Source organism: Rhizobium sp. LCM 4573 (assembly GCF_001854865.1).
Classification (GTDB): domain Bacteria; phylum Pseudomonadota; class Alphaproteobacteria; order Rhizobiales; family Rhizobiaceae; genus Neorhizobium.
In genome coordinates, this window is the sequence record NZ_MDDW01000028.1 from 111933 (window position 1) to 167835 (window position 55903).

Genomic DNA, 55903 nt, shown 5'->3' on the forward strand with positions numbered 1-55903 from the left:
CTCGCAATTGCACGAGACGGGGCGATATGCAAGCGTCGCCGGGGTTTTTGAAAGCTTTTCACCGCTTGGCGCCACCTTGTTTTTCACCAGTCTTGACCTTGCGGGCGGCATCATCCTATCCCTGACCCGGCCCGGCCAATTCGAAGGGACGCAGAGATGCCATACCATGTCAGCGGCGCGAGCCTCAGGCGCCACATCCTTTTCTGGATCGGCGCGCTCCTCGTCTTCATCCTTTTCCTGTGGGCCTTCCGCACCATCCTTCTGCCCTTCGTGGCCGGCATGGCGCTCGCCTATTTCCTCGATCCGGTGGCCGATTGGCTGGAGCGGCGCGGCTTGAGCCGCCTCATGGCCTCGGTCGTCATCCTCGTCGGCTTCGTCCTGATTTTCGCGCTGTCGCTGATGATCGTCATCCCGATCATCGTCAGCCAGTTCACCGAATTCGCCGCAGCTCTTCCGGGCTATGTCTCGCAGCTCCAGCAGTTGATCACCAGCCCGGAAAACTCGATTCTGCCCGGTTGGATCAGCGCGCAGATCGAAACGGTGAAACAGAACTTCTCCGAGGTGCTGAGCCAGGGCGCCGGCTTCATCGGCACGCTGTTCGCCCAGATATGGAACTCCGGCAAGGCGATCGTCGATGTCGTGTCGCTGCTGATCGTAACGCCCGTGGTCGCCTTCTATATCCTGCTCGACTGGGACCGCATGGTCGCCAAGGTGGATAGCTGGGTGCCGCGCGATCAGACCGCCACCGTTCGCCGCCTTGCCCGCGAAATGGACGAGGTGATCGCAAGCTTCGTGCGCGGCCAGGGTTCCATCTGCATCATCCTCGGCATCCTCTATGCGGTCGGCCTGTCGCTGGTCGGGCTCAATTTCGGTCTGCTGATCGGCTTCATCGCCGGCATGATCAGCTTCATCCCCTATATCGGCTCCTTCATCGGGCTCATCATGTCGGTCGGCCTGGCGTTGGTGCAGTTCTGGCCGGATTATACCTGGATCGTCGCGACGGCGGCCGTGTTCTTCTTAGGCCAGTTCATCGAAGGCAATATCCTGCAGCCGAAGCTGATGGGTTCGCGGATCGGCCTGCATCCGGTCTGGCTCATGTTCGCCCTCTTCGCCTTCGGCGCCATGTTCGGCTTCGTGGGGCTGCTGATCGCGGTGCCCGCGGCCGCCGTGGTCGGCGTCCTTGTCCGCTTCGCGCTCTCGCGCTATCTTGAGAGCGATATTTATTACGGTCGGTCGGCAAGTTTGCCATGGGAGGATGGTGGGCCGCCGCCGGTACTGGAGCATTCCGCGAAAGGCCCGGAAACAACCGGCCAGACAAGCACTCAGAAGACAGAATGAACGAAACAACCGAGTGGGAGCGGCAGCGCCAGGAGCAATTGCCGCTCGCTTTCCAGCATGATTCCGCCAGTGGCCGGGAGGATCTCCTCGTTTCCGGCCCGTTGAATGCCGCGGTCGCGATCGTCGACGATTGGCCGGCCTGGCCCGCGCCCGTCGTCGTGCTGGCGGGTCCCGTCGGCTCGGGAAAGTCCCACCTCGCCAATATCTGGAAGGAAAAGGCCGGCGCGGCCGATATCCATCCGCTTGCCGGTTCCGGCGCGGTGGAGCTTGCGGCCGCCGGCCCCGTCCTCTTCGAGGATGCGGATCGTCGCGGCTTCAGCGAGACGGAACTCTTCCACGTCATCAACAGCGTGCGGGAGAACGGCCACAGCCTTCTGATGACCTCGCGCCTCTGGCCCGTTTCCTGGTCGGTCACCCTGCCGGACCTCCGCTCGCGGCTGAAGGCGGCGACCGTCGTGGAGATCGGCGAGCCCGACGAAGAGCTCCTGGCCCAGGTGATCGTGAAATTGTTCGCCGACCGCCAGCTTAATATCGATGACAAACTTGTCGGCTACATCGTCAACCGGATGGAGCGCTCGCTCGGAGCGGCGCAGACGATCGTTGACCGGCTGGATCGTCTGGCGCTTGCCCGTGGCACGCGGATTACAAGACCGCTTGCCGCCGAGGTTCTGAACGACCTCGGAAATGCCTCCGCCGACGATTGACTGTCACAGTTCCGTCGTCAAACTGTTATACGGCCGGACAAGGGCAAGCCCAGGGGTGGATCATGGATTCGATGACGACGGAAACGCATCAGCAGGAAAGTGCTACGGCCGGGAATTTCGATGACCTGTTGAACAGTCCGGAGCGCTTCATCAACCGCGAATTCTCCTGGCTCCAGTTCAACCGCCGGGTTCTGGAAGAGACGCTGAACACGGCTCATCCGCTTCTGGAACGGGTGCGTTTCCTGTCCATCTCGGCGGCGAACCTCGACGAGTTCTTCATGGTGCGCGTCGCCGGTCTTGAAGGGCAGGTGCGCCAGGGCATCGTCATCCGCAGCCCGGACGGCAAGTCACCCGCCGAACAGCTCGATGCGATCCTTCAGGAAATCGATAATCTCCAAATGGAGCAGCAGGCTTCGCTCGCGGTTCTGCAGCAATATCTCGCCAAGGAGGATATCCTGATCGTGCGGCCCGCCGCGCTTTCGGCGGAAGATCGCACGTGGCTTGCCTCGGCTTTCGATGACGAACTCTTCCCGGTCCTGACGCCGCTCGCCATCGATCCGGCCCATCCTTTCCCCTTCATTCCCAATCTCGGCTTCTCCATGGGCCTGCAGCTCGAAAGCATGCACGGCAAGGAACCGATGACGGGCCTGTTGCGCCTGCCGCCGACGCTCGACCGCTTCGTCCGCCTTCCCGATGATTCGAACACCATCCGCTACATCACGCTGGAGGATGTCGTCGGCATGTTCACCGACCGGCTCTTCCCCGGTTACGTGGTGAGGGGGGCGGGCACGTTCCGCATCATCCGCGACAGCGATATCGAAGTCGAGGAAGAGGCCGAAGACCTCGTCCGCTTCTTCGAAACCGCGCTCAAGCGCCGTCGCCGCGGCAAAGTCATCCGCATCGAGACCGACAGCGAGATGCCCGCCTCGCTGCGCCAGTTCGTGGTGCAGGAATTGGGCGTGCCGGAAAACCGCGTCGCCGTCCTGCCTGGCCTTCTGGCGCTCAACACGCTGTCGGAAATCACCAAGGCGCCGCGTAACGATCTTCGGTTCGAAACCTACAATGCCCGATTTCCCGAACGGGTCCGCGAGCACGCCGGAGACTGCTTCGCCGCCATCCGCGAAAAGGACATGGTGGTCCACCATCCTTACGAAAGCTTCGACGTGGTGGTGCAGTTCATCCTTCAGGCGGCGCGTGATCCGGATGTTCTGGCGATAAAGCAGACGCTTTACCGCACCTCCAACGACAGCCCGATCGTCCGCGCGCTGATCGACGCGGCCGAGATGGGCAAATCGGTGACGGCGTTGGTGGAACTCAAGGCCCGATTCGACGAGGAGGCCAACATCCGCTGGGCGCGCGACCTGGAGCGTGCCGGCGTGCAGGTCGTCTTCGGCTTCATCGAACTCAAGACCCACGCCAAGATGTCGATGGTGGTGCGCCGCGAGGAAGGCCGTCTCAGGACCTATTGCCATCTCGGCACCGGCAACTATCACCCGGTCACCGCCAAGATCTACACGGACCTTTCCTTCTTCACCTGCAATCCGAAGATCGCCCATGACATGGCGAACGTCTTCAACTTCATAACCGGCTACGGCGAGCCGGAGGAGAGCATGAAGCTCGCGGTCTCGCCCTATACGCTGCGCCCGCGCATCCTCCGCCATATCGAGGAAGAGATCTCCCACGCTGGGAACGGCAAGCCGGCGGCGATCTGGATGAAGATGAACTCGCTGGTGGATCCCGAGATCATCGATGCGCTCTATCGCGCAAGCAGGGCCGGCGTGGAAGTAGATCTGGTCGTGCGCGGCATCTGCTGCTTGCGTCCGCAGGTGCCGGGGCTTTCGGACAACATCCGCGTCAAGTCCATCGTCGGCCGTTTCCTGGAGCATAGCCGCATCTTCTGCTTCGGCAACGGCTATGGCCTGCCTTCGGACAAGGCGCTCGTCTATATCGGCTCGGCCGACATGATGCCTCGAAACCTCGATCGCCGGGTCGAGACGCTGGTTCCGCTCCTCAACCCGACGGTGCACGAGCAGGTTCTTTCACAGATCATGCTGGGCAACCTGATTGACAATCAGCAGAGCTACGAGATATTGCCGGACGGTACCTCCCGGCGCATGGAAGTGCGCAAAGGCGAGGAGCCTTTCAATGCCCAGCACTACTTCATGACCAATCCTAGTCTATCCGGTCGTGGAGAAGCTCTGAAATCGAGTGCTCCGAAACTGATCGCCGGTCTGATGTCCGGACGCAAGAAATAGGCAATATGGTTCGATCTGAAGCCCAGGGGCGTCTTCCGGGAATCGCCCCTGTCTCCGTCATCGACATCGGCTCAAACTCCGTCCGTGTCGTTATCTACGAAGGCCTGTCGCGCGCGCCGACCATCCTTTTCAACGAAAAGGTCATGTGCGGTCTCGGAAAGGGGCTGGGGTCCACCGGGCGCATGGACGAGGAGGCGGTCGGCCGGGCTCTGGCCTCGCTAAGACGTTTCAAGGCGCTGTCAAGCCAGGCGCGTGCCACCGACACATACGTTCTGGCGACCGCTGCAGCCCGCGAAGCCTCCAACGGGCCGGAATTCATCCGCGCGGCCGAGGAAATTCTAGGCCAGGAAGTTCAGGTCCTTTCAGGCGAAGAGGAAGCGCGGTACTCCGCGCTCGGCGTCATCAGCGGTTTTCATGATACGGACGGAATCGCAGGCGATTTGGGCGGCGGCTCGCTCGAACTCATCGATATCAGGGGCGCCCAGTTCGACCGGGGCATCACTCTGCCGCTCGGCGGTCTTAGGCTCTCCGAAATTTCCGGCAACTCGCTCTCCAAGGCGCGTGCCTTCGCCAGGAAGCAGGTCGGAACCGCACGCTTTCTCAAGAACGGCGAGGGCCGCACCTTCTATGCCGTCGGCGGCACCTGGCGAAACATCGCCAAGCTTCACATGGAGATCACCAAATATCCGCTGCACATGATGCAGGGATACGAACTCCCCCTGGACGAGATGCTGGGCTTCCTCGACCAGATCATCAAATCAAAGGACAGCAAGGACCCCGCCTGGCAGGTCGTCTCGAAAAGCCGCCGCGCCCTGCTTCCCTTCGGGGCCGTCGCCATGCAGGAAGTGCTCGGTGCCATGAGGCCCGCGCGGGTGAGCTTCTCCGCCCAGGGCGTGCGCGAAGGCTACCTTTATTCGCTGCTTCCCGATGACGAGCGCGATTCCGATCCGCTTCTCGTCGCCGCCGATCAGCTTGCGATCCTGCGCGCCCGCTCGCCCGAACATGCCCGCGAGCTCGCCGAGTGGACCGGCCGCATGGTGCCGGTCTTCGGTATCGAGGAGACGGAAGAGGAGAGCCGCTATCGGCAGGCCGCCTGTCTCTTGGCCGACATAAGCTGGCGCGCGCATCCGGATTACCGCGGCCTGCAGGCGCTGAACCTGATCGCCCATTCTTCCTTCGTCGGCATTACCCACGCCGGCCGCGCCTATCTGGCGCTCGCCAACTATTACCGCTTCGAAGGCCTGCACGACGACGGCGCCACCGGGCCGCTCGCGACGATCGCGACACCGCGCCTGCTGGATCTCGCCAAGCTGCTCGGCGGCCTGCTGCGCGTCGTCTATCTCTTCTCGGCATCCATGCCGGGCATCGTGCACGACCTGAGCTTCCGGCCGTCCTCCGATCCGGATCTGGATCTCGAATTCGTCGTGCCGGCCGCCTATCGCGATTTTGCCGGAGAAAGGCTCGACGGTCGGCTCCAGCAATTGGCGAAACTCACCGGCAAGCGCCTGGCGTTCCGGTTCGAATAGCCCCGGTCACCGGATTTTCAAATAGGTGTGACAGCCCTTGCACGGGTGTCTCCGGAAGCTCGTTCTATGCGAATCTTTCCGGTAAGAATTTGAAAACATTGGTAATGAGGTTTCGGTCATTCCGCATTTCCGATTGTTCGCAATTGCGAAATAGAGAGGTCGAAATCCACGCCGTTGCGAATCCGGCCGGCAGACCCGATCTGCGGTGCATGTCGAGCAGCTCCCAACTCGGCTCGACACAAAAAGCATCGAGAAAAGGATTCATGACCATGAAAAAGATTTTTGCAGCCACTCTTTTTGCTGCCCTGGCTGGTTCTTCGGCCGCCTTCGCACTGGAACCCATTCCGGGTAGCATCACCTATGGCGGTGAGCCGGCATCCCGCCTCGAAAAGGCTCCGGTCGGTAGCCCGGTTTTCCACCGCTTTTCGAACAACGGCACGGAATACTCCGAAATTTACCGCATCCAGCCTGATCGCAGCCTGAAGCTGGTCAGCCGGTCCACCCTTAGCGACAGCTGATTGACGGCAAGCGAGGACGCCCGGTAATGCCGGGCGTCCTGCTTTTGATCGCGGTCTTATTTCGCGCTCAGGAATTCTCCCACCTCGAGCAGCACGAATTCGTTGTCGTCGGCCTTGTTCAGCTCGCGGCCTGCCGAGAAGGGCAGGTTGTTGTCGTTGCCGACCACGATATGCGTTGCATCCACCACGTCGACATTCTCGATGGTGACGAAAGGCATGTCGTAGAAGCCTTCGCCGCCGCCCTGCCGGGCCTTGCCGTCCGGGTCCTGCACCTTCATCAGATCGATATAGCCGATCTTGCGTGCCGCCTGGCCCGCATTGGCATCGGAAAGTTCGATCTTGTAGATACGCTTGTGCTTGGCCGGCGTCGCAAAGCAGGTCGGCTCCGGCTTCTTCGGATCGGCGCAGACCTTGTCCGCCGTGCCGGCGCCGTTGTCGCGCTCGATCACCAGCGCCGTCGTATCGTCGATCATGTTGAAATCGCCGATCGCCTCGCCGCCTTCCGAGAGCGGATAGAGCCAGGAGCGTCCCGTCCAGGCCTTCGAGGCGACATCCAGCTCGATGATGCGCAGCGCCGTGCGGCCGTCGGCCTTTTCCACCGAACCGTCCTCGAGATAGAGCGGCCCTTCAAGCAGGCCGTAGAGCTTGCTGCCGTCCTTCGACATGGCCAACCCCTCATAGCCGCCGGAGCGTTTCAGGTTGAAGGCCGGCATCTTGGCGGTCGGATTGGCGGGCGTCGCGATGGTCGGGTTGTCGGGCGAAAGCACCGGCTTGCCGTCGACGGCGGTCGCAATGACGTCGGTCAGCTCGCCATTGGCGTTCACCTTCAACAAATAGGGGCCGAATTCCTCACCGAGCCAGAATCCGTCGGCGACCGGCTGGATCGATTCCAGGTCGAAATCCGCGCCGGTCAGGTAACGCTTCTCCGCGCCTTCCAGCACGATCGGGAAGGGGGCGATCCGGTTCGGATCGGAAAGGAAGATGGTGTTGGAGCGCTCCACCGTGCCCTTGTCCCAGTCGAAGCGGATATTGTGCAGCATCAGCGCCGCGTCGCTGGAATTCGTCTTGCCGCCGAAGCCGTTGTCGGAAAGGCTCCAGAACGTGCCGTCCGGCATGGTCTTGATGCCGGAGAAGCCCTGTACGGGCTGACCGTCGAAGGGCAGACCGAGACCGGTTTCACGGATACCGTCCTTGCCCATGACGCTGCCGAGTTCGGTTGTGCGCTTGCGGTCCGCGGTCGTGAATTTGCCGGAAACCTTCAGGTGCTCGGGCGCATCGGCGGGGGCGGGGATCAGCGTCTTGGCCGGCAGAATGGCGTGAGAGACGAGCTTGGCCGGGAAAGCCTTTTCCTCGGCCGAGGCAGAGCCGCCGATCAGCGCGGCGAAGGCGACGGAGGCGAGCAGGATTCTGGTCATGAAAAGCCCTCTGGGTTGCGTGTGGAACACACGGGAACCCGTTAGTGAGGAGCCATGACGGACAGGTGATGATCGCTTGAAATTTTCGTGACGGCCCTGTGGGTTATGCGCCGCGGCTGAGCGAAACCCAGCGGCCGGGCGTCATCCCGAAGGCATTCTTGAAATGCCGGGTGAAATGGCTCTGGTCGGCAAAGCCCGCTTCGAAGGCGGCGCCGGCAAGGCTGCCGCCGGAAGCGAGCCGGGCCTTGGCGCGGTCGAGCCGCCGCATCACCAGATAGCGGTGCGGACTGGTGCCGAGCAGAGCCCGGAACTGCCGGGCGAGCGTATAGCGGTCGAACCCGCCGATCTCCTCCAGCTCCTCGGAGGTGACAGTCCGGTTGCTGTTGGCATGAAGATAATCCCGGCAGCGCAGCACCGCATTTCGGTCGATCCGGCCCGCGCGCGGGCCGGCGGCATCCGCATGGCGCCAGAGGCTTGCCGCGAAGCGGGCGATCAGGTCGTCCAGAAGAAGTTCGTCCGGCTCGGTTTCAAGGTTCTGCAGCGCTTCCGCCAGCGATAGCTGGAACGCTTCGTCGGCGAAGACTGGATTTGCCACGAAGGGCAGCCTTTGCACCCCGTCCGCTGCGTCTATCAGGCTCTTGGGCGGCAGGTAGAGCATCCGGTAACGCAAGCCGTCGTCGGTTCCGGCTGCGCCGTCATGCACCTCGTCCGGATGCAGCACGATCACATTGCCGGGCAGGCTGGTACGGGAGGCTCCGCGGTAGTGGAAGGTCTGCACGCCGGAAAGCGTGACGCCAAGCGCATAGGTATCGTGCCGGTGCGGCGAAAACCCGTTGCCGTGGAAGCGTGCCTCCATGCGTTCTATGCCGCGCGAGATCGGCGCATGCACGATGCCGTCACGCGTGCACGAACGTTCAAGACCGCCGGCGCCGATCGCCTCTAGGTCTTCGGCCTTCGCAAAACCTTCAACGGAGTTCGTTTTCATGTTCGACACCAAGATCGCGATCGTGCTTCGCGATGATCTTGCTCCCTGGCAGGCGCTGAATGTCACCGCTTTCCTGATGAGCGGCATCGTCGCTCAATACCCGTCGGTGATCGGCGAACCATATCGGGATGCGGCCGGCAATGTCTATAACGCGCTCAGCATCCAGCCTGTCGTGGTCTTGTCGGCTGATCAGGAGGCGCTTCGCACCATTCACCGCCGCTCGCTGGAGCGCGAAGTAACGACGTCGCTCTATGTCGAGGAAATGTTCTCCACCGGCCACGATGCAGCGAACCGCGCGGTCTTCGCGCAATTCTCGCCCGAGGATGCCAAGGTCGTCGGCATCGCCATGCGGGCGGAAAGGAAGACCGTCGACAAGATCACCAAGGGTGCCGGGATGCACGCCTGATCATCACAGGAATGTTCGGGGGAGGGTGAGAAGTGCGGAAAGCGGAGTTGAGAATCCGGCCAGGATGAAAATGACGATGCTTGCAGCCAGATAGATTGCCCACCACCATTTTTGCGGTGTTCTCAGGCCGAGAATGGCGATCACGATGTTCAGCAGGAATGCGATCAACCCTGCCGTGAAAATCCAGCCGGGCGGCGTCTCGGACGTAAGCCGCATCCAGCCGGGCACGAGCGTTGCGAGTGAAAGGATCAGGACAAGAACGATGAGCTTCGGCGTCTTTATATCCGGCATCGATATTTCCTGGGGTGAGGCAGCAGGGTGACTTTGCCCGCTTAAAGCTCCACCGCCTCCACCTTCTTGTTGACGAAGCGCAGCGCCACGCCGCCGTCGATCAGTTTCAGCGCTGTTTCGCCGAAGAGCTCGCGCCGCCAGCCGTGCAGCGCCGCAACCTCGGCCTTCTCGCCCTCGGCGGCGATTTTTTCGAGGTCGTCGGTATTGGCGATGATCTTGGCAGCCACGCCCTGCTTGTCGGAGATGAGCTTCAGGAGCACCTTGAGAAGCTCGACCGCAGCGGCCGTGCCTTCCGGCACATGCGTGTGCTTGGGCGGATGCGGCATCTCCGTTTTGGGAAGCGAAAGCGCAGTATTGACAGCCTCGACGATCGCCGCGCCGGAAGCGGAGCGCTCCCAGCCTTTCGGGATGGTTCTGAGGCGGGAAAGCGCCTCCGCGTCCTTCGGCTGCTGCTGGGCGATCTCGTAGATCGCGTCGTCCTTCAGCACGCGCGAGCGCGGCACGTTGCGGCCGCGCGCCTCCCGCTCCCGCCAGGCGGCGATATGTTTCAGGATCGCCAGTTCCTGCGGCTTGCGCAGGCGCGATTTCAGCCGGAGCCAAGCGTCGTCGGGATGGAGATCGTAGGTGCCGGCGGATTCGAGGATCGCCATCTCCTCGGTCAGCCATAGAGCGCGACCCTCCCGTTCGAGCTGGTCCTTCAGCGCCAGATAGACGTCGCGCAGATGCGTCACGTCGGCGAGCGCGTATTCGAGCTGCTTTTCGGTAAGCGGGCGGCGGCTCCAGTCGGTGAAGCGCGAGGACTTGTCGATATGCACGCTCTTGATGCGGCTGACGAGCTGATCGTAGGAGACCGAGTCGCCGAAGCCGCAGACCATGGCCGCCACCTGCGTATCGAAGATCGGGTGCGGCACGAGATTGCCGAGGTGGTGGATGATCTCGATGTCTTGCCGCGCGGCGTGGAAGACCTTGACCACTTTCGGGTCCGCCATCAGCTCGAAGAAGGGCTTGAGATCGATACCCTTGGCGAGCGGATCGACCAGCACTTCCAGCGTCGGGCTCGCCATCTGGATGAGGCAGAGTTCCGGCCAGAACGTGGTCTCGCGCAGGAATTCGGTGTCGATGGTGATGAAGTCGGATTGGGCGAGCGCCCGGCAGGCTTCCTCGAGAGCGGCGGTGGTTTCGATCATATCCAAGGTCACGTAGGGTTGATCAGCCTTCCTCCTCCTCAACGCCGCATATGTCAACCGTGGCGGCTCAATCCTTGCGTTCTTTCTCCACCGGAGCTGCAAGTTTGTTGAAATAGGCCGAGGTTCTGAGCAGTGCCCGGAAGCGCGACCTGCGCTTCTCGGGCGGCACCGGATCGCGTACGCCCATGCGTCGGATGGTGAAGAGGATGAAGGCCGCGAAGATCACCGAGGTATAGAGGAAGAAGGCGCGGGGGCCGTAATATTCCAGGAGTATGGATGCAAGGAGCGGCCCCACGGTCGCGCCGGCGGACCAGAAGAACAGGAGACCCGCCGAGACCAGCGCATGTTCACCCATCCGGGCATGGTCGTTGCCATGCGCCGAACAGAGCGAATAGAGCGGCATCGAAAAGGCGCCGAACAGGAAGACGCCGATGATGTTGGCGGTCTCGTTGGTGCCTGCGCCGAAGGAGAGATAGGCTCCGGTCACGACGGAGCCGACCGCCGTCCAGAGGATCACCTTGCGGCGGTCGAGCCGGTCGGAATAGGCGCCGAGCGGATATTGCAGCACCACGCCGCCGATGATGCCGGCGCTCATGAAGGTGGCGATCGAGGTGATGCTCATGCCGATCTCCTCGGCATAGATCGGCCCGATATTGCGGAAGGCCGCCATGGAGAGCCCGACGGCGATGACGCCGACGACTGCGAGCGGCGAGATGCGCCAGACGGCGCGAAGATCGAAGGCGATGAACTCTGGCGGGGAGGGGCTCGATTTGTCGGCAAGCGAGATCGGCACCAGCGAGAGCGTCATGGCGATGGTGATGATGGCGAAGATGATCGGCCCTTCTATGCCGATGCCGGGTATGAGATATTGCGCCACCGTCACCGAGCCGAGGTCGACGAAGCGGTAGATGGAAAGCGTGCGCGCCCGGTTGGCGTTCGTCACCTTCGCGTTGATCCAGCTTTCCACGGTGGCGAAGAGGCTCGCGACCGCGATCCCGATCAGGAAGCGCATGGCGAACCAGAAGGTCGGATCGATGACGAGCGACATGGCGAGCGAACATGAAGCGCCGATCGCCGCCATGGCTGAAAAGGTGCGGATATGGCCGATCTGGCGCAGAAGCCGTGTGACGTAGACGCAGCCGAGCGCGAATCCCACGCTGTAGCCCGCGCCGATCATGCCGATGATAGAGGGGGAGAAGCCCTCATGCGTGCCGCGAAGCGCGATGAATGTGCCCTGGAGCCCATTGCCGCCGATCAATATGCCGGCCGTAACGAGCAGGGGAATCAGTGGGCGGATATGGCTCATGGAGTGCTTTCGCGAGCGGGCGGGAACGACGTGTTCGTCTTAGACGAGTGAAGGACGGAAAAACAGCCGAAAGGGCGTCGCGGCGGCGACAAGCCGCGACAAGTCTTGACAAAGCAGGTCCATCATGCGCTTTTCGCGCCGATTTTCCCTATGACGGCCCGGCGGCGCGCGTCGCCCATTGCCGCAAGTGCACCAGTCCAGGATTCTTGAAAATGCATCGTTACCGCAGTCACACCTGTGCCGCCCTCCGGAAGTCCGATGTCGGCTCCACCGTCCGTTTGTCCGGCTGGGTGCACCGCGTGCGAGATCACGGCGGCGTTCTCTTCATCGACCTGCGTGACCACTACGGCATGACCCAGGTCGTGGCCGATCCGGATTCGCCCGCTTTCAGGACCGCCGAAACCGTGCGCGGCGAATGGGTCATCCGCATCGACGGCGTCGTCAAGGCCCGTTCCGACGAGACGGTCAACAAGGGCATGGCGACCGGCGAAGTCGAGCTCTACGCGCAGGAGATCGAAGTGCTTTCGGCGGCGAAGGAACTGCCGCTGCCGGTCTTCGGCGAGCCGGACTACCCGGAAGACGTGCGCCTGCGCTACCGCTTCCTCGATCTTCGCCGTGAAACGCTGCACAGGAACATCGTCAAGCGCACCCAGATCATCTCGGCCATGCGGCGCGAGATGACGAATGTCGGCTTCACCGAATACACCACGCCGATCCTGACCGCCTCCTCGCCGGAAGGCGCGCGCGACTTCCTGGTGCCGAGCCGTATCCACCAGGGCAAGTTCTTTGCGCTCCCGCAGGCGCCGCAGCAGTACAAGCAGCTCCTGATGGTCGCCGGCTTCGACCGCTATTTCCAGATCGCCCCCTGCTTCCGCGACGAGGACCCGCGCGCCGACCGCCTGCCCGGCGAATTCTACCAGCTCGACCTCGAGATGAGCTTCGTCACCCAGGAAGAAGTCTGGGAAACGATGGGCCCGCTGATGACCTCGATCTTCGAGGAATTCGCAGATGGCAAGCCAGTCACCAAGGAATGGCCGCGTATCCCCTATGACGAGGCGATCCGCAAATATGGTTCCGACAAGCCGGACCTGCGCAACCCGATCGTCATGGAGGCGGTGACCAGCCATTTCGCCGGCTCCGGCTTCAAGGTCTTCGCCAACATGATCGCGTCCAACCCGAAGATCGAAGTCTGGGGTATCCCGGCCAAGACCGGCGGCTCCAGAGCCTTCTGCGACCGCATGAATTCCTGGGCGCAGCAGCAGGGCCAGCCCGGCCTCGGCTATATCTTCTGGCGTAAGGAAGGCGATAAGCTCGAGGGCGCCGGTCCGCTCGCAAAGAACATCGGCGAGGAGCGCACCGAGGCGATCCGCGTCCAGCTCGGCTTGGATGACGGCGATGCCTGCTTCTTCGTCGCGGGTGATCCGGACAAGTTCTACAAGTTCGCCGGCGAGGCCCGCGTCCGCGTCGGCGAGGAACTGAACCTCACCGACAAGGACCGCTTCGAGCTTTGCTGGATCGTCGATTTCCCGTTTTTCGAATATAACGAGGACGAGAAGAAGATCGATTTCGCCCACAACCCGTTCTCCATGCCGCAAGGCGGTCTGGAGGCGCTGGAAACCAAAGAGCCGCTGTCGATCAAGGCATTCCAGTACGATGCCGTCTGCAACGGCTTCGAGATCGCCTCGGGCTCGATCCGTAACCAGTCGCCGGAACTCATGGTCAAGGCCTTCGAAACGGTGGGCCTGAGCCAGCAGGATGTCGAGGATCGCTTCGGCGGCATGTACCGCGCCTTCCAGTATGGCGCGCCTCCGCATGGCGGCGCTGCCTTCGGCATCGACCGTATCGTCATGCTCCTGACGGGCGCGAAGAACCTGCGCGAGATCACCCTGTTCCCGATGAACCAGCAGGCGCAGGATCTTCTCATGAACGCTCCCTCGGAAGCGACGACGACCCAGCTTCGCGAGCTTGCGCTGCGCGTGGTTCCGCAGAAGAAGGACTGATCGGCTTACGGCCCAAGGAAACGGGAGGGCGCTATCCAGCGTCCTCCCGTTTCTTTTGGGTACGCCCGATGAAATCCCGCATGAGGGGCGCTGCCGGAGCCGAATGCGTCTCCAGCAGCAGGTGGCCGGCGTCCAGGATATGGGCTTCCATTCTTGGCAGGTCCCGCATCCAGGACAGGGTCTCCTCAAGCTCGAAATAGGGATCGTGCCTTCCCCAGATCATCAGGGCAGGTGGCTGCCGGCGCCTCAGATATTCGGCGAGAGTGTCGAACCGGGCGATATAGTTCCCATAGTCCCTGAGCAGCGCGAGCTGTGTCTCCATCCGGCCGGGCAGGCACATCACCCGCCAGTCCTCCTCCCACCTTTCAGGCGATATGCGGGCCGCAAGGTCCGGTGGCACATGCGCGATATACTGGTCGCGCGTGCCCTCGAATGTCAGATGCGCCGTTGCCGCCGCCGTGTTTTCCGGGGTGGGGTGAGCCCAGAAGGCCTTGGTTTCCGCCCATCCGGGACCGTGGCCGGTCAGATAGGCGTTTGCGTTCTGAACGATAAGGCCGAGGACCTTTTCCGGCGCCTGCATGGCGATGTGGAAGCCGACGGGTGCCCCGTAGTCATGCAGGTAGATATAACGTGGCTCAATCGCCAGATGGTCCATGAGTTCCGAGATGGCGCCGCCGAAGGCGGCAAACGAGACTGTCGGCAGAACGTCGGACTCGCCGAACCCGGGCAAGTCGGGCGCGATCAGGTAGGCGTCCTTCGATAGTTCCGACATGACGTCCTCGAACATCCGCGCGGAATTCGGAAGTCCATGCAGAAGCAGCACGGCGGGCCTGGACGCCTCGCCCGCGGCGAGAAAGGATAACTCCGCGCCGTTGGACAGACGATATCGCTGCCGGGTCACAGTGCCCATGTCCGGTCTCCTCTCCTGATCCATCTGATCGCCCAAATTCGCAAGCGCGGGTAACGTTCCAGGGGATGCTACTCATACTGGCGTACGCCCTCAACGCCGGAGATTGTGCGGCCGCTGAAAATGTCACGGAAATTTCGTCTTCGGTTGAGCTTTGTTTAAGGCCTTCAGAGGCAGTTGTGGCTTCGATTTTCGAATAAGCGGAGTTGGATATTGTCTCTCTTTTCCAATCTCAGGATTTCCCATCGCGTCATGATGCTGGCCGTCGTGGCGCTCGCCGGCATCCTCGCCATCGCGGCGATTTTCTTCGGGCAGCGCCGGGTCGAAGCCGAGTTCCGCGCCGCAGCCGATCACCTGACGCAGCGCGAGGCGGATGTCGCCCGCATGAGCGCCGGGCTTCGCGACAGCCTGCTCTGGGAACAGGATTTTCTCCTGAACAAGGATCTTGCCTCGGTCGGCAAATTCAAGGCTGCTGTCGGGGAGGCGCGCACTGTGCTGGATGCCCTGCAGGCCTCCGCCGATGAGAGGCTCGCCGCCGACCTTGATCGCCTGGCGAGAGGCCTCGACAGCTACGAGGCGGATTTTGAGCTGCTTGTGCGCAACAACGAGGAATTGGGGCTCGATCAGGATGGCGGGTTGGAAGGCGCCATGCGCGGAGCCGTCCATTCCATCGAGGGTCAGCTTCAGAGCGTCGAAGATGCGGAAATCCGCGCCAGCATGCTGATGATGCGCCGTCACGAGAAGGATTTCATCCTGAGGCGCGATCCCTCCTATATGGAGAAACATTCGGGCGAGGCCGAGAGCTTCACCGCTCTGGTCAAGAAGGCTTTCCGCCCCGGTGCGCAGCGCACCCGCGTTCTCGATGCGCTCGAGGTCTACCGGAGCGCCTTCCGGTTCTATGCGGAAGCGAGCCTGCGGGACGCCGAAGCGCGGCTCAAGGTCTCGGCGGGCTATCGCGCCATCGAGCCGGTCGTGGCGAACGTCCTGGCAAGCAATGCAGCGGAGAAAGCCGCGACCCTTGCGGAAAACCAGAAGGTCGCGGAGCGCAATCTTCTGATCGTCGCCGGCTTGCTGATCGGTGCCGTCGCCATTCTTCTCGCCGGCGTCTGGGTGATCGGCAGGTCGATCACCCGTCCCATCCTGGCGGTAACCGGTGCGATGCGCCGGCTTGCCGGCGGCGAACTCGACATTGCGGTACCGGCGCGCGGGCAGCGCAACGAATTCGGGGCCATGGCCAATGCGCTCGAGGTCTTCCAGCAATCGGCGCTCGCCAACCGCCGCCTGGAAGAGGAGGCCGCGGAAGTGCGCGTAAGAGCCGAAAGCGAGCGCCTGCGCATGCAGGCGGCGGCGGAAGCGGATGCCCGGGAAAAGCTCGTTCAGGCGACCGGCGGCCTTGCCGCCGGTTTGCGCCGCCTGGCCGAGGGAGACCTGTCCTTCCAGTTGACGGAACCCTTCGCACCCGATTTCGAGGCGCTTCGCGCCGACCTCAACCAGACGCTCCGCCAGCTTGCGGGCGTCATGCGTGAGATCGTCGGCTCAAGCCAGTCGATCGACGGCGGCAGCCGGGAAATCAGCCAGAGCGTCGGCGATCTGGCGCGCCGGACCGAAAGCCAGGCCGCCTCGCTGGAGGAGGCTGCGGCGGCACTTGATGAGATCACCGCGAATGTGGCGAGCGCGGCGGAACGCGCCCGCGAAGCCCGCGAGGCGGCAAGGCAGGCGGATGAAAGCGCGGCGCGCACCAGCACTCTCGTCGGAGAGACCGTCAGCGCCATGCAGCGCATCGAGCAGTCCTCGGAACGGATCTCCAGCATCATCGGCGTGATCGATGGCATTGCTTTCCAGACGAACCTCCTGGCTCTCAATGCCGGCGTAGAGGCCGCGCGGGCGGGGGAGGCCGGTCGCGGCTTCGCTGTGGTCGCTCACGAGGTCAGGGAGCTGGCGCAGCGTTCGGCCGCTGCTGCCCGCGAGATCAAGCAACTCATTCAGGGCTCGGCGGCGGAGGTGAAGGAGGGTGTCCGCTCGGTGCGCGATACTGGCGTGGCGCTGGAGGAGATCAGCACCCGTATCCGCTCGATCAACACGCAGATGGAAGCGATTGCGCTTGCCGCGCGCGAACAGTCGCTCGGCCTCGGAGAGGTGAACACCGCCGTCAATACCATGGAGCAGGGCACCCAGCGCAATGCGGCCATGGTAGAAGAGAACAATGCCGCCAGCGCCATGCTGGCGGAACAGGCGGCCCACTTGCGCGAACTGGTCTCGATGTTCCGGCTGGAGGCTGAGGCGCCGGCCCTGGCGGAAAGGATCGTTAAGCCTCTCCCGCGCGTCGCCAATGGCCGTCCGTGACTGCGCGGAAGAGCCATGGCCGAAAATGGTCTTGGGGAACTTTCTCCGCGGGCGGAGGTTCGGACGCCAGCAGAAGCGTGAGGAGAAAGAAGATGCGCAAGACACTGTTGGCCGCTGCGGCGCTGATGACCCTTTCGGGCATCGCCTATGCCCAGACGACGGTTATTACCAAGGATCCGGCCGTCACCGGCTCGACCACGGTCACCCTGCCGGGCGAAGTCCGGACCTACATCATGGAGCACGAGGTTCCCTCGGTCGCCTACGAGGGCGAAGTCGTTGTCGGCTCGACGCTGCCTGATTCCGTGGAAATCCACCAGGTGGAGGGCCATAACGACTACGCCTACACGGTGGTCAACGAGCGCCGCGTGGTCGTCAATCCTCAGACCCGTGCCGTCATCCAGGTTCTGGAGTGATCCGAGCGGAGCGCAGGTCGAACCTCCTGCCTGCGCTCCGGCCCGCAAAAGGTTGCGCCCCCGCATCATCCCCTTTATAGAACGGCTACTCACAAGGACCTGGGTGAGATTCCCGGGTGGCTCTTCTGGCCGCCGATCCGCCAGACAACGCAAGGCATCGATAGATCCACAGCCGCGACCTTACCCGGCCGATGCGTCCTTTTGCGAAAAATCCAGATATGAACCGTCTTTCCATTTACAAGCGCGAATGGTTTTCCAACATTCGTGCCGATATTCTTTCAGGCATCGTCGTCGCCCTCGCTCTCATTCCCGAAGCGATCGGCTTTTCGGTCATCGCCGGCGTCGATCCCAAGGTCGGCCTGTTCGCCTCCTTCGCGATCGCCTGCGTTTCGGCCTTCACGGGCGGCCGGCCGGGCATGATCTCCGCAGCAACGGCTGCCACGGCCGTGCTGATGGTCACGCTGGTCCGCGATCATGGGCTGCAGTATCTTTTCGCCGCCACGCTGCTGATGGGCCTTCTGCAGATACTGGCGGGCTTCGCCAAGCTCGGCCGCGTCATGCGCTTCGTCTCCAAATCGGTAATGACCGGCTTCGTGAATGCGCTGGCGATCCTCATCTTCATGGCGCAGCTGCCGGAATTGATCGGCGTGCCCGTAAAGACCTATGTCATGATCGCTGCGGGTCTCGCGATCATTTATCTCTTTCCGCGCGTCACAAAGGCCATTCCGTCGCCTTTGGTCGCGATCGCGGTTCTCACCGGCGTTTCGGTCTTTCTCGGCATGGATATCCGCACCGTCGGCGATCTCGGCGAATTGCCGTCGGCGCTGCCTGTTTTCGCGTTGCCGGCCGTTCCGCTGACCTGGGAAACGCTGCAGATCATCTTCCCCTATTCGCTGGCGCTTGCCGCTGTGGGCCTGCTCGAATCCCTGCTGACGGCCAAGATCGTCGACGACATGACCGATACGACAAGTAACAAGAGTCAGGAATGTGTGGGGCAGGGCCTCGGCAACATCGCCTCCAGCCTGATCGGCGGCATGGGTGGCTGTGCCATGATCGGCCAGTCGGTCATCAATGTTTCGTCGGGCGGCCGCGGAAGGCTTTCCACCTTCGTGGCTGGGGCGTTCCTGCTCTTCCTCATCCTGGTGCTGGATGATCTCGTCCGCATCATCCCGATGGCCGCTCTGGTGGCGGTGATGATCATGGTCTCGATCGGCACCTTCTCGTGGCGCTCGATCCGTGACCTTCGCCATAATCCGCTGCCGTCCTCAATCGTCATGCTGGCGACGGTCATCACCGTCGTGGCGACCCACGACCTCGCCAAGGGCGTGCTCGTCGGCGTGCTTCTTTCGGGCGTCTTCTTCGCCGGCAAGGTCGCGCGCCTGTTCCATGTCCGCTCGGAATCCACCGAAGATGGAACCACGCGCATCTATCACGTGGATGGACAGATATTCTTCGCCTCGACCGAAAGCCTCGTGAAGTCCTTCGATTTCGAGGAGGCCGTGAAGAAGGTCGTGATCGACGTCACCGAAGCCCATTTATGGGATATCTCGGCCGTTGGCGCCCTTGATGACGTCGTGCTGAAATTCCGCCGTCGCGGCGTCGAGGTCACCGTGCGCGGCGTCAACGAGGCGAGCGCCAGCATGATCGACCGCTTCGCTCTGCACGACAAGGAACATGCGGCTTTCGCGCCATCCACCGGCCATTGAAAAAAGAAAGCCCCCGCAAGTGATTGCGGGGGCTTATTGATTCAAACTCTCTGGCAGAGGCAGCCTATTCGTTCGCCGTTACCGTGACGCCGAGGACCTCCGGCAGAGTGTTCGGCGCACCCATCGCCGCTCCCATGATCATCGGGAAGGGGACCGGTTTTTCCGGCTTCGCGCTGATCGTCAGTTTTTGCGGATTGTCGATATAGGTGTTGATCGCCGAGCTCACCATGTTCTGCAGCGCGGGCACGTTCAGCTGCGCCAGCATAAGCGGCGCCATGGCCTTCACCATCTGCGCCATGTCCTTGCCGGAGACGCCCTGCTGCTTGCCGGCAAAGTCGAGCGCGCGCCCGGTGATGCCGGCATCCTCGAAACGGATTTCGGCGCTGTTGAAGGTAAGCTGCTGCATCAGCCCCAGCATGGCGAGGTTCGCCGCCTGCTGGGCCTCCTCCTTGTTGGGGTTTGCCTCCATGGCCGCTGTCGTTTCCTGAACGGATTTCAGGAACTGGAGCGTGTAGCCGGAGAAGCTGAAGGGGAAATCGAGCTTGCCGACATTGGCGAAATCCACCGTGTATTCGGTGATCTCGAGCGTGCCCGGCGCGAGTTCCCAGCGGCCTGCCAGGTTCACTTTGCCGTCGAGCGTGGTAACTCGAAGCTCATTGACGGCCTCTTRCGTCTTGGCATCCGGAAGCGTGGAGAGGTCGGCCTTCAGGCCGGTCATCTCTCCGCTGAACTGGATCGATGATTTGTCCGCGGGGATCGTCGAGTTGAATTCCGTTCGGGCGACGGAAAAGAGATTTTTTCCATCGAGGCTGACATTCAGCGGGCCCATACGGAAGTCTTCATAAAGCAGCAGGGTGTCGAGCGATTCGCCCGTCGCTTCGGCCGGAATGGAGACACCGCTGATGGAGATGTCCGACACGGTTACGACGGTCTTGTCCTCGCTGAAGTTGATGTTCGGGAACGTGACCGTTTCGATGCGGTAGCCGCCATCGGCTTCTTCCACGTCTTCCAGCGTGATATCGCCGAGCGGCAGGCTTTCGGGACCGCCGGTTGGCTGGAAGGCCGCGCCCGTCAGCGTCACGTTCGAGCCCTGCACATCGACCGAGCGGGCGGTAACCGCGCCGCCCTGCAGCTTCATGGCCGCATTGAGCTTGTTGAGAAGGTCGTTTCCATCCAGCGCGAAGGCGGGACCGGAAAGAATGCTGAAGGCCGCGCCGGCAAGCAGGAGCCGGGCCGTGTTGGAATACATCTTGAATTCCTCCTGGCGGGCGCTGCCCGCGTGTCATATAGGAAGGCGACCTTATATAGGCGGCCTCGAACAGGTCCAGTTCTTTGTTCCCGCCAAAGGTCGCAGTTAAATGTGACGGCGATGGGAAGCGCGAGCCGCGGAACCGCCTTTCATCCACAGTATGATCCCCCGCAATTCTTGCCGGGAATCAGGCTTTCCGATAGTCAAGGCCCATGGGACAAAATCTTACGCCTCCGCCCGGCGGTGAGGGTGGCGACAATATTCTTCCGGTCGACCTCAAGGCAGCGCTCGAGGAGCGTTACCTTTCCTATGCGCTCTCCACCATCACGCAGCGCGCCCTGCCGGATGTGCGCGACGGGCTGAAGCCGGTCCACCGCCGCATCGTCTACGCCATGAGCGAGATGGGTCTTCGCCCGAATGCCGCATTCCGCAAATGCGCCAAGATCGTCGGCGAGGTGATGGGTAACTACCATCCCCATGGCGATCAGTCGATTTACGATGCGCTGGCGCGCCTCGCGCAGGATTTCTCGCTGCGCTATCCGCTCGTCAACGGCCAGGGGAACTTCGGCAATATCGACGGCGATAGCCCCGCCGCCATGCGTTACACCGAGTCCAAGATGACCGACGTCGCCGAGCTCCTGCTCGAGGGCATCGATCAGGATGCGGTGGACTTCCGCGATACCTACGACGAATCCAATTCCGAGCCGGTCGTGCTGCCGGGCGCCTTTCCGAACCTCCTGGCGAACGGCTCGTCGGGCATCGCAGTCGGCATGGCGACCTCCATCCCGCCGCACAATGCTCATGAGCTATGCGACGCGGCGCTGCACCTCATCAAGCATCCGGATGCGACGGTCGAAAAACTGGTGGAGTTCGTGCCCGGTCCGGACCTGCCGACCGGCGGCATCATCATCGACAGCCGTGAGCAGATCATCGAATCCTACAAGACCGGCCGCGGCGGGTTCCGCGTGCGCGCCAAGTGGGAGACGGAGGATCTTGGCCGCGGCGGTTATCAGATCGTCGTCACCGAAATCCCCTTCCAGGTTCAGAAGTCGCGGCTGATCGAGAAGATCGCCGAACTGCTGATCGCCCGCAAGCTGCCGCTCCTGGAAGATATTCGCGACGAGTCTGCCGAAGATATCCGTATCGTGCTGGTGCCGAAGAGCCGCACGGTCGACGCGACGCTTCTGATGGAATCGCTCTTCAAGCTGACCGAGCTTGAAAGCCGTATCCCCCTCAACATGAATGTGCTCTCGCTGGGGCGCGTGCCGAAGGTGATGGGCCTCGGTGAAGTGCTGATCGAGTGGCTGGCACACCGCAAGGACGTGTTGGTCCGCCGTTCGCGTCATCGTCTCGCGGCGATCGACCGGCGTCTGGAAATCCTCGGCGGCCTGCTTGTCGCCTATCTTAACATCGATGAGGTGATCCGCATCATCCGCGAGGAGGACGAGCCGAAGCCGGTGATGATGGAGCGCTGGTCGCTCACAGACATTCAGGTCGAGGCGATCCTCAACATGCGGCTGCGCGCCTTGCGCAAGCTCGAGGAATTCGAAATCCGCACCGAGCACGACAACCTCACCAAGGAGAAGGCGGATATCGAAGCGCTGCTCGCTTCCGACGACAAGCAGTGGCGGGTGATCGAGGTCGAGATACAGGACGTAAAGAAGAAATACGCCAAGGCGACCGAGCTCGGCCGTCGCCGCACACAGTTCGCCGAGGCGCCGGATGCCGATATCGAGGCCATCCAGCAGGCGATGATCGAGAAGGAGCCGATCACCGTCGTCATCTCGGAGAAGGGCTGGATTCGCGCGCTGAAGGGGCACATCTCCGATACGGCCGCGCTCACCTTCAAGGAAGGYGACGCCCTGAAGCTCGCTTTCCCGGCGCAGACGACCGACAAGCTGCTGCTCGTCACCACCGGCGGCAAGGTCTACACGCTCGGCGGCGACAAGCTTCCCGGCGGCCGGGGCCACGGCGAGCCCGTCCGCATCATGGTCGACATGGAGAACGATCAGGATATCCTGACCGCCTTCGTGCATGACCCGTCCCGCAAGGTCGTGGTGGCCTCCACCGCCGGCTATGGCTTCATCGTGGCCGAGAGCGAGATGATCGCCAACACCCGCAAGGGCAAGCAGGTCATGAATGTCGTGATGCCCGATGAGGCGAAGCTTGTCGTTCCGGTAACGGGCGACCATGTCGCCGTCGTCGGCGAAAACCGCAAGATGCTGGTCTTCCCGCTCGCGCAGCTTCCGGAGATGACGCGCGGCAAGGGCGTGCGCCTGCAGCGCTACAAGGATGGCGGCATCTCCGACATCAAGTGCTTTGCGATGGCCGACGGCCTTTCCTGGGAAGACAGTGCCGGCCGCTCCTTCACGCGCAACAAGGACGAGCTCCTGGAATGGATGGGCGACCGAGCCGCCGCCGGCCGCGTCGTTCCGAAGGGTTTCCCGAGAAGCGGCAAGTTCGCGGGATGATTAGGTGCAAGCTGGCGGCGCCGGTGCAACGGTGCTGCCGTTTGTCGTCCGCCGCATCTGCCACACCGAATAGCCGATAAGCGCAAGGATGAGAATTGCGCCGCCGAGAAGCGTTCGCGCGGCCGGCACCTCGGCAAAGATCATCCACACCCAGATCGGCGCGAGGATGGTTTCGAGCAGGTAGAACATGCCGACTTCCGGGCCGGAGAGATAGCGCGGGCCGGTCGCGAGACACCAGAAGGCGAGCGGGATCATCACGGCGCCGTCGAAGGCGACCCAGAATGGCRCCTCCACGGAAAAGCCGTTTGTTGCCACGAAGAAGAGGCTGGTGAGCGCCGGAAGGGCGGTCGCCACCAGCGGCACGAAGCCCATTTCGATGCGCGTCGCCCGCCCGATGGTGATGGCGCCTGCAAGCAGCAGCGATGTCAGCGCCGCCAGCGCGTCGCCGAGGAGATGTCCGCCCGCCATGCCGCCGGAGACGATAAGCCCGACACCCATCAGCATCAGCAGCATGGTGACGAGCGTGGAGATCGAGGGCGCCTCGCGCAGGAAAAGCCAGCCGAGCAGCGCGGCGAACATCGGCGTGAAGGCGACGATGAACACCACGTTGGCGGTTGCCGTATGGAAGACCGCGCCGAGGAAGGTCATGGTAGAAAGTCCGTAGCAGAGGCCGGCGAGCAGCCCCGCCTTGCCCGGCAGCAACGGCGGCCGCGCCGAACTGAAGCGGCGGATGACGAACCACAGGAGCAGGCTTGCGGCGAAGGTGACGGCGCTGCGAAGCGCGATCGTGGACCAGAGTTCGCCATGGCCGAGCCGCACCAGCGGCACGTCGAAGGAGAGCGCGAGCCCGCCGATCGTGGTGAGCACGAGGCCCTTCTTGTGGTCGTTCATGAGTTGTCAGTCTTCCCTGGCGGCGTCGAAACGTTCCCAGCCGCGCGGCGTTAGGTGCTCCTGCGGCTGGAAGCGGGTCTTGTAGCCCATTTTCGCCGACCCCTTCACCCAGTATCCGAGATAGACATGCGGCAGGCCGAGCGTCCTGGTGCGGTTGATGTGGTCGAGGATCATGAACGTGCCGAGCGAGCGACTCTCGGCCTCGGGATTGAAGAAGGAATAGACCATCGAAAGCCCGTCGCTCATCATGTCGGTGAGCGCGACGGCGAGCAGTTCCCCGCGCGGCTGTTCGCTGATGCCCGAGCCCGGCTGGCGAAGGCGGTATTCGATCACCCGAGTGTTGACGTGCGTGTCCTCCACCATGATCGCATAGTCGAGCGCCGACATGTCCGACATGCCGCCCCGCTGGTGCCGTTCGTCCAGATAGCTCCGGAAGAGCGAGAACTGTTCGGTGGAAGGCTGCGCCGGATAGACGGTGGCGATAATGTCGCGATTATCGGAAAGCACCCGCCGCATAGAGCGGGTGGGGCGGAAGTCGTTGGCGAGGATACGCACGGAAACGCAGGCCCGGCAGGCCTCGCAGGCCGGACGATAGGCGATGTTCTGGGAACGCCGGAAGCCGCCCTGCGTCAAGAGGTCGTTCATCTCGGCTGCGCGCGGGCCGACGAGATGGGTGAAAACCTTGCGCTCCATTTCGCCGGGGAGGTAGGGACACGCTGCCGGAGCCGTCAGATAGAACTGCGGTGAAGGCGTCGTCTGGGTGTTCATCGCGTCGCGACCGGTCCCGTCTATGTCACATACTGTTCATACCATGGCGCAGAATGGAAAAAGGTCAACCATGCCCTTTAGGGGACGGTGGCCCCTGCACGAATATTTCCGGGCCGAGCCTCGGCGGGACCCGGAGGCCGGATCAGTTCGTGCGTACCATCACGGTGCCGAGCAGCAGGTCATGGACGAGCCGCGAGCGCTCGAGGAAGAGGCCGGCCAGCAGGATCAGCGGCGTCAGCACCGAATTGAAGATCCAGAAGAGCACCATGTGCACCACGGCGGTGAGGAAATCCATGGGACGTCCGTCCACGCGCATCAGTGCTATGCCCATGACGCGCATACCGGGGGTGGCCTGGCTCGGCCCGCCGAGCGTCAGGCCGAAATAGAGCAGTGCCACGACCACGTAGAGCACCGGATAGAGGAACCAGCCGAGCCCGAGCGTGATGATGCCCAGGAAGAAGACCACCACGGCGGCGGGAATCCACAAGAGCCCCACGATCAGATAGTCGATGATGAAAGCGAACACCCGGCGGGAAAGAACGCCGCTATAGGCGCGCCAGTCCTCCGGTGCGGTATAGGCGGGGTTCGGGTCGAGGCTCATCGTCGCATATCTCCGTTTATCGATCGGAATATGGGAAGAAGTGCCCCCATCCGCAAGGTTCAGCCGCCCTTTGCCAGTTTCTTCGCCACATCCACGGCGAAATAGGTAAGGATGCCGTCGCAGCCGGCCCGCTTGAAACAGAGCAGCGTCTCCATCATGATCCGCTCGCCGTCGATCCAGCCGTTCATAGCGGCTGCCTTGATCTGCGTGTATTCGCCCGAAACCTGATAGGCGAAGACCGGCAGGCCGAAGGCTTCCTTGATGCGCCAGCAGATGTCGAGATAGGCGATGCCGGGCTTCACCATCAGCATGTCGGCGCCTTCCTCCACATCGAGGGCGGCATCGCGCAGCGCTTCCGTGCCGTTGGCGGGGCTGATGTAATAGCTGTTCTTGTCGCCCTTCAGGAGGCCGCTTGTGTTGATCGCCTCGCGATAGGGCCCGTAGAAGCCGGAGGAGAATTTCGTCGCATAGGACATGATGCCGACATTCTGGTGGCCGGCGGCGTCGAGCCCGCGGCGGATCGCGCCGATGCGGCCGTCCATCATTTCCGAAGGCGCGATGATGTCGGCGCCCGCATCCGCCTGCAYGACGGCCGCCCTGACGACCTGGTCCACCGTCTCGTCGTTGACGATTTCGCCGTCGCGCAGGATGCCGTCATGGCCGTGGCTGGTGAAGGGGTCGAGCGCCACGTCGGTGATGATGCCGATGTTCGGCACGGCCTTCTTGATCGCCGCGGTCGCCTTGTTGATGAGATTGTCGGCGACAAGGCTGTTGGAGCCGGTCTCGTCGCGCAGCTCCATTTCGATGTCCGGGAAGGTCGCGATCGCAGGAATGCCGAGATCGGCCGCTTCCTTCACTGCCTCCACCGCCTTGTCGATGCTCATGCGGCTGACGCCCGGCATGGCGGCGATCGGATCGACGATCCCGGTGCCCGGAACGATAAAGATCGGCCAGATGAGGTCGTCCACTGTCAGCCGGTTCTCCTGCACCATCCGCCGCGTCCAGTCTGCCTTGCGGTTGCGCCGCATGCGGCGATGGCCGGTGATCTCGTCCACCAGGTGCGTCTTGTCCATGGAACTGCCTCATCATTTGAATACGTCGTTCCGCTCCATATCACGCAGCCGGCCGCTTTGCGAATGCGCGCGATCGCCGCAAGCCCGGCGGCCGGAGCGGAACACGCTCAAATCCAGAGGTCGTTCTGCGCCGTGCGTTCTCCGCCTTCCTGGCCGGTGTTCAGCGTGCCCCGGGGCTCGATCAGCATCATCCTCACTTCCTTTTCGGCAAAAGGCTTGTGCTGGACGCCCTTCGGCACCACGAACATTTCCCCAGGCCGCACATGGACGCTGCCGTCGCGGAAATCGATCCGCAGCGTTCCTTCGAGCACGATGAAGGTCTCGTCCGTATCGGGATGATCGTGCCAGATGAAGTCTCCCTCGATGCGAACCAGCTTGAACTGGTAATCGTTCATCTCGGCCACGACGCGCGGCTGCCAGAGGTCTGGAATGCGCCCCAGCTTCTCGGCGAGGTTGATTGACATCTGCGAAGTCTTGCTATTGCTCATATCTGCTCCTTCTGTCGGCGCTGATGCCTAGCAGGCCGGAAGAAGAAGCTCTTGAACGATCGTGCAGGCTGCCCGGCACTCATCCAGCACTGGCGATCGGCGGGCATGGCGGATAGTGTGTGGACATGGAACCTGATTCACCTACCGTGCCGAAGCGCACGCTGACGGAGATCCTTTTCGTCATCTTCCTCAGGCTGGTGGCCGTCGCCTGCTTCTGGTTCGGCCTGCAATACTGGGGCATGCTGGTGGRCTATTCGCTGAACGGCCAGGCTCGTTTCGATCTGCTCAACCTTCCATGGAAGGTAGCGGCCTCCTCGCTTGCCGTTCTCTTCCCGGTCGCCTCGCTCGGCCTCTGGCTTGCCGTATCGTGGGGGCCGGTGCTCTGGGCGCTTGCCGCTCTCTCCCAGCTTCTGATGTATCATATGTGGCCGGAGATCTTCGGCCAGAACATGCTCGTGTCGCTCACGCACGGTCTCGTCGCGCTCGTCTACGTGCTTTTCCGGCTCGTTCTGTGGCTCGAGGAGCGCCGCAAGGCCGAGCGGGTAAGAATTGATTTACCTTGAACCTAAAGCTTTCGCGCCGGAATTTGGCTCGGAAATTACCCCTAAGTTATTGAAAAACAAAGATTGGAACTTTGCCGGGCGGGGAGGGGCATCCCCGGTCCGGTCGCGGTGAAAATCCGTTAATATCTCGTTAAGTATATGTTTTAATTCGAATTTTAAGCGCATTCGATAGGGTCTGTCTCAAGGCGGAAGAAAAAAGAAACCGCCAAACGAAACAGTGAGGCAGTCATGATGAACACGAAACTGAAGCCGCAGGCTCCGGCCGTTGCTGATCCGCATGAAGAAACCATCCGCTCCCTCTATATGGAGTCGCTGCATCTGGTGGAACGTCTCCACCGCCGCCTTCTGGATGTCATCAAGGACGAGTTCGACCGCCAGGGTCGCGACGACGTCAACGCCGTCCAGGCGCTGCTCCTCTTCAACATCGGCAATTCGGAACTGACGGCAGGCGAGCTGCGCTCCCGCGGCTATTATCTCGGCTCCAACGTTTCCTATAACGTCAAGAAGCTCGTCGATCTCGGTCTCATCAACCATCAGCGCTCGCGCATCGATCGCCGCTCGGTCCGCATCAGCCTGACGCCGGCCGGCCAGGATATCGCCGAAACCGTGGCCAGGCTCTATGAGCGCCACATCGGCTCGATCGAAAAGGTCGGCGGCATCGGCGAGGGCGAGTTCGCGCAGATGAACAAGCTCCTGCAGCGCCTCGACCGCTTCTGGAACGATCAGATCCTCTACCGCCTGTAATGACAAAACCCGCGCCGGCCTCATCCACGGGAAAGGCGCCGGGTAAAAAGACCTCCAGAGCGAGCCGGATGCGTCCCCTGCGCATCCGGTTTTCGCCGTTCTTGAATGCCGGCCGGCGTGCGCGCCCGGCATTCGCCGAGACGGCCGGAAAGAGCAAAAAAGTCACACCCATACACGCGAACGTGACGCGCCGGGCACCTGACACGAATTGGCCATATTGCTATGGGACCGGCAAGATTGAACAGCCGGCGAAATCGCACTTTTGAAGCGTTGCGTTCGATCGAGAGACGGACGGCCGGCGGCGCCGGTTGCGCGTTTGTTAACCATATTCCCGTAGGCTTGGAAGAATGCTCGGGACCAGATGGGTAGTATGATGTCGAAGAAGATCGGAACTGAAGCTATTTCCCGCCGCTCGCTGCTGCGTTCGGCCGTCTCCGCCGGGGCTGCCGCGCTTGCCGCGCCGGCGCTTGCGCAATCGGCTCTCGACGATCTCATCAACGCGCCGCGCCGCGGCACCTGGGACGACCAGTTCGACGCCAAGGTTTCCCGTTCGGCCGTCAGCGTCGTCTCCAACAATCCGGTTCTCGGCCCCTCGGGTCCCGCCAATATTCAGCAGGCGATCATGGATTACCAGATGATCGTCTCCAACGGCGGCTGGCCGCAGGTCAATCCGGCCCAGACGCTGCGCATCGGCGCCGTCGATCCGGCCGTTCAGCAGCTTCGCCAGCGCCTGGCGATTTCCGGCGACCTCGATCGCTCCGCGGGCATGTCCAGCGCCTTCGACAGCTACGTCGATGGCGCCGTCAAGCGCTTCCAGGCCCGCCATGGCCTGCCGGCAGATGGCGTGATGGGCGAATACACGTTGAAGGCCATGAACATTCCGGCCGATACGCGCCTGCGCCAGCTCGAGACCAATCTCGTGCGCCTGCAGTCCATGTCCGGCGATCTCGGACCCCGCTATGTCATGGTCAACATTCCGGCAGCCTATATCGAGGCCGTCGAGAACGACCGCGTCGCACTGCGCAACAGCGCTGTCGTCGGCCGTATCGATCGCCCGACTCACGCCATCAACTCGAAGATCTACGAAGTCATCCTCAATCCCTACTGGACCGCGCCGCGCTCGATCGTCGAGAAGGACATCGTGCCGCTGATGCGCAAGGATCCGACCTACCTCACCCGCAACAACATCCGCCTGATCGACGGCAGGGGCCAGGAAGTGGCTCCGGAGACGGTCGACTGGTTCGCCCCCAAGGCGCCGAACCTGATGTTCCGGCAGGACCCCGGCAAGATCAACGCCATGGCCTCGACGAAGATCAACTTCCATAACCCGAACAACGAATACATGCACGACACGCCCCAGCAGGGCCTGTTCAACAAGCTGATGCGCTTCGAATCCTCGGGCTGCATCCGCGTGCAGAACGTTCGCGATCTCATCACCTGGCTTCTGCGCGACACGCCCGGCTGGTCGCGCCAGGAGATCGAACGGGTGATCTCGACGCGCCAGAACAATCCGATCAAGCTGGCGCAGGAAGTGCCGGTCTATATCGTCTACGTCACGGCATGGTCCGCCAAGGATCGCGTCGTGCAGTTCCGCGACGATATTTACCAGCGTGACGGCAACCAGGAACTGGCGCTCCAGACCACCACCGGCATCGAGCAGCCGGCCGGTTCTGTCGAGGAAGATTTCCTGCCGCAATAAGATCGCCGCAGCCAGCCAAGCCATCCAAAGCCGCATCGTAAAAGGTGCGGCTTTTTCGTCCGCGAGCTTGTTGCCCGCGCGTTCCAGCGAGCAAATGTCGTTCCCCGTATTGCTCTGAGAAGGCCGTAAGGTTAAGACGCGTTTCTCACGCTTTCCCTTGCCTCCGAGGAGCTCAGCCTATGTCGAACACCGACGCATTCTTTTCTCGTCCGCTTGCAGAATCCGACCCGGAAATCTTTGGCGCGATCGAGAAGGAACTCGGTCGCCAACGTCATGAGATCGAGCTGATCGCCTCCGAGAACATCGTCTCGCGCGCCGTGCTCGAAGCGCAGGGCTCGATCATGACGAACAAGTATGCCGAAGGCTATCCGGGCAAGCGCTATTACGGCGGCTGCCAGTTCGTCGATATCGCCGAGGAACTGGCGATCGAGCGCGCCAAGAAGCTCTTCGGCGTCGATTTCGTCAACGTCCAGCCGAACTCGGGTTCGCAGATGAACCAGGCGGTCTTCCTGGCGCTCCTGCAGCCGGGCGATACCTTCATGGGCCTCGACCTCAATTCGGGCGGCCACCTGACCCACGGTTCGCCGGTCAACATGTCCGGCAAGTGGTTCAATGTCGTTTCCTACGGCGTTCGCGAAGGCGATCACCTGCTCGATATGGATGACGTCGCCGAGAAGGCGCTGAAGCACAAGCCGAAGCTCATCATCGCCGGCGGCACGGCCTATTCCCGCATCTGGGACTGGAAGCGCTTCCGCGAGATCGCCGATTCGGTCGGGGCGTACCTCATGGTCGACATGGCCCATATCGCCGGTCTCGTCGCCGGTGGCCAGCATCCGTCTCCGTTCCCCCATTGCCATGTCGCGACCACCACGACCCACAAGTCGCTCCGCGGTCCGCGCGGCGGCGTCGTCATGACCAATGACGAGGATATCGCCAAGAAGATCAACTCGGCGGTCTTCCCCGGTCTCCAGGGCGGTCCGCTGATGCACATCATCGCCGCCAAGGCGGTCGCCTTCGGCGAAGCGCTGCAGCCGGAGTTCAAGGAATACGCCGCGCAGATCGTCAAGAACGCCAAGACGCTCGCCGCGACCCTGATCGAAGGCGGTCTCGATATCGTCTCGGGCGGCACCGACAACCACCTGATGCTGGTGGACCTGCGCAAGAAGAACGCCACCGGCAAGCGCGCCGAGGCTGCCCTTGGTCGCGCCTACGTCACCTGCAACAAGAACGGCATCCCCTTCGATCCGGAAAAGCCCTTCGTCACCTCCGGCGTCCGTCTCGGTACGCCGGCCGGCACGACCCGCGGCTTCAAGGAAGCCGAGTTCGCCGAGATCGGCCGTCTCATCGTCGAAGTACTGGATGGCCTCAAGGTCGCCAATTCCGACGAGGGCAACGCTGCCGTCGAGGCCGCTGTACGGGAGAAGGTCGTGAAGCTCACCGACCGCTTCCCCATGTATCCCTATATGTAAGCCTGAAAAGTAAGCCTGAGAGGCTCTTGAGGAGAGGCAATGCGCTGCCCCTATTGCGGTTCGGAAGATACGCAGGTCAAGGATTCGCGCCCGGCGGAGGATTCCACCTCCATCCGCCGGCGGCGCATCTGCCCGGATTGCGGCGGCCGCTTCACCACGTTCGAGCGGGTGCAGCTCCGCGAGCTGATGGTCACCAAGAAGACCGGCCGCAAGGTTCCCTTTGACCGCAACAAGCTGGTGCGCTCCTTCCAGATCGCGCTGCGCAAGCGGCCTGTCGATAACGACCGCATCGAGCGGGCCGTTTCCGGCATCGTCCGCAGGCTCGAAAGCTCCGGCGAGAACGAGATTTCCTCGGAGGAAATCGGCCTGCAGGTTCTGGAAGCGCTGAAGAGCCTCGATGACGTGGCCTTCGTGCGCTATGCCTCGGTCTATCGCGATTTCTCCCATGCGGAGGATTTCGAGAAGGTCATTCAGGAAATCAACGCCAAGATCGCCCGCGATACGGGCGGGGAGCCCTGACGCGATGGGCGGCGCGCCCGAGGACCGGGAGTTCATGGCGGCCGCCATCCGGCTGTCGCGCCGCAATATCGGGCTCACCGGCACCAACCCTTCCGTCGGCTGCGTCATCGTCAAGGACGGCGTGATCGTCGGCGAGGCGGTGACTGCGCCGGGCGGTCGTCCCCACGCGGAAACCCAGGCGCTGGCGATCGCCGGCGAGGCGGCCCGCGGCGCCACCGCTTATGTCACGCTCGAACCCTGCTCCCATCACGGCAAGACGCCGCCCTGCGCCAATGCGCTGGTGGCCGCCGGTGTGGCCCGCGTCGTCGTTGCGGTCACCGATCCGGACCCGCGCGTTTCCGGCCGCGGCCTTGCGATCTTGAGCGAGGCCGGCATCGAGGTGGAAACCGGCCTGCTGGAGGAGGAGGGGAGCCGCGCGCTCGCCGGCTACCTCATGCGACAGACGAAGGGCCGGCCTCATGTGACTCTGAAGCTTGCTGTTTCCGCCGACGGCATGCTCGGCAGGCGGGGCGAGGAGGTGGCGATCACCGGTCCCGAGGTCCGCGAGGCGGTTCATCGCCTGCGCGCCCAGTCGGATACGATCCTGGTCGGCATCGGCACCGCGCTGGCGGACGATCCCGAGCTCACCGTCCGGCTTCCTGGGCTCGAAGATCGGTCGCCCGTCCGCATCGTGCTCGACCGCCGGCTGGAACTGCCTGTCGATTCCAAACTGGTAAAGACGGCGAAGGCCGTGCCGGTGGTGGCCGTGATGTTATCCCCCTCTGCCGCAGAGGAGGGAGGGGTCGATACCAAACGGACCAAATTGGCCGAGGCCGGCGTCGAAATTCTCGATGCCCCCGATCTCCGGGCTCTCCTAACCACGCTTGCCGCCCGCGGCATGTCCTCGCTGCTGGTGGAAGGCGGGGCCGTCACGGCAAGCGCCTTCCTCGATGCCGAGTTGGTGGACCGCATTCTCCTGTTCCAGAGTCCCGAGGCGCTGGGCGAGGGCGGGCTTGAATCCCCGCTGACGCCATCCGATATGCCATCGGCATTCAGGCTCGTGGGCGAGGGCGTCTACGGCCGCGATCGCGCATTCGATTACGAAAGGGTTTCCTGATGTTCACCGGAATTGTCACCGATGTCGGCACTGTCGAGAAACTGACGCCGATGGACGAGGGCCTGAAGCTCCGGATCGCCACCAATTACGATCCGAAGACCATCGACATGGGGGCATCGATCGCCCATGCCGGCGTGTGCCTGACCGTGACCGGTCTGCCGCAGGACGGCAGCAACGAACGCTGGTTCGAGGTCGAGGCCTGGGAAGAGGCCCTGCGGCTCACCACCATCGCGACCTGGGCCGAAGGCACCCGCGTCAATCTGGAGCGCCCGTTAAAGGTTGGCGACGAGCTCGGCGGCCACATCGTCTCCGGCCATGTGGACGACAAGGCGGAAATCCTCTCGGTCGAGTTCGAAGGAGAGGCCGTCCGCATCCGGCTTCGCGCACCGGAGCATCTTGCCCGCTTCGTCGCGCCCAAGGGCTCCGTCGCGCTCGACGGCACCTCGCTCACGGTGAACGCCGTGGATGGCGCGAATTTCGACGTGCTTCTCATCCGCCATACGCTTGCCGTCACCACCTGGGGCGAGCGCAAGGCGGGCGATTTCGTCAATTTCGAGGTGGATACCATGGCGCGTTATGCCGCGCGCCTTGCCGAGTTTCCCGCGAAGGTCTGACTACTAAGCCGCCTGCGATCCCGATGCATTCTCGCGGCTGAGAACGACGATCGGGCCGTGATAGTCGCTGCGGGCGAACTCGCGGAAACCGAATTTGGAGGCGACGCGCAGCGAAGCCTCGTTTTCGGGGCTGATGATGCAGGTCATCCGCCGGTCCGGAAAATGCGTTTCCGCCCAGGCGACGAGCGCGCCCACCGCCTCCGTCGCATATCCCTTGCCGTGGGCTGAGGGAATGAGCGCCCAGCCCGTCTCCAGCGTGCCTTCGATGGAAGGCTCGAAGCCGCGGCGCATGTCCTGGAAGCCTGCCTCGCCCAGGAATCGGCCGGTTGCCTTTTCCTCGATCGCCAGAAAACCGAATCCCATCAGGTGCCACATGCCGTTGACGCGCAGCATCCGCCCCCAGGCCCCCTCGCGGGTCATCGGAACGCCGGTGATGAAGCGGACGACCTCGGGCATGGCCCAGAATTCCGCATAGGCGTCGAAATCCTCCAGCCGGTGCGCTCTCAGGATCAGCCTTCCGGTTTCGAGCGTGGGTATGCCTGCCATTGTCCCGGAACCCTCCATGCGGGGTGACACGGTGCCCCATGCGGACTTGTCACCCTCCTGCCTTGCCCTTATAGACCCAAATTGGGAGGATCTATAACCAACTTTTAAGGTGAGCGATGCCTTCCGAAAACAAGAGCGTCCACACGCATCTCGGGCTTTCTCGTGATTTCGCGATGAGCCGCCGGCAACTTCTCGGCTCTGCCGCCACCGGCGCTGCCGCCGCCGCTCTCAGCCTCCCCGCACTGCCGAGCTGGGCAGCTCCCGAGGAAAAAGCGGTCGATGTCCTCCTTATCGGCGGCGGCATCATGAGCGCCACGCTCGGCGTCCTGCTGAGAGAGCTGGAGCCCTCCTGGACGATCGAGATGATCGAGCGGCTGGATGACGTGGCGCTGGAAAGCTCCAACGGCTGGAACAATGCCGGTACCGGCCATTCGGCGCTCGCCGAGCTCAATTACACGCCCGAAGACGTGAACGGCAATGTCCAGATCGGCAGGGCGGTGGAGATCAATGAAGCGTTTCAGATCTCCCGCCAGTTCTTCGCCCATCAGATGGATATGGGCGTCCTGAAGGAGCCACGCTCCTTCATCAACTCCACGCCGCATATGAGCTTCGTCTGGGGAGACGAGAATGTCGCGTTCCTGCAAAAGCGCCACGAGGCGCTGAAGGGGAGCGCGCTCTTCTCCGGAATGCGCTTCTCCACCGATCATGACGAGATCGCCGAATGGGTGCCGCTCATGATCGAGGGCCGCGATCCGTCGCAGAGGATCGCCGCCACCTGGAGCCCGCTCGGGACCGATGTGAATTTCGGTGAGATCACCCGCCAATATGTCGGGCATCTGAAACAGCAGCCCACTTTCAAACTGCACACCTCGTCGGAAGTGCGGGATATCCGCCGCAACGACGACGGCACCTGGAGCGTCAGCTACGTCGATACGAAGGACGGCTCGCAGAAGGGCACTACCAGGGCGAAGTTCCTGTTCCTCGGCGCCGGCGGCGCCGCTCTGCCGCTGCTTCAGATGTCGGGCATTCCCGAGGGGGATGATTATGCGGGCTTCCCCGTGGGCGGGTCGTTCCTCGTCTGCGAACGGCCGGAGATCGTGAACAGGCATCTCGCCAAGGCCTATGGCCAGGCGTCCGTCGGCGCGCCGCCGATGTCGGTCCCGCATCTCGATACCCGCATGCTCGACGGCAAGCGGGTGATCCTTTTCGGACCCTTCGCCACCTTCTCGACCAAGTTCCTGAAGGACGGTTCCTATTTCGATCTGCCGGCCTCCGTCACGCTCGAAAACATCTGGCCGATGCTGAAGGTCGGCATGGACGAGTTTGGTCTTGTCCAATACCTGGCCGGACAGTTGATGATGTCCGATGAGGATCATCTGACGGCGCTGCGCGAATATTTCCCGCAGGCCAATGCCGAGGATTGGCGCCTGTGGCAGGCCGGCCAGCGCGTGCAGATCATCAAGCGCGATGCGGAAAAGGGCGGCGTCCTGAAGCTGGGCACGGAAATCGTGGCGTCCGGGGATGGCAGCATCGCCGCGCTGCTCGGTGCTTCGCCGGGCGCGTCCACCGCGGCACCCATCATGCTGGATGTGCTCAAGAAGGTTTTCCCGGAGCGGCTCGCAACGCCCGAATGGCAGGAAAAGGTCCGCAGGATCGTTCCGAGCTACGGTATGAAGCTCAATGAAAATCCGGAGATCCTTGCGAGAGAATGGGCCGCCACCAGCGAACGGCTGCAACTGGCCATCGCTCCGCCCGCCATCGATACGTCCGCTCTGGGAGCTCCCGCGCCGGCTGGCGAGGTTCCCCGCGTTCCGGACATGGCGCTTTAGGGCCGTCAGCCCCGAAACTCCTTGAGAAAACGCGGCCTGCTTCGGCAGGCCGTCAGCCGGTGATGCGGAATTCGCTCGGCATCTCGGCAGGGGCGGCCGGTTGCGTTTCCACGCTGGAAACCGAGGCGGCCGGCGGCCCGCGCCGCAAGCGTTCGATCATGGCCGCGACAGCGGCCTTCGGGCCGGCGATCAGGGCGGCCACTGAACCATCCGCTTCGTTGCGAACCCAGCCGGTGAGGCCGAGCCGCACCGCCTCGTTACGCGTCCAGACACGAAAGCTGACGCCCTGCACCCTGCCTGTTACCCGCGCCAGCACGGCTTCATGATCGTCGGACATGAGCGTTTTCCCATCTGCCAATACCGTTGAGATGGAAACCCGGCAGATAGCGTCAAGGGTGGGGAATAGTTGGCGGGCCAGAGGGGCTGGGCGAGAAATAAACTCGATCGGTGAGCGAGGCACCAGCGTTGCCACGCACTCCCGTCATCCCTGTCCTCGGACTTGATCCGGGGATCAGTCACAGGGATCCAGCCGCCGCGCGTCTGCACGGCGAGAGGACTCCTTGAGTCACGCAGTGTCTACCTAACTGGAATAGGCCCATAAACCTTTGCGAGTATGTCGCTCTCATGCAATCATCGCCGCATGCGCTGTGGCTATGTCTACATCCTGGCATCGAAACGAAACGGCACGCTCTATACCGGCATGACCAGCGATCTTCCCGGCCGCCTCTATGAACATCAGAACGAGCTGACGCCGGGTTTCACCAGCCGCTACGGGGTCAAGACGCTGGTCTGGTTCGAAATCCATGATCTGGTGGTGGATGCCATCCGGCGGGAAAAGACCATCAAAAAATGGCCGAGAGCGTGGAAGCTCAATTTGATCGAAAGCGTCAATCCGGAATGGGAGGACATTTCTCCCTGGCTTCTATGAATTTCAAAGTGTCTTTTGCGCCCAAGGACTTGGTCGCGCTGGATCCCTGTGACAAGCACAGGGATGACGGAGGAAAGGGCGGTGCTCGAAGAAAGTTTCACCCTTCTTCATCCCCGCCCTTCAATTCTCCCCCATAATCCCTCTCGTCCCGTTTCGGCTGCACCGGAAAAGCATCGCCGGCGAGATGGGGCCGGTGCCCTTTCGGTCTGCTGGTGATGCAGGCGGATCGTCAGGGGCTGCGTAGAAAATGGTCCCCCTCTCGCCTGAAAGATGGCGGGGCGTGCGTGTGTCGCACACAACCCGGTATGGCAATCCGCAAGGACATAAGCCCATATCGCCGCAGAGGGACCGGAGTTGCGCGGAAAAACACACCGAACGGGACACGTCGCGTGTCACCTACAAAACTAAATACGAGACACCCGACGTGTCCCGGCCGAAACAAAGCAACCGAGATCGCCAAGGGAGGCGTTTGCCTGCTCGTCACCCTCGGGCAAGTGATCCCTGGATTAAATCCGAGGACGATCCGGGGACCCGGAGCCTAAAAACACTTGCCTTCCGTCTCGCGTCATGGTTTGACCCGGCATTTCAAGGGCCCGTTGCCCGTCAATCAGCAGGAATACCCATGCCCGCTACAAAGCCCCATCTCCTGATCGTCGAGGCTCGCTTCTACGACGACATGGCCGACGCGCTGCTCGAAGGCGCGACCGCAGCCCTCGAAGAAGCCGGTGCGACCTATGAGGTGGTGACCGTTCCCGGCGCACTGGAAATCCCGCCGGCGATCGCCATGGCGCTCGATGCGGCGGAAGAGGGCGGAACGGAGTATCATGGCTTCGTCGCGCTCGGCATGGTCATTCGCGGCGAAACCTATCATTTCGATATCGTCGCCAACGAATCCTCCCGCGCGCTGATGGATCTGGCGGTTTCGGAATCCCTGCCGATCGGCAACGGCATTCTGACGGTCGAGAATGACGAGCAGGCCTGGGCGCGCGCCCGCCGCTCGGATAAGGACAAGGGCGGCTTTGCCGCCCGTGCCGCGCTGACGATGATCGCGCTGCGCGAGAAGTTGAATGGTGGTTGAGAAAATGGCGAAAGACCCGGAACAGCCGGTCAGAACGGCCAATCAGCGCGGAGCGGCGCGCCTCGCCGCCGTGCAGGCGCTTTATCAGATGGATGTGGGCGGCACCGGCGTTTTGGAAGTGGTGGCCGAATACGAAGCCCACCGCCTCGGCCAGGAGCTCGACGGCGATACCTATCTGAAGGCGGACGCAGCCTGGTTCCGTTCGATCGTCTCCGGCGTCGTTCGCGATCAGACGAAGATCGACCCGCTGATCCGCTCGTCGCTGCAGGAGGACTGGCCGCTTTCGCGCCTCGATTSGACCCTGCGCGCCATCCTGCGCGCCGGCACGTTCGAAATCCTGGAGCGCAAGGACGTACCGGTCGCCGTCATCGTCACCGAATATGTCGAGATCGCCCGCGCCTTCTTCGAGGAAGAGCCGCCGCGCATCGTCAATGCAGTTCTCGACCGCATCGCCAAGCAGGTTCGCGGCGAAGCGAAGAAGTAAACCGAGGTAAAAGACGTGGACGCTGGGCTGGATCTTCAAACGCAGATGCGGACCGCCCGGCGCAGTGTCGCGCTTCTTGCGGGCGCTCAGGCGATTTTGGGCTCGATCGCGCCGCTCTCCATTTCTCTTGGTTCGCTTGCCGGCTACCAGCTTCTCGCCGAAGACAAGTCGCTTGCGACCGCGCCGATCACCGGATTCAACGTCGGCACCGCCTGCGGCGCGGTGGTGATCGCGATCGCATCGCGCTGGCTCGGCCGCAAGCAGGCCTTCATGCTCGGCAGCGTGATCGGCGTGCTTGGCGGAGCGGTCGCCGCGATCGCCCTGCTGCGCGGCGATTTCTGGCTGTTCGTTGCCGCACTCATCCTGATCGGTACCTGCGCAGGTTTTACCCAGAAGATTCGGTTCGCGGCGGCGGATGCCTCGCCTTCCTCCTATAAGCCCAAGGCGATCTCCTGGATTCTCGGTGCCGGCGTCGTTTCCGCAGTGCTCGGCCCGCAGATTGCCATCTGGGCCAAGGACATCCTGGCGCCCGTGACCTTCGCCGGTGCCTTCCTGGCAATCATCCCGCTCTGCATTGTCGCCCTCGGCATCCTGATATTTCTGAAGCTGCCGAAGCCTTCAACCTCATCTGCCCAGGCTCAACCCGCCCGACCGCTTGGTGAAATCGTGCTGACCCAGCGCTTCATGATCGGCATGATCTGCGGCATATGCACCTATGCGCTGATGACCTTCGTCATGACCGGCGCGCCGCTTGCAATGGTGATCGGCTGCGGTTTCCCGACCGAGATGGCGACGCTCGGCATTCAGTGGCACGTGCTCGCCATGTTTGGTCCGAGCTTCTTCACCGGCATGCTCATTACCCGTTTCAGCGCGGAAAAGGTGGTTGCCGCGGGCCTCGTCATCCTCATGGCTTGCGCCGTCGTGGCCCATATCGGCGTCGAATTGTGGAATTTCTGGTTGTCTCTCGTGCTTCTGGGTGTTGGCTGGAATTTCGGCTTCATCGGCTCCACCGCGATCGTCGCGTCCAGCTATCGCCCGCATGAAGCGGACAAGGTGCAGGGGTTCCACGATATCGTTCTGTTCGGCACCGTCGCCCTGTCGTCTTTTTCGTCCGGCAAGATTTTCATCGCCTATGGGTGGTCGTTCATCAATCTGGTCATCTGGCCCGTGACTATTCTCTGCCTCGTCCTCGTCCTGCTCCTCATCCGCAAGGGGCCTGCAAAAGCGGTCTGACCGGCCGTTCGCCGGGTCTTGTTCCCGGCGGGGCTTGACGCCAATTCATCTCCACCGCAATCTCGCGTTGCTCGGCAAGCCGTGAATCCTGGGAGGGGAGGCGGGTTGCCGTCACGCGCGGCCGGCGGGGGTGTTCTTAGCCGGTCTCATCTGGGAGAGAGGAAAAGCGAATGACCGTAATTCTGGGTGTGATCGTTTGCGGCTTGCTTGCGATCATCTATGCAGTATGGGCAACGCAGGCGGTTCTTGCCGCTGACCAGGGCAATCAGCGCATGCAGGAGATCGCGGGCTATATCCGCGAGGGGGCCCAGGCCTATCTGACGCGCCAATACATGACGATCGCGATCGTCGGCGCAGTCGTGGCCGTTGCGACCTGGCTATTGCTTTCCGGTTCGGCGGCCCTGGGCTTCGTGATCGGTGCGCTGCTTTCCGGCGCGGCCGGGTTCATCGGAATGCATGTCTCGGTCCGCGCGAACGTTCGCACGGCGCAGGCGGCGTCGCAGAGCCTTTCCGCGGGTCTCGACATCGCCTTCAAATCCGGTGCCATCACCGGCCTCCTGGTTGCCGGCCTCGCACTCCTCGGCGTTTCCATCTATTACCTGATCCTGACGGCCGGTCTTGGTTATGAGAGCGGCTCGCGAGAGGTTATCGACTCCCTCGTGGCGCTCGGCTTCGGCGCCTCGCTGATCTCGATCTTCGCCCGCCTCGGCGGCGGCATCTTCACCAAGGGCGCCGACGTCGGCGGAGATCTGGTCGGCAAGGTGGAGGCCGGCATTCCGGAGGATGACCCGCGCAACCCGGCAACCATCGCCGATAACGTGGGCGACAATGTCGGCGATTGCGCCGGCATGGCGGCCGACCTGTTCGAGACCTATGCCGTAACCGTGGTCGCTACCATGGTGCTCGCGGCGATCTTCTTTGCCGGCACGCCGGTGCTCGAAAGCACCATGCTCTACCCGCTGGCGATCTGCGGGGCCTGCATCGTCACCTCCATCATCGGCACCTTCTTCGTGAAGCTCGGCTCCAACAACTCGATCATGGGTGCTCTCTACAAGGGCCTCATCGTCACCGGTCTCCTGTCGATCCTCGGCCTGGGCGCGGCGACATCCCTGACCGTCGGCTGGGGGACGATCGGCACCGTAGCAGGCTCGGAGATCACCGGCGCCAGCCTCTTCCTCTGCGGCCTGCTCGGCCTCGTGGTGACGGCGCTGATCGTCGTCATCACCGAATACTACACCGGCACCAACAAGCGTCCGGTCAATTCCATCGCCCAAGCCTCGGTCACCGGACACGGCACCAACGTCATCCAGGGGCTCGCCGTTTCGCTGGAATCGACGGCGTTGCCGGCGATCGTCATCGTCGCCGGCATCATCGCCACCTACCAGCTCGGCGGCCTGTTCGGTACGGCAATCGCGGTCACCGCCATGCTCGGTCTGGCGGGAATGATCGTGGCGCTCGATGCCTTCGGCCCGGTCACCGACAATGCCGGCGGCATCGCCGAAATGTCGGGCATGCCGTCCGAGGTCCGCAAGTCCACCGATGCGCTCGACGCGGTCGGCAACACGACCAAGGCCGTGACAAAGGGCTATGCGATCGGCTCCGCCGGTCTCGGCGCTCTGGTGCTCTTCGCGGCCTATTCCAACGACTTGAGCTATTTCGCCGCCAATGGCGATCGCCACCCGTATTTCGCCGGCATCGGAGAAATCTCCTTCAGCCTCTCCAATCCTTACGTCGTCGCCGGCCTCATCTTCGGCGGCCTCATTCCCTACCTCTTCGGCGGGATCGCGATGACGGCGGTGGGCAGGGCGGCCGGCTCGATCGTGGAAGAGGTGCGCAGGCAGTTCCGCGAAAAGCCGGGCATCATGGAAGGCCGCGAGCGTCCGGACTACGGCAAGGCCGTCGACCTGCTGACCAAGGCTGCGATCCGCGAGATGGTTCTGCCCTCGCTTCTGCCCGTGCTGGCGCCGATCGTCGTCTATTTCGGCGTGCTCGCCATCTCGGGTTCGAAGGCGTCGGCCTTCGCCGCCCTCGGCGCTTCGCTGCTCGGCGTTATCGTCAACGGCCTTTTCGTGGCGATCTCCATGACCTCGGGCGGCGGCGCCTGGGACAATGCCAAGAAGAGCTTCGAGGACGGTTTCGTCGACAAGGACGGTACCCGGCACATGAAAGGGTCCGAGGCTCACAAGGCGTCCGTCACTGGCGATACGGTGGGCGATCCCTACAAGGATACCGCCGGCCCCGCCGTCAACCCGGCGATCAAGATCACCAATATCGTAGCCTTGCTGCTGCTCGCCATTCTCGCCCACTGAAGCGGTCGAACCGGACAAGCAAAAGCCCGCGGAGATCTCTCTCCGCGGGCTTTTTCGAATCAGTGAATTTTATCGGCCGAGGGTCTGGAAGAGGCTGCGTGCCGCGTTGGCACCGCTTGCCGCACCGCCGGACAGAAGCTGCTGCAGGAAGGTGAGATCCCTACCGCCGGTCGGCGTGGTGCGCGAAATCGTATCGAAGACCTTGCCGTCCTGAAGGGTGTAGTTGGCGCGGCGCTCGACTACGCCGTCCTTGTTGAAATAGATCGCCACGATATTCTGCTCCACCAGCCGCGGCTTGGCGAAGGCGGCGATCTTCTGGCGCTTTTGCGAGATGTAGTAGAAGACCTCGGAATCGAAGGTCGCGGTCGTCGAGGGCGTTCCCATGGTGAGCAGCACCTGTTCGCGGCTCGAGCCTTCGGGGATGAGAGCCAGCGACTCCTGGTCGATGACGTAGCCGTTATACATCGTCTCGCCGATGTTCATGCTGTTGCAGCCGGCGACGGCCACGGACATCACGACGACGGCGACTGCGGTTTTACTCAAGAATTTCATGTCAGACCCGAAAACCCGCTTCTTCAACGACATCCCCCAATTTCACTAGACCGACCGGTTGCCGGTTTCCTGCTGTTCATACCATTGTGGCTATTCCGGGGACACGGACGCACCGGGAACCGGAGAATTCGCGCCCGCGGCAAGCTCCGGTCGTAGCGGTCCGCGGCGRAACGGCATTGCAATTCGCGCCTGCTTCGGTAAACCAGCTTTCGTTTCCATGCAACGCGGCTAAGCCGAATCCGAGTGGCAACCCAGAGAATTCCGATGATCTTCGGCTTATTGAAGAAGAAAAACCACAATCGCGCCATCGTCGACCGGCAATACGCGACCTTGACATCGCTGGCCCGGGCTCCTTTCTTCTATAGCGATCTCGATGTTCCGGACACGGTGATGGGACGTTACGAGATGCTGTCGATCGTCATGATCCTGTTTTTCCGCCGCACGGCGAAATCGGGCGTCAGCGGTCAGGAGCTCGCGCAGGAGATCGTCGATGCCTTTTTCCAGGATATCGACCATTCGATCCGCGAACTCGGCATCGGCGACCAGGGCGTGCCGAAGCGCATGAAAAAGCTCGCTGGCATGTTCTACGGCCGGCTGGAATCCTATGCGGCGGCGCTGGAAGCCGGAGATAGCGAGGCGCTCGCGGCGGCCCTGCAGCGCAATATCCACCCGGACAGGCAGGCAGCGCCGGACATGCGCGGGCTCGCCGATTGGATGATGAAGGCGGAGGCGGCGCTTGCCGTGGTTTCCGAAGACGAAATTTCCCGAGGCGCTGCGGTCCTGCCGCAGCCGGGAACGTGAGGTTTTCATGAAGACGAGGCATGACGGGGAGGAAAAGCCTCCCTTTTCCTATTCGGTGAAAGTGGGGCACATCTCCGCCAATCCGGTCAGCGTTCACGTCGAGGCGAACGAACGCGAATTGGAAGGGCTTGCCAAGCTCTGGCAGGTGGTTTCGGTGAAATCGCTGAAGGCCGACCTGCAGATCGGCCGCTGGAAGAAGGATGGCATCCGCATCAAGGGCAGGGTGGAAGCCGATATCGTGCAGTCCTGCGTGGTGACGCTGGAGCCGGTCGAAGCCAGGCTCGACGAACACTTCGAGCAGATTTTCGTCCCCGAGGATTCCAAGCTCGCGCGGATCGTGACCGGAGAGACGGCTGAGATGCTGATCGACCCCGACGGCCCGGACCTGCCGGAAACCTTCTCCGGCGATACGATCGACGCCGGGGCCGTCGTGGCGGAGTTTGCGGCGCTCGCGATCGATCCCTATCCGCGCAAGGCGGATGTCGAATTTTCGCCCCATCTTGAAGGAGATGCCGGAGAAACCGCAAAGCGACCATCGCCCTTCGCGGTCCTTAAGGACTGGAAAAAGGATTGAAGACGGTTGCCAATTCGACATGATTGGGTTGTAAGCGGCCGCAGAACCAGTATTTTGGCCTCCATTTCGTCAAAGGCGGCTTGTCTTCGGCGGACCACAAGGATCAGGGACGCGTGATCAGAATATCTCTCGATGCTATGGGCGGCGATTATGGTCCCGAGGTCGTCATTCCCGGCGCTGCCAAGGCATTGGAACGCCACCCGGATGTGAGATTCGTCATTTACGGGCTCAAGGCAGAATGCGAGCCGCTTCTGGCGAAATATCCGAAGCTCAGGGAAAAATCGGTTTTCCACGAATGCGAGCTTGCCGTCCGTATGGACGAGAAGCCGAGTGCGGCGCTGCGCCGGGGCCGTTACGTCTCGACCATGTGGCGCGCGATAGAGGCGGTGAAGCTGGGCGAGGCGGACGTCGTGGTTTCCGCGGGCAATACGGGCGCGCTGATGGCCATGGCCAAGTTCTGTCTGCGCACCATGGCCAATATCGAACGCCCGGCGATCGCCGGCATCTGGCCGACGCTGAAGGGCGAAAGCATCGTCCTCGATGTCGGCGCGACGATCGGCGCCGACAGTCAGCAGCTCCTCGATTTCGCGCTGATGGGCGGCGCCATGGCCCGCTCCCTTTTCGAGATCGAGCGCCCTACCGTCGGTCTCCTGAATGTCGGCGTCGAAGAAATAAAGGGTCAGGAAGAGGTCAAGGAAGCCGGCCGGCTCATCCGCGAGGCCAACCTGCCGACCATCGCCTATCACGGCTTTGTCGAGGGCGACGACATCGGCAAGGGAACGGTCGACGTCGTCGTGACGGAAGGTTTTACCGGCAATATCGCGCTCAAGGCGGCGGAAGGTACGGCCCGCCAGATCGGCCAGCTCCTGCGCGAGTCGATGTCTCGTACCTGGGCGGCCAGGCTCGGCTATCTGCTGGCGAAGAGCGCATTCGACCGGCTGCGCGAGAAGATGGATCCGAACAAGGTCAATGGCGGCGTCTTTTTGGGATTGAACGGCATCGTCATCAAGAGCCATGGCGGCGCAAATGCCGATGGCTTCGCGGCGGCGATCGATACCGGCTATGATATGGCGCGCAACGATCTCAATGCGAAGATCGTGCAGGATTTGAAGATTTATCATGCCCGACACCAGCCGCCGGCTGGTCCGGAAGCGGCATGACGATGGGATGTGAAGCAGAATGATCCGTTCAGTGGTTCGTGGTTATGGGGCGGCGCTCCCCAAACGGGTGATGTCCAACCGGGAGCTGGAAAGCCTCGTGGACACCTCGGACGAATGGATCGTCCAGCGCACAGGTATCCGCCAGCGCTATATCGCGGGCGAGGGAGAGACGACGGCCTCGCTCGGCGCTGCTGCGGCGCGCGCGGCGCTCGATAACGCCGGACTGACGCCGGACGACATCGATCTCGTGCTGGTGGCGACCTCCACGCCGGACAACACCTTTCCGGCAACCGCTGTCGATATCCAGAACCGGCTCGGCATGACGCATGGCTATGCCTTCGACATGCAGGCGGTCTGCACCGGTTTCGTCTATGCCATGGCGACCGCCGATGCCCATCTGCGTGCCGGCCTTGCGAAGCGCGCCCTGGTGATCGGCGCCGAGACCTTCTCGCGCATCCTCGACTGGGAGGACCGTACCACCTGCGTGCTGTTCGGCGATGGCGCCGGCGCCCTGGTGCTGGAAGCCTCCGAAGGCGAGGGCACAAATGCCGACCGCGGCATACTGGCCGCGCATCTGCGCTCCGACGGCAGCCACAAGGAAAAGCTCTATGTGGACGGCGGGCCCTCGAGCACCGGCACGGTCGGCCATCTGCGCATGGAAGGCCGCGAGGTCTTCAAGCACGCCGTTGGCATGATCACCGACGTGATCGAGGCTGCCTTCGCCTCCACCGGCACGACGGCCGACGACCTCGACTGGCTGGTGCCGCATCAGGCCAACCGACGCATCATCGACGGTTCCGCCAAGAAGCTCGCGATCCCGCTGGAGAAGGTAGTCGTCACCGTCGATCAACACGGCAACACCTCGGCGGCCTCCATCCCGCTCGCGCTTTCCGTTGCGCTTGCGGACGGGCGCATAAAGAAGGGCGATCTAGTGATGCTGGAAGCCATGGGCGGCGGCTTCACCTGGGGGGCGATGCTCGTCCGCTGGTAAGCTTCGCCACTTCGCTCAAAGTGGATATTATCGATCAGGACAAGCGCTTGACCCTGACGGCCAAGCAAAATACTCTCAGCCGGCTTTGATAAGATGAATTTTCAAAACAGGGCGGAGTCATGGCCGGCAAGACAGTAACAAGGGCAGACTTGGCGGAGTCTGTATTTCGCAAGGTCGGGCTTTCGCGGACGGAATCAGCCGAACTCGTAGAGACCGTCATCGACGAGATCTGCAACGCCATCGTGCGCGGCGAAACCGTCAAACTCTCCTCCTTCGCCACCTTCCAGGTCCGCTCGAAAAACGAGCGCATCGGCCGCAATCCCAAGACCGGCGAGGAAGTGCCGATCTCTCCGCGTCGGGTAATGACGTTCAAGGCCTCGAACGTCCTCAAGAACCGCATCCTCAAGGCTCACACCGCGCGCAAGATCAAGCAGAGGGCGAGCCCCGCCGCCTGATCGGATTTTTCCGCCGGTTGCCTTACTTCTCCACACTTCCTGTGAATATGCTTGAATCTCACGGTGTAAGCCTTTGAGATACGTTCGATTCGTAGCATAATCGCCAATGCTTGGTCTTGCGTCGCGAATAGCAATGTTCCGCGCAGCGGCAATGGACCTCTGGGAGTTGAGACTTGGACAAGAGCCCGGACGCTTTCCGAACCATCAGCGAGGTCGCCGAGGACCTCGACCTGCCGCAGCATGTGCTGCGTTTCTGGGAAACCCGCTTTCCGCAGATCAAGCCGATGAAGCGCGGGGGCGGGCGGCGTTATTACCGACCCGAGGATGTCGACCTGCTGAAGGGAATCCGGCATCTGCTCTACGACCACGGCTATACCATCAAGGGCGTGCAGAAGCTTCTGAAGACGAACGGCAACAAGTTCGTCGCCGCGATCGCCTCCGGCGATGTGGCCACCATGGAAGCGCTGATGGCCGCAAGCAGCGACAAGCATGTGGATCCGAAGATCGGCGGCGCCGAAGAAGACCAGATCGTCGGCCGGCCGAAGGTGAAGCCTAGCGGCCGTTTCTTCGGTTTCGGCTCGTCCAGCGATGGGGATAGCCCGGAGATTTCCGTTGGCAAGTCGAGCATCGGCAAGGAAGACCAGGCCTTGCTGCAGGAAGCGCTCTTCGATCTTCTCGAATGCAAGCGGTTGCTGGACCAGGTGCGATAGAGCAGGCGATAGCCGGTTTTCGAGGGTCCCAAAAGGCCGAACGTCCATTGGTCTCAGGCATTTCTGCCTGAATACACGCTAAATTTACCATTCACCTCGGGTTCAGGTGGAACCTAAGAATATCTGTCTTACTTAACAGGTAGGAACAAAGAGGTGTGGAAACATGAAAAAGCTTGCAGTCATACTGGTATCGGTGGTGACTGGCTTCACCGGCATCGCGCCGGCGCAGGCCTTTCCAACGGTTCCCGCCGTATCCAGGGCGCAGACATCCGATGTCGTGAACGCCCAATATTATGTCAACCGCGGCGGCGGCCTGGAATATGGCGATCGCCGTTACTGGCGCCGTGACCGCGATTGGCGCGGCGACCGCCGTTATTGGCGTGACGACCGTCGCTGGCGGCGTCATTACGGGCACCGCTACTACAGGCATCGGGATCGTTCGAATCTCGGTGCGGCCCTCGGCGGATTTGCAGCCGGCGCTATCATCGGCGGCGCGCTTGCACAGCCGCGCTATGCGCCCGCACCCCGCTACTCTGGCGGAGGCAGCGCGCACGTCAACTGGTGCTATTCGCGTTATCGGTCCTATAGGCCTTACGACAACACGTTCCAGCCCTATAACGGTCCGCGTCGCCAGTGCTACTCGCCGTATCGTTGATACAGCGAACGAAATCCCCGCCCGAAAGGCGGGGATTTTCTCTTCGGCCGGAATACGGCCTTCCCCCGGGAACTCATTCCCGAGCGCTGCCATTTTTCCCCTTGCGCAGACAGGTGCATGTCAGTATTGAAGGCGTGCTTCGCATGAAGCTGGTCGGGGCGTAGCGCAGCCCGGTAGCGCACTTGACTGGGGGTCAAGGGGTCGCTGGTTCGAGTCCAGTCGCCCCGACCATTTATCTCTTTGAATTCTCAGTCAGTTTACTCTCTTCGTTAGGCATTCGGGCGGCCGGTGCAATCGAGATGGTTCCACCTCGTGGGACTTCGGCAGAGCCGAGCATCCGACGCATGAATCATCTGTTCTCCATATGCGAAAAGCCCCGCCATCGGCGGGGCTTCGCGTATCGATCATCGCTATCCTAGATTTCCGGGCAGCCTCGGCGATTGGCAAAGGTGATCCGGTCCGGACCATTCCGGGTGAAACCTTCGACCGTTATGCTGCGGCGGGTTGCGCGGACGACCTCGGGATCGCGGAAACCTTCGTCACGGGCGGCCGCACGGGCTGCGCGCGGGCTGYAGCCGCCGCGGTCGTAGTCGCGATCACGATCACGGTCGCGGACCATAGGGCGCACGCCGTCTGGGCCGATACGCAGTTCGAAATCCTGGGCGGACACCGGGGCGATGCCGATGCCCAATGCGCCAAACGCGAGGGCCGAGATGAGGCTCGTGGAAATGAGAGGCTTCTTCATGTCTATCCTCCTTGGGCGCAGCACGAGGTTCGTGCTGCGCAGAATTACTCCTGCCGGATCAATCATTCTGAGAAGGAAACGTTCCGTTTACGACAGGATTTCGAAGGAGAAGGCGGAAGTTATGCTTTCACGTTGCGTGAAGGTGCGGAACACTTGTTGAAGCCGCCGCACGGAGATGAAAGGACAGGTCCTCGCCAATATCCGATCCCTGGCCGGAAACATTCCGCTTTACTTGGGTGAGGTGGCGGCCGCTACCCGTCGTTGGCCGCGTTCAGGTTCTGCGGGCGGATGCCCTCGTCCTCGAAGCGGCTGCGCAGGCGCAATCCGGGGCCGGCGCCGGCATTCTCCTCGCCGGCGGCAAGGAAGAGCACGCCCCTGGCCTCGAATATGCCGCGCAACCTGTCGGTGAGGGCTGCATCGGCAAAAGGACCGGGCGATGCCTCCGCTGCCGTGATGGCGGTAACGGAAAGGCCGGTCGCGGAAGCGAGTTCTTCCACCGTCATTCCCGTCATGGCGCGCGCGGCGCGCAGTTGCGAAACGGTCAGCATATTGAAAAATTTGGAGCGAGGTGGTCCGAAGTCAAGGTCGCGCTGGGGCTGGCACGGGGGAGGCGAGGCGCCTTGCGCGCTGGTGCCGGTGTTCGAGAGCGCAGCATCCCCAGAGAACCCCGAGCAGCAGGTAGAAATGCCGCCAGTGATCGGTATCGATGACGTTGCCGATCAGGGCATGTCCGAGGATCATCACCCAGGCGATCATTAGATAGGGTTGCCACGGCCGCTCGCGAAGCAGGTAGCGGAAGCCCATCGAGAGCGTCCAGCAGATCAGCGTCACGTAGGTCACGAACCCGAGCCAGCCATAGGTGGTCAGCGATTTCAGCCAGATATTGTGCTCGTCCTCGCCGAACATCTGGCCGAGCACCATCGGCCCGAGGCCGAGCGGACGTTCCATCGCCATCAGGAAGCCGATCTTGTGCCGCTCGAAGCGTCCGAGGCGCGCGCCGTCATATTCCTGCACCAGCCGGGCCCGGTTGAGGAAGAGGTCCGAGACCTGGTCGAACTGCAGCGCTATGAGAAGCGCCAGCGCGAGAAGCACGAATGCTCCGATCGAAAGCGCCAGGATATTCAGGCGGAAGGCGCCGCTGCGCTCCTTCAGCAGCATGAGCAGGACGAGTGCCGCGCCGGAAAAGGCGAGCAATCCCCAGGCCGCGCGCGAGAAGGAAAGGAAGATGCCGAGGGTGAGAATCAGAAGGCCGAGGATGAGGAGCGGCGCCTGCGTCAGCCTGCCCGTCAGTAGCCGGTAGAGCAGGTAGAGCAGCGGCGCGACCAGATAGGGACCGAAGACGTTCGGGTCTTCGAAGGCGCCCATGGCGCGGTCGTAGCGCGTGAAGACGGCAGCGCCCGGAAAGGCGTGGAAATAGCCGAGAATGCCGAGCATGGCCGTGATGGTCGCGGCGGCGACCCAGGCCTTGAAGATGAGAGAAAGCCGCCCGGGATCATCCTCGACGACTGCCGCATAGAATACCGAGGTGAGCGCCAGGAAGGTCGAGACGGCGAAATACATCGGCGCGCCGCTCATGTCCTTCATGACCAGCATGGAGAACAGGCCGCCGATATTGAAGATCAGGAGAAGCGCCAGCAGCGGCGCGACCGTGCGGGAAATCTTCAAGCCCAGCAGGAACCAGACGGCGATCTGCGCCACCATCATCAGCTCGTAGGGTGCCGGCTCCGACATCACGAAGCCGGAGAGGAAGACGCCGAACGCGATCATGGCCGAGCCGGCCAGGCGGGCGCCGGAGCGCCTCGCCTCGAAGGGACCGGAAAGATCGTGTGCGGCCGCGCTCAATAGGCGTTTTCCGTGTTGAGGAGACGGATCGGCGTCAGGAAGAGTATCTTGAGGTCGAAGAAGAGCGACCAGTTCTCGATATAGTCGAGATCATAGGCGGTGCGCGCCCTGATCTTCTCGTCGCTGTCCAGCTCGCCGCGCAGCCCGTTGATTTGCGCCCAGCCGGTGACGCCCGGCTTGACCCGGTGGCGGGCGAAATAGCTCTCCACCACGTCGACATATTTGCGGTTGCCGGTCTGCGCCTGGACGGCGTGGGGGCGGGGGCCGACAAGCGAAAGCTCGCCGCGCAGCACATTGAGGAGCTGCGGCAGTTCGTCGACGGACGATTTGCGCAGGAAGCGGCCGACCGGCGTGACGCGCGGATCGCCCTTGGTGACCGCCTTCACCGCGGTCTGGTCGCTCATGTCGGTATACATGGAGCGGAATTTCAGAATCTCGATGACCTCGTTGTTGAAGCCATGGCGCTTCTGACGGAAGAGGACAGGTCCCTTCGAGGTGACTTTTACGGCGATCGCAGCGGCGATCATCAGCGGCCAGAGCAGAACGAGGGCAACCAGCGCGAAGGTGATGTCGAAGGCACGCTTGGCGACCGAATCCCAATCGCGGATGGGCTTGTCGAAGATGTCGAACATCGGCACAGCGCCAACATGCGAGTAGGAGCGGGGCCGGAAGCGCAGGCGGTTCGTATGGGCGGCAAGGCGGATGTCCACCGGCAGCACCCAGAGCTTCCTCAGTAGTTCGAGGATACGTGCCTCCGCGGTGGCGGGAAGGGCGATGATGAGCATGTCGATGCGGGCGAGCCTGGCGAATTCGACCAGTTCCGCAAACGTGCCGAGCTTCGGATAGCCGGCGACGACCTTTGGCGAACGCTCGCTGCGGCGGTCGTCGAAGATGCCGCAGATGCGGATATCGTTGTCGGGCTGCTGTTCGAGGGCGCGCACGAGCTGCTTGGCAGGTTCGCCGCCGCCGATGATGACGGCGCGGCGCTCCATCACCCCGTTGCGACCCCAATGGCGGATGCCGAAAGCGAAAAGCTGGCGTTCGGCGGTGAGGAAGAGGCCGCCAGCCGCAAGCCAGGCGATGGCCCCGCCCGCGGTGTGGGATTCGCCGGCGATCATATAGAGGAGGCCGAGCGTGGCCGTGAGGCCGATCGCCCAGCAGGTGAGAACGCGAACCATCGTCCGGCGAGGCGCCCTGAGCATCGGGATCTGATAGGCATCGGCAAGCTGCAGGAGAAGCACGACCAGCGCCGCGCCGAAGGCGATCACGGCAAAGCGCGGAAGGAAATTCTGGGTTGGCTCCGGTGCCAGTAGCATGCTCGCCAGAAGTCCGATTGCCAGGAGCGATGCGAACTCCAGCAGGCGGAGTTGCCCGATCAGCATGGCCGGAGAATAGCTGTTGTCACGGAACTGCTCGGCGATTTGCCGGGCCAGCGGATTGAGCTCAACAGCTCTCTGGGCGGCCTGGTGTCCCGGCTCGTTCGGACGAATCTCGGACGCCTGCCGGCGCAGGGATTCCACGTCGAACTGATCGGATTTTCCAAGCTGGTTCATCGCCTCGGTCCTCCTGCCCATGCCTGATGGGACGCGCAACAGAGCGCGCCGGAGCCCTTCCTGAAGGTTCCGCAGGAATATGCGGTAGCAGAAAGATGCTAAGAAACGATTTCGCCCGTCCGCATGCTAGCCGGGCGCGAGAGGAGATTCCGGTACAGGTCGAGGAGTTCGCGGGCCATCACCGAGGCGGAGAACGCCGACTTGAAGTCTTCCGGTTTCGGCATCACGCGTTCCCGCCAGCCAGGCGTGGTCAGCGCGTTTGCCATGATGCCGGAAAGGTCTTGCGCATCGCCGGGTGCGGCGAGTGCTGCGCTGTCCGCTCCCAGAATTTCCGGTATTCCGCCGACGCGCGAGGCGATCAGCGGCTTGCCCGCGGCAAGCGCCTCCAGCACGATATAGGGCATGGCTTCGGCGCGCGACGGCACGACGACGATCCTGGCCATGGAAAATGCCGCGCGCGCCGGCATGGCGGGCATCATCCGGATACGGCGGCTCAATCCCCGTTCGGCCATCATTGCCTCGTAGCGGTCGCGATCCGGCCCGTCTCCTATCATGAGCGCCGAAAGCGGCCGGCCGACGGCACGCTCCGTGCGGGCAAACGCGTCGATGAAGACGTCCGGCCCCTTCAGATCGCGCAGCATGCCGATATAGAGGAAATCCGCCGCATCTGGGCCGGCGGCCACGGTTTCGAATTCGTCCTCCTGAATGCCATTCAGGATGACGCGGGACTGGGTGCGGGGCCGGCCGACCTTTTCCTCGTAAGTGCGCCGCTCATAGTCGCAGACGAAGACGAGGCTGTCGGTCAGGCGCTCCTGGAGGCGTTCAAGTCCCAGCACGGCCCGGCCGGAGAGGCTGGACCGCGTGAAGTGCAGGCTGCCCCCATGGGGCGAATAGAGGCGGGCTACGCGATACCTGTTGACCCGCAGGGTTGAGCCGATCAGCCGGGCAAGCGCGCCACCCTTGGCGCCGTGCCCATGCAGGATATCCGGCTGCAAGCTCTTGATATGTTTGTAACTGTTGAAGATGACCGCAAGGTCCGAAGGCACGATCGCGCGCCGGATCGGGATGCGAATGAGACCGAGCGAGAGGAGCGGCCGGATATCGTCAAACAGCCGATCCTCATGCGCCCCACCAGTCGAGCTGTCGCAGATGACGCCGATCTCGTGGCCGGCCGCGCGATGTTCCTCGACGAGGTCGCGCACATGCCGGAAAATCCCGCCGACAGGCGATCTGAAGCAATGAATGATCCGCAGGGCGCCATCGTCGGCCATCACACTCAGAACAGCCGCTCGCGGATGTAGATCGTATCGCCCGCAAGGACGGGACTGGAGATCGCGGTACGTCCGGTGATGATCTCCCCGTTGATCTTGCGGGTAACGTCGACATCCTGCTGATTGCCGCGCGGCGTGAAGCCGCCGGCGATCGCGATGGCGTTCTGAGCGGTCATCCCAGGCACGTAGGAATATTGTCCGGGACGGCCAACCTCGCCCATCACGAAGACGGGCCGGTAGCGGTCGACTTCGATCGTGACGTCGGGATCGCGCAGGTAACCCTGCCTGAGCTTGGCCGCGATCGCGCCTTCGAGTGCCGTGAGCGTCTGGCCGCGCGCGGCCACGCGGCCGATCAGCGGAAAGGAGACGTAGCCGGCCTGATCCACCGTATAGGTATTGCTGAGTCCCGGCTGCTCGAACACGTTGATGCGAAGACGGTCGCCGCTATCGAGGCGATAGGGCTGGATCGTCGCCTCGTGGAAGGCCTTGGGCGCAGGGCGATAGGTGGTGCAGCCGGCAAGCGCGGTGGCGGCGACTGCAAACGCAAGCGCGATCACATAATTCGGACGGGCCAACGGCATTTGCTCAAAGCTCCGGCTGGGCAGGCATATGCGGCTGTTATCGTTCCGTTAGGGTTAATGCCCGGTAAAGGCGCGGCCAGGATTTCCGAATTTTCCGGGTAAAGCGGGTGGTAGGAGCCATTAACCCTCGCGTTACCACGATGTTTTACACTTTGCGGAAATCTACCAGTTGGAGCATGGCATGTCGGGCTTGGCGGGCAATCAGGACATGGACATCGATCTCGGGCGGCYGTTTTCGGCGGTCTGGGAGCGCAGGGCCAGGATTCTCGGCTCGACGGTGCTTGCGGCAGGCCTCGCATTCGTAGGCGCAAGTCTTGCGACCCCGAGCTATCGCGGCGAAACGCGCATCCTGATCGAATCCCGCTCGCCCAATCTTTCCGGCACCGAGACGCCGGCCAGTGCCAACGACCCGGTGCTCGATGCGCTGAACGTCACCAGCCAGGCGCAGCTCCTGCAGTCGACCGATCTCATCAAGGAAGTCGCGAGGGACTTGAAGCTCCATGAGTTGAAGGAGTTCGATCCGGACGCGCAATCCATGTTGCCCAATCCGCTGGTACTGCTTGGCCTGCAGCAGAACCCGCTGGACCTTGCGCCGGAGGAGAGGGTGCTGAAGGCCTTCCGGGAAAAGCTGGAAGTCTATCCCGTCGAAAACTCGCGCGTGATCGCGATCGAGTTTTCCTCGCATGACCCGAAGCTCGCCGCCGCCATCCCGAACAAGATGGCGGACGTTTATCTCTCATTACAGAGCGGCGCCAAGCTGGATACCCATTCGGAAACCGCCCGCTGGCTGGAGCCGGAGATCGCGAACTTGACCGAAAAGGTGCGCGAGGCGGAAAAGAAGGTGGCGGACTACCGTTCTTCCGCCGGCCTCTTCCAGACCACCGAAACGAACAGTTTTTCCGCCCAGCAGCTGAACGATATCTCCACCGAGCTTGCCCGCGTGAGGGCCGAGCGCGCCAATGCCGAGGCGAGGGCGGAGAACGTGCGCGCAGCACTCGAGGCGGGCCGTGATTACGATACATTGGGCGACGTGGTGGGATCGCAGGTCATCCAGCGCCTGAAGGAGGCGGAGGCCAATCTCCAGGCGCAGGTTTCGGACCAATCGACGGCTCTGCTCGAAAATCATCCGCGCCTCAAAGGGCTTCGCGCGCAGCTTGCGGGAATCCGCCGGCAGATCGAGAGCGAAACCCAGAAGATCCTCGGAAGCCTGAATAGCGAGGCAGAAGTCGCCCGGCTGCGCGAGCAGCAATTGATCCAGCAGCTCAACGGGTTGAAGGCGGATTCCGCAAGGGCGGGGGAAGAAGAGGTGGGCCTGCGCGCCCTGGAACGCGAAGCGGCCGCGCAGCGCCAGCTTCTGGAAACCTATCTGGCCCGCTATCGCGAGGCGGCCTCCCAGCTCGATCGCAATTCGAGCCCCGCCGATGCCCGCATCGTCTCGAGCGCGGTCGAGCCTTCCGAGCCTTATTTCCCGAAGGTCGGGCCGATCGTGATCGTCGTGGCGCTCGCAACGCTCATCATCGGCGCCATCATCGCGATGCTTCGCGAGCTTTTCTCCGGCCGTGCCCTGCGGCCCTCGGAGGAGGGGGAAGCGGTGAAAATCGCACCGGTAGCCAGAATTGCGAATGCCGCGCCGGTCGTGATGCAGCCCGAGCCGGTGCAGGCGGCAGCCCATTTCGATCATCAGGAGACTGCCGGTTCTGGTGAAGCGGACAAAGGCAATCCGGTTTCTCCCGAGGTGGAGGAGAGTGACGAGGAAGAGCAGGACAGACAGGAGGACGAGCAGGAGGATGAAGCCTTCTCCATCCGTTCGGTCTCCCAATATCTGCTGCGCTACGATATTCCGCTTGCAATCGCCGTGTCTCCGACTGGTGACGGCGGCTCGACCGCGACCGTGATGCTTGCCCGCGACGTGGCGGAAAGCGGCCGTACCGTCGTGCTGCTCGACATGACCGGTTCGGCATGCCCGACACGGCTGATGGCGGAGAGTGCCCGTCTGCCGGGCATTACCGATCTTCTCTGCGGGGAGACGGCTTTCGGCGACGCCATTCATCGCGATCGCCT

At 62.6% G+C, this 55903-nt stretch carries 53 protein-coding genes, 1 tRNA gene and 1 other annotated feature (1 of these 55 running past the window's edge); of the genes, 33 read left to right on the forward strand and 21 right to left on the reverse strand.

The genetic code is table 11. The features are described from left to right. The first annotated feature begins 156 nt into the window (after window positions 1-156). From LCM4573_RS22480 to LCM4573_RS22500, 5 genes are all read left to right on the forward strand, one after another. The gene (locus LCM4573_RS22480) at window positions 157-1338 is read left to right on the forward strand and encodes an AI-2E family transporter (protein ID WP_071008653.1); all 1182 of its coding nucleotides are present in this window, start codon (window positions 157-159) and stop codon (window positions 1336-1338) included. Further along, the gene (hdaA, locus tag LCM4573_RS22485; protein WP_071008654.1) at window positions 1335-2042 is read left to right on the forward strand and encodes a DnaA regulatory inactivator HdaA; all 708 of its coding nucleotides are present in this window, start codon (window positions 1335-1337) and stop codon (window positions 2040-2042) included. The genes LCM4573_RS22480 and hdaA overlap by 4 nt, the downstream gene beginning before the upstream one ends. After that, window positions 2039-4297, forward strand: a complete 2259-nt coding sequence (locus LCM4573_RS22490; RefSeq protein WP_407071762.1) for an RNA degradosome polyphosphate kinase — start codon at window positions 2039-2041, stop codon at window positions 4295-4297. Before hdaA ends, LCM4573_RS22490 begins: the two co-directional genes overlap by 4 nt. 5 nt (window positions 4298-4302) lie before the next feature. Beyond that, window positions 4303-5823, forward strand: coding sequence for an exopolyphosphatase (gene ppx, locus LCM4573_RS22495; protein WP_071008656.1), 1521 nt, complete (start codon window positions 4303-4305; stop codon window positions 5821-5823). Window positions 5824-6086: 263 nt separating this feature from the next. Beyond that, window positions 6087-6341, forward strand: a complete 255-nt coding sequence (locus LCM4573_RS22500; RefSeq protein ID WP_083347603.1) for a hypothetical protein — start codon at window positions 6087-6089, stop codon at window positions 6339-6341. 56 nt (window positions 6342-6397) lie between these two features. Here the strand turns inward: LCM4573_RS22500 and LCM4573_RS22505 are convergent, their stop codons facing one another. Both LCM4573_RS22505 and LCM4573_RS22510 read right to left on the reverse strand, forming a co-directional pair. Next, window positions 6398-7756: an esterase-like activity of phytase family protein gene (locus LCM4573_RS22505; protein ID WP_071008657.1), complete on the reverse strand. Its 1359-nt coding sequence runs from the start codon at window positions 7754-7756 to the stop codon at window positions 6398-6400. A 103-nt stretch (window positions 7757-7859) separates the two neighbouring features. Next, window positions 7860-8645: an AraC family transcriptional regulator gene (locus LCM4573_RS22510; RefSeq protein ID WP_071009204.1), complete on the reverse strand. Its 786-nt coding sequence runs from the start codon at window positions 8643-8645 to the stop codon at window positions 7860-7862. A gap of 94 nt (window positions 8646-8739) precedes the next feature. On the opposite strand from LCM4573_RS22510, the gene LCM4573_RS22515 reads away from it, so the two are divergent. Continuing rightward, complete coding sequence (locus tag LCM4573_RS22515) at window positions 8740-9147, forward strand: DUF2000 family protein (RefSeq protein ID WP_071008658.1); 408 nt, start codon at window positions 8740-8742, stop codon at window positions 9145-9147. Between the two features lie 3 nt (window positions 9148-9150). Here LCM4573_RS22515 and LCM4573_RS22520 read toward each other — a convergent pair whose 3' ends face one another. The 3 genes from LCM4573_RS22520 to LCM4573_RS22530 form a co-directional block, all read right to left on the reverse strand. Next, window positions 9151-9438 carry a hypothetical protein gene (locus LCM4573_RS22520; RefSeq protein WP_071008659.1) on the reverse strand — a complete coding sequence of 96 codons (288 nt, stop codon included), beginning with the start codon at window positions 9436-9438 and terminating at the stop codon, window positions 9151-9153. A 41-nt stretch (window positions 9439-9479) separates the two neighbouring features. Next, a complete protein-coding gene (rnd, locus tag LCM4573_RS22525) occupies window positions 9480-10625 on the reverse strand; it encodes a ribonuclease D (protein WP_071008660.1) in 1146 nt (381 codons plus the stop codon). 67 nt (window positions 10626-10692) lie between these two features. Then, a complete protein-coding gene (locus LCM4573_RS22530; protein ID WP_071008661.1) occupies window positions 10693-11931 on the reverse strand; it encodes an MFS transporter in 1239 nt (412 codons plus the stop codon). 212 nt (window positions 11932-12143) lie between these two features. Here LCM4573_RS22530 and aspS point away from each other — a divergent pair, with 212 nt between their 5' ends. Beyond that, entirely contained in the window at window positions 12144-13931 is a 1788-nt protein-coding gene (gene aspS / locus LCM4573_RS22535; RefSeq protein WP_071008662.1) for an aspartate--tRNA ligase, read from the forward strand. Window positions 13932-13962: 31 nt separating this feature from the next. Here aspS and LCM4573_RS22540 read toward each other — a convergent pair whose 3' ends face one another. Further along, window positions 13963-14841, reverse strand: coding sequence for an alpha/beta fold hydrolase (locus LCM4573_RS22540; RefSeq protein WP_071008663.1), 879 nt, complete (start codon window positions 14839-14841; stop codon window positions 13963-13965). Between the two features lie 210 nt (window positions 14842-15051). On the opposite strand from LCM4573_RS22540, the gene LCM4573_RS22545 reads away from it, so the two are divergent. The 3 genes from LCM4573_RS22545 (at window position 15052) to LCM4573_RS22555 (ending at window position 19300) form a co-directional block, all read left to right on the forward strand. Continuing rightward, window positions 15052-17181 carry a methyl-accepting chemotaxis protein gene (locus LCM4573_RS22545; protein ID WP_244505399.1) on the forward strand — a complete coding sequence of 710 codons (2130 nt, stop codon included), beginning with the start codon at window positions 15052-15054 and terminating at the stop codon, window positions 17179-17181. A gap of 92 nt (window positions 17182-17273) precedes the next feature. Then, the gene (locus LCM4573_RS22550) at window positions 17274-17594 is read left to right on the forward strand and encodes a DUF1236 domain-containing protein (protein WP_071008664.1); all 321 of its coding nucleotides are present in this window, start codon (window positions 17274-17276) and stop codon (window positions 17592-17594) included. Window positions 17595-17686: 92 nt separating this feature from the next. Continuing rightward, window positions 17687-17744: a sequence feature (sul1 is cis-regulatory element that is thought to sense ions involved in sulfur or methionine metabolism; They are found in Alphaproteobacteria), on the forward strand. Window positions 17745-17812: 68 nt separating this feature from the next. Continuing rightward, complete coding sequence (locus LCM4573_RS22555; protein ID WP_071008665.1) at window positions 17813-19300, forward strand: SulP family inorganic anion transporter; 1488 nt, start codon at window positions 17813-17815, stop codon at window positions 19298-19300. 64 nt (window positions 19301-19364) lie between these two features. Here LCM4573_RS22555 and LCM4573_RS22560 read toward each other — a convergent pair whose 3' ends face one another. Then, entirely contained in the window at window positions 19365-20549 is a 1185-nt protein-coding gene (locus tag LCM4573_RS22560; RefSeq protein ID WP_071008666.1) for a hypothetical protein, read from the reverse strand. 212 nt (window positions 20550-20761) lie between these two features. Here LCM4573_RS22560 and parC point away from each other — a divergent pair, with 212 nt between their 5' ends. Next, window positions 20762-23020: a DNA topoisomerase IV subunit A gene (gene parC, locus LCM4573_RS22565; RefSeq protein ID WP_071008667.1), complete on the forward strand. Its 2259-nt coding sequence runs from the start codon at window positions 20762-20764 to the stop codon at window positions 23018-23020. Here the strand turns inward: parC and LCM4573_RS22570 are convergent, their stop codons facing one another. The 5 genes from LCM4573_RS22570 to LCM4573_RS22590 form a co-directional block, all read right to left on the reverse strand. Beyond that, window positions 23021-23911 (reverse strand): DMT family transporter, encoded by an 891-nt coding sequence (locus LCM4573_RS22570; RefSeq protein ID WP_071008668.1) that lies wholly within the window; start codon window positions 23909-23911, stop codon window positions 23021-23023. Window positions 23912-23917: 6 nt separating this feature from the next. Then, complete coding sequence (locus tag LCM4573_RS22575; RefSeq protein WP_071008669.1) at window positions 23918-24679, reverse strand: arginyltransferase; 762 nt, start codon at window positions 24677-24679, stop codon at window positions 23918-23920. A gap of 142 nt (window positions 24680-24821) precedes the next feature. Then, the gene (locus LCM4573_RS22580) at window positions 24822-25280 is read right to left on the reverse strand and encodes an RDD family protein (protein WP_071008670.1); all 459 of its coding nucleotides are present in this window, start codon (window positions 25278-25280) and stop codon (window positions 24822-24824) included. A 59-nt stretch (window positions 25281-25339) separates the two neighbouring features. Then, the gene (gene hemB, locus LCM4573_RS22585; protein ID WP_071008671.1) at window positions 25340-26353 is read right to left on the reverse strand and encodes a porphobilinogen synthase; all 1014 of its coding nucleotides are present in this window, start codon (window positions 26351-26353) and stop codon (window positions 25340-25342) included. 107 nt (window positions 26354-26460) lie between these two features. Then, window positions 26461-26841 (reverse strand): cupin domain-containing protein, encoded by a 381-nt coding sequence (locus LCM4573_RS22590; protein WP_071008672.1) that lies wholly within the window; start codon window positions 26839-26841, stop codon window positions 26461-26463. A 125-nt stretch (window positions 26842-26966) separates the two neighbouring features. On the opposite strand from LCM4573_RS22590, the gene LCM4573_RS22595 reads away from it, so the two are divergent. The 7 genes from LCM4573_RS22595 (at window position 26967) to LCM4573_RS22630 (ending at window position 33545) form a co-directional block, all read left to right on the forward strand. Further along, entirely contained in the window at window positions 26967-27404 is a 438-nt protein-coding gene (locus LCM4573_RS22595; RefSeq protein WP_071008673.1) for a DUF6163 family protein, read from the forward strand. A 231-nt stretch (window positions 27405-27635) separates the two neighbouring features. Continuing rightward, window positions 27636-28148 (forward strand): transcriptional regulator LdtR, encoded by a 513-nt coding sequence (ldtR, locus tag LCM4573_RS22600; RefSeq protein WP_046793039.1) that lies wholly within the window; start codon window positions 27636-27638, stop codon window positions 28146-28148. A 373-nt stretch (window positions 28149-28521) separates the two neighbouring features. Beyond that, a complete protein-coding gene (locus tag LCM4573_RS22610) occupies window positions 28522-29847 on the forward strand; it encodes a murein L,D-transpeptidase (protein ID WP_071009206.1) in 1326 nt (441 codons plus the stop codon). Window positions 29848-30026: 179 nt separating this feature from the next. Further along, a complete protein-coding gene (glyA, locus tag LCM4573_RS22615; protein WP_071008675.1) occupies window positions 30027-31316 on the forward strand; it encodes a serine hydroxymethyltransferase in 1290 nt (429 codons plus the stop codon). A 39-nt stretch (window positions 31317-31355) separates the two neighbouring features. After that, on the forward strand, window positions 31356-31835 hold the full coding sequence (gene nrdR, locus LCM4573_RS22620; RefSeq protein WP_046792820.1) for a transcriptional regulator NrdR: 480 nt from the start codon (window positions 31356-31358) through the stop codon (window positions 31833-31835). 4 nt (window positions 31836-31839) lie between these two features. Further along, window positions 31840-32931 (forward strand): bifunctional diaminohydroxyphosphoribosylaminopyrimidine deaminase/5-amino-6-(5-phosphoribosylamino)uracil reductase RibD, encoded by a 1092-nt coding sequence (gene ribD / locus LCM4573_RS22625; protein WP_071008676.1) that lies wholly within the window; start codon window positions 31840-31842, stop codon window positions 32929-32931. Beyond that, on the forward strand, window positions 32931-33545 hold the full coding sequence (locus LCM4573_RS22630; protein WP_071008677.1) for a riboflavin synthase: 615 nt from the start codon (window positions 32931-32933) through the stop codon (window positions 33543-33545). Before ribD ends, LCM4573_RS22630 begins: the two co-directional genes overlap by 1 nt. 3 nt (window positions 33546-33548) lie before the next feature. Here the strand turns inward: LCM4573_RS22630 and LCM4573_RS22635 are convergent, their stop codons facing one another. Further along, window positions 33549-34091, reverse strand: a complete 543-nt coding sequence (locus tag LCM4573_RS22635; protein WP_071008678.1) for a GNAT family N-acetyltransferase — start codon at window positions 34089-34091, stop codon at window positions 33549-33551. Window positions 34092-34207: 116 nt separating this feature from the next. Between LCM4573_RS22635 and mqo the strand changes: the two genes are divergently transcribed. Continuing rightward, window positions 34208-35920: a malate dehydrogenase (quinone) gene (mqo, locus tag LCM4573_RS22640; RefSeq protein WP_071008679.1), complete on the forward strand. Its 1713-nt coding sequence runs from the start codon at window positions 34208-34210 to the stop codon at window positions 35918-35920. Window positions 35921-35972: 52 nt separating this feature from the next. On the opposite strand, the gene LCM4573_RS22645 is transcribed toward mqo, so the two are convergent. Next, window positions 35973-36257 (reverse strand): acylphosphatase, encoded by a 285-nt coding sequence (locus tag LCM4573_RS22645; protein WP_071008680.1) that lies wholly within the window; start codon window positions 36255-36257, stop codon window positions 35973-35975. 303 nt (window positions 36258-36560) lie between these two features. Here LCM4573_RS22645 and LCM4573_RS22650 point away from each other — a divergent pair, with 303 nt between their 5' ends. The 5 genes from LCM4573_RS22650 to LCM4573_RS22670 all read left to right on the forward strand — a co-directional run bounded on the left by LCM4573_RS22650 (window position 36561) and on the right by LCM4573_RS22670 (window position 41952). After that, window positions 36561-36848, forward strand: coding sequence for a GIY-YIG nuclease family protein (locus LCM4573_RS22650; RefSeq protein WP_071009207.1), 288 nt, complete (start codon window positions 36561-36563; stop codon window positions 36846-36848). Between the two features lie 622 nt (window positions 36849-37470). Beyond that, window positions 37471-37926 (forward strand): 6,7-dimethyl-8-ribityllumazine synthase, encoded by a 456-nt coding sequence (gene ribH, locus LCM4573_RS22655; RefSeq protein WP_071008681.1) that lies wholly within the window; start codon window positions 37471-37473, stop codon window positions 37924-37926. Window positions 37927-37930: 4 nt separating this feature from the next. Next, window positions 37931-38410, forward strand: coding sequence for a transcription antitermination factor NusB (gene nusB / locus LCM4573_RS22660; RefSeq protein ID WP_071009208.1), 480 nt, complete (start codon window positions 37931-37933; stop codon window positions 38408-38410). Between the two features lie 45 nt (window positions 38411-38455). Further along, window positions 38456-39643, forward strand: a complete 1188-nt coding sequence (locus tag LCM4573_RS22665; RefSeq protein ID WP_071009209.1) for an MFS transporter — start codon at window positions 38456-38458, stop codon at window positions 39641-39643. Between the two features lie 170 nt (window positions 39644-39813). Further along, window positions 39814-41952 (forward strand): sodium-translocating pyrophosphatase, encoded by a 2139-nt coding sequence (locus LCM4573_RS22670; protein WP_071008682.1) that lies wholly within the window; start codon window positions 39814-39816, stop codon window positions 41950-41952. A gap of 69 nt (window positions 41953-42021) precedes the next feature. Here the strand turns inward: LCM4573_RS22670 and LCM4573_RS22675 are convergent, their stop codons facing one another. After that, complete coding sequence (locus tag LCM4573_RS22675) at window positions 42022-42537, reverse strand: outer membrane protein assembly factor BamE (protein ID WP_071008683.1); 516 nt, start codon at window positions 42535-42537, stop codon at window positions 42022-42024. Between the two features lie 231 nt (window positions 42538-42768). Here LCM4573_RS22675 and LCM4573_RS22680 point away from each other — a divergent pair, with 231 nt between their 5' ends. The 8 genes from LCM4573_RS22680 (at window position 42769) to LCM4573_RS22715 (ending at window position 48081) form a co-directional block, all read left to right on the forward strand. Further along, on the forward strand, window positions 42769-43305 hold the full coding sequence (locus LCM4573_RS22680; RefSeq protein ID WP_071008684.1) for a ubiquinol-cytochrome C chaperone family protein: 537 nt from the start codon (window positions 42769-42771) through the stop codon (window positions 43303-43305). Window positions 43306-43312: 7 nt separating this feature from the next. Then, on the forward strand, window positions 43313-43879 hold the full coding sequence (locus tag LCM4573_RS22685; RefSeq protein WP_071008685.1) for a DUF177 domain-containing protein: 567 nt from the start codon (window positions 43313-43315) through the stop codon (window positions 43877-43879). A gap of 113 nt (window positions 43880-43992) precedes the next feature. Beyond that, complete coding sequence (gene plsX, locus LCM4573_RS22690; RefSeq protein ID WP_071009210.1) at window positions 43993-45039, forward strand: phosphate acyltransferase PlsX; 1047 nt, start codon at window positions 43993-43995, stop codon at window positions 45037-45039. 19 nt (window positions 45040-45058) lie between these two features. Continuing rightward, window positions 45059-46030 carry a beta-ketoacyl-ACP synthase III gene (locus tag LCM4573_RS22695; protein WP_071008686.1) on the forward strand — a complete coding sequence of 324 codons (972 nt, stop codon included), beginning with the start codon at window positions 45059-45061 and terminating at the stop codon, window positions 46028-46030. A gap of 119 nt (window positions 46031-46149) precedes the next feature. Continuing rightward, window positions 46150-46485 (forward strand): integration host factor subunit alpha, encoded by a 336-nt coding sequence (locus LCM4573_RS22700; RefSeq protein WP_046792807.1) that lies wholly within the window; start codon window positions 46150-46152, stop codon window positions 46483-46485. Window positions 46486-46658: 173 nt separating this feature from the next. Further along, complete coding sequence (locus LCM4573_RS22705; protein WP_071008687.1) at window positions 46659-47195, forward strand: MerR family transcriptional regulator; 537 nt, start codon at window positions 46659-46661, stop codon at window positions 47193-47195. 163 nt (window positions 47196-47358) lie between these two features. Beyond that, entirely contained in the window at window positions 47359-47850 is a 492-nt protein-coding gene (locus LCM4573_RS22710; RefSeq protein WP_071008688.1) for a BA14K family protein, read from the forward strand. Window positions 47851-48004: 154 nt separating this feature from the next. After that, window positions 48005-48081: transfer RNA gene (locus LCM4573_RS22715), tRNA-Pro, on the forward strand. 184 nt (window positions 48082-48265) lie between these two features. Here LCM4573_RS22715 and LCM4573_RS22720 read toward each other — a convergent pair. The 6 genes from LCM4573_RS22720 to LCM4573_RS22745 all read right to left on the reverse strand — a co-directional run bounded on the left by LCM4573_RS22720 (window position 48266) and on the right by LCM4573_RS22745 (window position 53842). Next, window positions 48266-48595: a hypothetical protein gene (locus tag LCM4573_RS22720; RefSeq protein ID WP_071008689.1), complete on the reverse strand. Its 330-nt coding sequence runs from the start codon at window positions 48593-48595 to the stop codon at window positions 48266-48268. Window positions 48596-48846: 251 nt separating this feature from the next. Then, window positions 48847-49143 carry a helix-turn-helix transcriptional regulator gene (locus LCM4573_RS22725; protein WP_071008690.1) on the reverse strand — a complete coding sequence of 99 codons (297 nt, stop codon included), beginning with the start codon at window positions 49141-49143 and terminating at the stop codon, window positions 48847-48849. 31 nt (window positions 49144-49174) lie between these two features. Beyond that, window positions 49175-50437 carry an O-antigen ligase gene (locus LCM4573_RS22730; protein WP_071008691.1) on the reverse strand — a complete coding sequence of 421 codons (1263 nt, stop codon included), beginning with the start codon at window positions 50435-50437 and terminating at the stop codon, window positions 49175-49177. Further along, window positions 50434-51990 carry an undecaprenyl-phosphate glucose phosphotransferase gene (locus LCM4573_RS22735; protein WP_071008692.1) on the reverse strand — a complete coding sequence of 519 codons (1557 nt, stop codon included), beginning with the start codon at window positions 51988-51990 and terminating at the stop codon, window positions 50434-50436. The genes LCM4573_RS22730 and LCM4573_RS22735 overlap by 4 nt, the downstream gene beginning before the upstream one ends. A 98-nt stretch (window positions 51991-52088) precedes the next feature. Beyond that, the gene (locus LCM4573_RS22740; protein WP_071008693.1) at window positions 52089-53261 is read right to left on the reverse strand and encodes a glycosyltransferase family 4 protein; all 1173 of its coding nucleotides are present in this window, start codon (window positions 53259-53261) and stop codon (window positions 52089-52091) included. Window positions 53262-53266: 5 nt separating this feature from the next. Beyond that, the gene (locus LCM4573_RS22745) at window positions 53267-53842 is read right to left on the reverse strand and encodes a polysaccharide biosynthesis/export family protein (protein WP_071008694.1); all 576 of its coding nucleotides are present in this window, start codon (window positions 53840-53842) and stop codon (window positions 53267-53269) included. Between the two features lie 181 nt (window positions 53843-54023). On the opposite strand from LCM4573_RS22745, the gene LCM4573_RS22750 reads away from it, so the two are divergent. Then, window positions 54024-55903 carry the 5' portion of an exopolysaccharide transport family protein gene (locus LCM4573_RS22750; protein WP_071008695.1) on the forward strand. It continues 325 nt past the right edge of the window, so only the first 1880 of its 2205 coding nucleotides appear in the window; the start codon lies at window positions 54024-54026; its stop codon lies beyond the right edge, outside the window.

What these genes read in the sequence shown, in the direction of transcription:
- LCM4573_RS22480 (WP_071008653.1), top strand. Translation starts at nt 157, where the DNA reads ATGCCATACCATGTCAGCGGCGCGAGCCTCAGGCGCCACATCCTTTTC.
- hdaA (WP_071008654.1), top strand. Translation starts at nt 1,335, where the DNA reads ATGAACGAAACAACCGAGTGGGAGCGGCAGCGCCAGGAGCAATTGCCG.
- ppx (WP_071008656.1), top strand. Translation starts at nt 4,303, where the DNA reads ATGGTTCGATCTGAAGCCCAGGGGCGTCTTCCGGGAATCGCCCCTGTC.
- LCM4573_RS22500 (WP_083347603.1), top strand. Translation starts at nt 6,087, where the DNA reads ATGACCATGAAAAAGATTTTTGCAGCCACTCTTTTTGCTGCCCTGGCT.
- LCM4573_RS22505 (WP_071008657.1), bottom strand. Translation starts at nt 7,756, where the DNA reads ATGACCAGAATCCTGCTCGCCTCCGTCGCCTTCGCCGCGCTGATCGGC.
- LCM4573_RS22515 (WP_071008658.1), top strand. Translation starts at nt 8,740, where the DNA reads ATGTTCGACACCAAGATCGCGATCGTGCTTCGCGATGATCTTGCTCCC.
- LCM4573_RS22520 (WP_071008659.1), bottom strand. Translation starts at nt 9,438, where the DNA reads ATGCCGGATATAAAGACGCCGAAGCTCATCGTTCTTGTCCTGATCCTT.
- rnd (WP_071008660.1), bottom strand. Translation starts at nt 10,625, where the DNA reads ATGATCGAAACCACCGCCGCTCTCGAGGAAGCCTGCCGGGCGCTCGCC.
- LCM4573_RS22530 (WP_071008661.1), bottom strand. Translation starts at nt 11,931, where the DNA reads ATGAGCCATATCCGCCCACTGATTCCCCTGCTCGTTACGGCCGGCATA.
- aspS (WP_071008662.1), top strand. Translation starts at nt 12,144, where the DNA reads ATGCATCGTTACCGCAGTCACACCTGTGCCGCCCTCCGGAAGTCCGAT.
- LCM4573_RS22540 (WP_071008663.1), bottom strand. Translation starts at nt 14,841, where the DNA reads ATGGGCACTGTGACCCGGCAGCGATATCGTCTGTCCAACGGCGCGGAG.
- LCM4573_RS22550 (WP_071008664.1), top strand. Translation starts at nt 17,274, where the DNA reads ATGCGCAAGACACTGTTGGCCGCTGCGGCGCTGATGACCCTTTCGGGC.
- LCM4573_RS22555 (WP_071008665.1), top strand. Translation starts at nt 17,813, where the DNA reads ATGAACCGTCTTTCCATTTACAAGCGCGAATGGTTTTCCAACATTCGT.
- LCM4573_RS22575 (WP_071008669.1), bottom strand. Translation starts at nt 24,679, where the DNA reads ATGAACACCCAGACGACGCCTTCACCGCAGTTCTATCTGACGGCTCCG.
- LCM4573_RS22580 (WP_071008670.1), bottom strand. Translation starts at nt 25,280, where the DNA reads ATGAGCCTCGACCCGAACCCCGCCTATACCGCACCGGAGGACTGGCGC.
- LCM4573_RS22590 (WP_071008672.1), bottom strand. Translation starts at nt 26,841, where the DNA reads ATGAGCAATAGCAAGACTTCGCAGATGTCAATCAACCTCGCCGAGAAG.
- ldtR (WP_046793039.1), top strand. Translation starts at nt 27,636, where the DNA reads ATGAACACGAAACTGAAGCCGCAGGCTCCGGCCGTTGCTGATCCGCAT.
- LCM4573_RS22610 (WP_071009206.1), top strand. Translation starts at nt 28,522, where the DNA reads ATGTCGAAGAAGATCGGAACTGAAGCTATTTCCCGCCGCTCGCTGCTG.
- glyA (WP_071008675.1), top strand. Translation starts at nt 30,027, where the DNA reads ATGTCGAACACCGACGCATTCTTTTCTCGTCCGCTTGCAGAATCCGAC.
- nrdR (WP_046792820.1), top strand. Translation starts at nt 31,356, where the DNA reads ATGCGCTGCCCCTATTGCGGTTCGGAAGATACGCAGGTCAAGGATTCG.
- ribD (WP_071008676.1), top strand. Translation starts at nt 31,840, where the DNA reads ATGGGCGGCGCGCCCGAGGACCGGGAGTTCATGGCGGCCGCCATCCGG.
- LCM4573_RS22630 (WP_071008677.1), top strand. Translation starts at nt 32,931, where the DNA reads ATGTTCACCGGAATTGTCACCGATGTCGGCACTGTCGAGAAACTGACG.
- LCM4573_RS22635 (WP_071008678.1), bottom strand. Translation starts at nt 34,091, where the DNA reads ATGGCAGGCATACCCACGCTCGAAACCGGAAGGCTGATCCTGAGAGCG.
- mqo (WP_071008679.1), top strand. Translation starts at nt 34,208, where the DNA reads ATGCCTTCCGAAAACAAGAGCGTCCACACGCATCTCGGGCTTTCTCGT.
- LCM4573_RS22645 (WP_071008680.1), bottom strand. Translation starts at nt 36,257, where the DNA reads ATGTCCGACGATCATGAAGCCGTGCTGGCGCGGGTAACAGGCAGGGTG.
- LCM4573_RS22650 (WP_071009207.1), top strand. Translation starts at nt 36,561, where the DNA reads ATGCGCTGTGGCTATGTCTACATCCTGGCATCGAAACGAAACGGCACG.
- ribH (WP_071008681.1), top strand. Translation starts at nt 37,471, where the DNA reads ATGCCCGCTACAAAGCCCCATCTCCTGATCGTCGAGGCTCGCTTCTAC.
- LCM4573_RS22665 (WP_071009209.1), top strand. Translation starts at nt 38,456, where the DNA reads ATGCGGACCGCCCGGCGCAGTGTCGCGCTTCTTGCGGGCGCTCAGGCG.
- LCM4573_RS22670 (WP_071008682.1), top strand. Translation starts at nt 39,814, where the DNA reads ATGACCGTAATTCTGGGTGTGATCGTTTGCGGCTTGCTTGCGATCATC.
- LCM4573_RS22675 (WP_071008683.1), bottom strand. Translation starts at nt 42,537, where the DNA reads ATGTCGTTGAAGAAGCGGGTTTTCGGGTCTGACATGAAATTCTTGAGT.
- LCM4573_RS22680 (WP_071008684.1), top strand. Translation starts at nt 42,769, where the DNA reads ATGATCTTCGGCTTATTGAAGAAGAAAAACCACAATCGCGCCATCGTC.
- LCM4573_RS22685 (WP_071008685.1), top strand. Translation starts at nt 43,313, where the DNA reads ATGAAGACGAGGCATGACGGGGAGGAAAAGCCTCCCTTTTCCTATTCG.
- LCM4573_RS22695 (WP_071008686.1), top strand. Translation starts at nt 45,059, where the DNA reads ATGATCCGTTCAGTGGTTCGTGGTTATGGGGCGGCGCTCCCCAAACGG.
- LCM4573_RS22700 (WP_046792807.1), top strand. Translation starts at nt 46,150, where the DNA reads ATGGCCGGCAAGACAGTAACAAGGGCAGACTTGGCGGAGTCTGTATTT.
- LCM4573_RS22710 (WP_071008688.1), top strand. Translation starts at nt 47,359, where the DNA reads ATGAAAAAGCTTGCAGTCATACTGGTATCGGTGGTGACTGGCTTCACC.
- LCM4573_RS22725 (WP_071008690.1), bottom strand. Translation starts at nt 49,143, where the DNA reads ATGCTGACCGTTTCGCAACTGCGCGCCGCGCGCGCCATGACGGGAATG.
- LCM4573_RS22735 (WP_071008692.1), bottom strand. Translation starts at nt 51,990, where the DNA reads ATGAACCAGCTTGGAAAATCCGATCAGTTCGACGTGGAATCCCTGCGC.
- LCM4573_RS22740 (WP_071008693.1), bottom strand. Translation starts at nt 53,261, where the DNA reads ATGGCCGACGATGGCGCCCTGCGGATCATTCATTGCTTCAGATCGCCT.
- LCM4573_RS22745 (WP_071008694.1), bottom strand. Translation starts at nt 53,842, where the DNA reads ATGCCGTTGGCCCGTCCGAATTATGTGATCGCGCTTGCGTTTGCAGTC.